The sequence below is a fragment of the Acidithiobacillus sp. HP-11 genome (assembly GCF_015100075.1).
GTDB classification, from domain to species: Bacteria; Pseudomonadota; Gammaproteobacteria; order Acidithiobacillales; family Acidithiobacillaceae; genus Acidithiobacillus; species Acidithiobacillus thiooxidans.
In genome coordinates, this window is the sequence record NZ_JACKYY010000001.1 from 1 (window position 1) to 57,671 (window position 57,671).

Sequence of the window (57,671 nt, forward strand, 5' to 3'; positions counted from 1 at the left end):
GTCTGTTTCCTATCAGACAGCTTATCTCAAGGCCCATTATCCCCAGTTTTTCATGGCGGCAGTACTGACTGCGGATATGGACCATACCGACAAGGTCGTGGCGATGATTACCGAATGTCAGCGCATGGGACTGCGCATTGCCCCGCCCAGCGTGCAATGCAGTGGTCTGGAGTTTAAACCCGAAGGCAGGCAGGATATCCGTTTTGGTCTGGGGGCGATCAAGGGCCTGGGACGAGCGGCGATTCAGAGTATTCTGGAAGCACGTAGGGAAGGTCCATTCCAGAGCCTCTTTGACCTGCTTTGTCGGGTAGATAGCCAGAAAATCAATCGCCGCGCGCTGGAGGCCTTGATTCGAGCCGGTGCCATGGATGACTGGCAGGTATCCAGAGCGGATCTGATGGCTTCTCTGGAAAACGCCATTGAAGCAGCCGCCCAATTTCAGCAAAGCCGGGCCAGTCTGCAGGAGTCCCTTTTTGACGGACTGGAAGCATTACCTGTCGCCCCCCCTATTAGTCATGCTGAGCTGTGGACATCCACAGAAATACTGCGTCAGGAACGGGAAACCCTGGGCTTTTATTTCAGTGGTCATCCCATGGATGATCTCCGTGTGGAACTCGCCGAGCTGGGTGTGCAGCCGTTGAGCAATATTGTGGTGGGAACCGTTATGTTGGTTGCCGGATTGGTGGTGGCGCGGCGCAGCACCCGTACCAAAAGGGGCGATCGTATTTATTTTCTGACCCTGGATGATGGTGTAGGGCGTCTGGAGGTCGTGGTATTTGCCGAAGTCTGGGCCCAGGCGGGAAAAATCGGAGAAGGGGAAGAACCCGTGCTGGTCCTGGGTGAGGTCGGCGAAGACAGCTATTCCGGTGGTCTGCGACTCAGCGCCCTGCGGGTGCTGGATCGCCAGCGGGCTCGTGATGAGTTGGCAACACAATTGACCGTGGAAATTCCTCAGGGTGAGTCGCTGGCTCCCGAGCTTTTGCGTGACTGGCTTCAGCAATATCCGGGCTCTGTGCGTCTGCTCCTGCGTTTACCGGTGGACAATGACCTGCAGGTGCTGTTAAAAGTTCCGGAAAGCTTAAGTTTTGTGGCGAGTGAAGAAGCCCTGGCGGCACTGCAGGCGCATATGCCCGAGGGATATCAATGGCAGTGGACGTACCGTGCTGCCACTTCGCTGGTAAATAATGTGATTCCTCTGGAACGTGGACAGCGCAAGACCCGGCGTCCCGCCTGAGGCAAGTTTTCAGATTGTTCAGGAGTACCTATGAAAATCAGTTATCTGGATTTTGAACAGGGTGTAGCAGAGCTGGAAGCCAAGGTAGAAGAGTTGCATGCTCTGAATCAGCCCGGTATCGCCGATGAAATCAAGCGCCTTGAAGTGAAGGCCCGCAAAGAGCTGCAGCGCATATACAGTAAGCTGGGTGCCTGGCAGACCGTGCAGGTGGCGCGCCATCCCCAGCGCCCCTATACCCTCGATTATGTGCAGGCTCTGTTCAGTGAAGTGCAAATTCTGGCCGGAGACCGCGCTTTTGCAGATGATCAGGCCATCATCGGCGGTTTGGCCCGCTTCAATGATCAGCCGATTGTCTGGATGGGACATCAAAAAGGGCGTGACACTAGGGAAAAAATCCAGCGTAATTTTGGTATGCCGCGCCCTGAGGGGTATCGCAAGGCGCTGCGCCTCTTACGTTTGGCCGAACGCTTTCAATTACCGGTATTCACTTTTATTGATACGCCCGGTGCCTATCCTGGAATCGGTGCGGAGGAACGCGGCCAAAGTGAAGCCATTGCCCGGAATCTGGCGGTTATGTCCGATCTCGCCGTTCCCATCATCTGTACCGTCATTGGCGAAGGCGGGTCTGGCGGCGCACTCGCCATTGGCGTGGGTGATCGGATGCTGATGCTGGAATACAGTGTTTATTCCGTTATTTCACCGGAAGGCTGTGCGTCCATTCTCTGGAAAGATGCAGGAATGGCTGCGGAAGCGGCAGAAACCCTTGGCATTACGGCTCGCCGTTTACAGTCTCTCGGACTGGTAGACGAAGTCCTGGTTGAACCTCTGGGCGGTGCTCATCGTGATCCGGAAGCCGTTTTCACTTTGGTCCGGGAACGTTTTACCCAGCATCTGGATGAACTGAAAGCGATGGATACCAGTAAATTACTGACCACCCGTTATGAACGCCTGATGCATTATGGAGTGGTCGGCGCGGCCTGATCTGGAGCTAAGGCTCCAGAACATTCTCCAGAAGTGGGAGCTCCTGCCTCGGGAGCGCCCGTTTTTTGTGGCCTATAGTGGCGGATCAGATTCAACCGCTTTGCTGGTCGCCCTAGTGGCATTGGGTTGTCCTGTGCGGGCCTTGCATGTAGATCATGGCTGGCACGCCGAGAGCCCGGACTGGGCGCGTTTCTGCGTCGCGCAGGCCAGCGCCCTGGGTGTCTCCTGTACGGTGCTGCATTTACCTCCAGAAACTTCAGGAGAAGGCCCGGAAGATCGAGCGCGTCGCGGTCGCTATGCGTTGCTGGCGGCGCAGCTTCAGGCCGGGGACTATCTGCTGACCGCTCAACATCAGCAAGATCAGGCCGAGACTTTTTTCCTGCAGTTATTGCGGGGTACGGGTATTGCCGGACTGTCTGCCATGCCCCGGCAGAAACCCCTGGGGGCAGGGGTGTTGCTTCGTCCTTTTTTGCAGTTTCCCAAACAGGCACTGCTGGATTACCTCCAGGAAAAGAAAATCCCCTATATTTCCGATCCTGCAAATCAGGATCCCCGTTATGACCGGACCCGTGTCCGTGAGCAGCTGTTACCTCTGCTCGAAAACCTCGGCTGGCCGCACGCTGTGGCCACTGTGGCCAGAACGGCAGAAAATCTGGGCGATGTTCACGAACTCGTCGATGACTGGTTTACCTTGTATTGGGATCGGCACCAGTCAGACCATCCTGGCTTGCAGGAAGACGCTTTGTCTCTGGGCTTTTTGCAGCGCCTGTCTCCAACCCGGCAAAGGATGTTTTTGCGGGGCTGGCTGCAACGTCTTCAATGTCCATTACCCTCCCGGGCGCGTCTGGAAGTCCTTCAGGACGCACTGATGACCGCTACAGCTAAAAGCATTCAATGGGAGGGGGGTGCCTGCAGGATTCAGGGGAAAACCCTCTATTTAAGTCGTGCCCCGGAGTTTGATGATAATTGGCAAGAGGGTAGCTGGGATATTTCCCGGCCCCTTCCTTTTCGCGGCTGGGAATGCCGGTTACTGGCGCAAGGGTCTGGGGAAGGAGTCAGTCATGCTTTGCTCGCGGAGTGTGCCGAGGCTAATTTATATTGGCGGCGCCGTCAAAACGGTGAGCGGTCACGGATGGCTAACGGACAGCATCGAACGGTAAAAAACATCATGCTGGAGGCTGGCATACCACCCGAATGGCGAGCAAATATTCCCCTGCTGTGGGATGAAGCCGGGCACTTGTTGTGCATTCCCGGTTATTATCTGGCCCCGTGGGTTTGCGCCCCGATGGGGGGCGCTGCGCTCTGCTTACTCCGAAAATAAAACTTTTCAGTCCTGCGCCATTTGTTTTTCGCGTTTTTCTTCAAGCGTCTTGCAATCAATGCAAAGCGTGGCCGTTGGTCTGGCTTCAAGACGCCGCAGACCAATTTCCACACCACAGGATTCGCAATAGCCGTATTCATTTTCCTTGATGCGACCCAGAGCCTGGGTAATTTTGCGAATCAGTTTGCGTTCGCGGTCCCTTGCCCGTAATTCCAGACCCATGTCGGTTTCAAGACTGGCGCGATCATTGGGATCCGAGTAGTTGACGTTTTCCATTTGCATGTGTTGCACAGTACGATCGACCTCAGCCATGAGTTCGCCGCGCCAGTCTTCCAGAATTTTCTGGAAGTGAGCGATTTGCGCGTCGTTCATGTATTCTTCGTCAGGCTTCGGTTCGTATGGAACAAATGCGGTATATTGCTGAACATTTTTGGGGCTGATGCCAGCATTTTGAGAGGCTTGGTCTGCCATGTGATCTTCCTGTCCTTGTAATAAATCCGCATACGTTTAACAGAGATCAGCCATTTTGGCAATCTTGCAGCTTGCGTTTACAATGCCGGCTCCTTCAACTCTGTACCAGGAATAAAGCTTATGCCCTTGCGCGCCCTGATTTTTGATGTGGACGGAACTCTTGCTGATACCGAGCGGGATGCTCACCGTGTGGCTTTCAACCAGGCATTTGCTGCTGCAGATCTTCCCTTTGACTGGGATGTCCCTACCTACGGATATTATTTGAAGGTGACCGGTGGCAAGGAGCGCTTGCGCAGCTTTTTGAATGATCACCCTGAATATCCGCAGCTTAGTGATGCGGATATTGCCCGAATCCACAAGCAGAAAACTGGTTTTTATGTGGAGATGATGGAAGCCGGTCTTTTACCCTTGCGCCCCGGCGTGGAACGCCTGCTGAATGTTGCCAGAGAGGTCGGGCTACCCATAGCCATAGCGACCACGACTACCCCGGCCAATGTGGATTCCTTGCTGAAAAGCACCCTGGGTAAAGATGGACCGGGCCGATTCCAGACCATTGGCGCCGGCGATATTGTGCCGCACAAAAAGCCGGCTCCGGATATCTATTTGTATGTACTGCGGCAATTGGGTTTTCCGGCTGCGGACTGCCTGGCTTTGGAGGACTCGGAAAATGGCTTGCGTTCTGCCGTCTCTGCCGGATTGGATACGGTGATTACGCAAACGGAATATACTCAAAACCAGGATTTTTCAGCGGCTCTGCGGGTGCTTGATCAACTCGGCGAGCCCCAGGCTCCCGCACAGATTCTGCAGGGACGCGAAGCGGGTGCACGCGTTGTGGTGGATGTGGATCTGCTGACCCAATGGTGGAAAGAAAAAACGCAGTATTAACCTAGAAACGGCCGTTGGCCGTTAAGCTTTTTGCGCCAACGGCTGCTTCCAGGATTTATCAACTAAAATCATGTGTAGATGGCGGGTATTATTTCTTCGGGTATGTGTAAGCTTAATCCGAAGTAAGCATACGATATATTTCATCTTTCAGGAGCAGGCGTTTTTTCTTCATTTCTTCCAGACTTTGTGAACCGCTAGCCGCATCATTGCGCTCAATGTGCTCAATTTGCGCGGTCAGTTCATTGAACTCTTCGTAACGCCGGGCAAAATGGCCTTCCTCGGCCAGAAGCTGATCCATCCGTTCAGACAGTTCAGGAAACTCTGCTTTCAAGTCTTGGTGTTCAGTATTCATATATTCTCCGGTAGTGATTGGATCCACTGGCTGTCTGCGGGGCCAGCACAAGCCCCCCGCACTCAGTATAGCCTGCTGTTTTACGCACGAAAAGCAGACAAAACCTGTTTCACAGGGATAGCGTGTTCCAATTTTGTTAAAGTTTTGGGTTTATTTACTGTTTTGGTTTTAATCAAAAATATTTTTCTGAGAATAAATATGTATCACATGTTTTACGTCTGGCATCTGTCTATGGAGGATTTTTTAGAAGGAGGGACGGTGAAGTACACCATTTGCTTTGCATGGTATAAGAATTGCTAATGCTTGGTAACTAAAATTTTGACCATGCAAAAATGAGGTGTGTCATGCAGAAACATGCTCCGGATGTGGAAAAAAATCTGTTCGGACCGCAGTCTTTCCTGTCGCAGGCATGGGTACCCGTTTTCTTCCTGCTACAAAAGCAACTCCTAAGGAAATGATGCCCGTGGTGGACAAACCGCTGATTCAATATGCCGTAGAAGAGGCTTTGGCAGCAGGTTGTGATCGTCTGGTATTCATAACGGGGCGGGGCAAACGTGCTATTGCCGACCATTTTGATGTCGCCTATGAGCTGGAAACAGAACTTGAAAAGCGCGGTAAAACAGCTCTACTGAAGGAAATTCAGAATATTGTACCGCGTGGTGTGACCACGACATTTTTTCGCCAGCCTCGGGCTCTAGGCCTTGGTCATGCGGTGCTCATGGCTCGTGATGTGGTTGGCGATAATCCCTTTGCGGTGCTCTTGGCGGATGATCTGATTCTTTCAGAAAAGCCGGTGCTTTTACAGATGAAAGAACAATATAGCCGTTATCAGACGGCTATATTAGCAATTCAACAGGTTCTGAGGGAAGAATGCAGTCGTTATGGAATAATCGCATCATTGGGTCAGGAAGAACAAATTGTGCGTATCGGCGGAATCGTCGAAAAACCAGCGCCTGAGTCAGCTCCTTCCAATTTAGGGGTGGTGGGCCGCTATGTGCTTCCTGCAAGAATTTTTGACCTTCTGGAAGAATTGCCTTCGGGCGCTGGAGGTGAAATTCAATTGACGGATGCCATTGCCCGTTTGGCTCTTGAGCGTCAGGTGCTTGGTTATGAATTTGAAGGACAGCGCTTTGATTGTGGCGATAAGTTTGGTTACCTCCAGGCCATTGTCGAGTTTGCACTCATGCATCCTGAATTTGGTAAAGAGTTCAAAGCTTATCTCGATAAAAGAATGGTTCAGGCAGGGAAAAAGAGTAGGTCAGTTGCCAAAGTCACTTGTGCTGGATGAAGCATATGGCTAGCTCTGAGAGCGCTACAAATGATCTGAGTCTCATTTTACCTCCCCGTGCCGGACAAACATTTAGAGAGTATCTGCAAGTAATTGAGAAAATTTTTCAGGAAATAGTACAAGAAGATCCAGTTACTCTTCTCAGTGCCATGCAGACGGGTGAAGTAATCGTATTTTCATCCGCCGAAGCGGATTCCGGCCAGCTGTGTAGTCTTTATAGCGTGAGTTCAAGTACTATTTCTCTAAAATTTAGTGTTTCCCAGAGGCTAAATCATGTTAATGATAATGAGAGAATTATGGTAATTATTGGATCTGGTAACAATATTTATGCTTTTTTCGCGAAATTTTTATACAATTCTGATAACCTCGCGATAGTTGCCGCGCCATTAGCTGTTTATAAGCGATCAGTGCGAAAATATTCGCGAATTAATATAATAGAGCCGCTTAAAATATCTTGTAAAGATGGTCTGCAGCTTGAGGGGGAAATCGCAGATTTTAGCCCTACCGGGATACGTTTTATTATGCCAACTATCAAAGTTATGAAGCGAGATACCATGTTAGTCGAATTTGCATCGGGCGATTGTGGGGCTTGTGAGACGCTTGTTCAGGTGACTCGCAGTCAAAGGCTTTCTTCCGGTGTGCGCAGTCAGGTGGCTGTGCGTATGTTATTGACTGGGTTGATGAAGAATAAAATGGAGTATATGTATTGGTGTTGCCGCAAGGTGCAATCAGGTAGCGCTCAATTGAAATACTGAGGCAATGTATGTGCATGTTGAATGTGCAGATATCATAATTTTTGCTTAGTTCTGTTTTCGTTAATGGTCTCTCGGTAAAATTCTGCCAGTTTTGCCACCATGGCGCTTTCTGCCCAATCCTGGGCGAGCTTTCGGGCCTCATCGGATAATTGCTGACGTAAATTTTCATCGGCGAGAAGTTCCGCGCAAGTTCGTGCGAACGTATTGGCTTCGGCAGGCGCTGATCGGGTGCCTAAACTGCTGCGGAGAACATCTGCCGCACCCATGGCTGGAACGGCAACAATGGGCAGTCCTGCGGCGAGGGCTTCCAGTAATACCATACCCTGTGTTTCCGTTTCCGATGCGAAAACCAGCAGGTCTGCAGCCGCATACGCCTGAGGTAATTCAGCAACATGATCAAGGTAACCCAAAAAGCGGACGTTTTGCGCCAATTGGCTTGATTGCACCTCGTTTTCCAGGTTTGATCTGGCTGGCCCATCACCAACAAGTAGCAGCAGAATATCGGGAAATTGTTGTCTGAGCTGCTTTAACATGGACAGAAGCAGTCCGATATTTTTTTCGGGAGCCATGCGTCCTGCGTACAGCAGGACAGGACAATTTTGGTCCAGATTATAGCGCGTTCTAAAATCCTGGCGATGACTTGTATTATGGGTCTGATGATTGATGCGAATGCCGGTGGGAATCACTCTTGTCGGTGTACGGATACCATAATCCCAGAGAACTTCAGCCATGGCTTGGGACGGAACAATTAATCCGTTTATAGCTGCACATTGCTGGCGCGATGGAATGCGCACCATAGCTTTACGCAGCGGACCGGGGATTTTTCCGTAGTAGTGGCCGAGATACGCTTCAAAATAGGTATGGTAGGAACTGATGACTGGCAATTTCAAACTCCGCGCCAGATGATTCCCCAGATAGTGGGCAACGAAGGGTGTCTGGATATGCAGGATATCGTAGTGGCGAGCTTTGAGACCGGTTTTTATTTTCAATAATGCGCGCGGTTGCATCAGTCGTTCTTCGGGGAAAAAAGGAATATTTCGTGCCGGAATACGGTAAATTCCGCATTCCTCAGATGTGCAGGAGCCATAATCCGGAATCAGTAAATCGACCTCGTGTCCCAGCAACTCCAATCCTTGGCGAAAGCTGCGAATGGAAGTGGCCACACCGCTGATGCGTGGAAAATAAGTATCAGAAATCATGAGAATGCGCATGGAATATCCAAAAATTCAGCGGGCTGAAAGTTGTTGTTGATAGGTGGCTTCGAGAATATCAAAGCTGCGTGTCCAGCTTTGTGACTCCGCACGCAGGCGTCCGGCCTTGCCCAAGCGCTGGCGTTCAGCGGGATTGCTATAGAGTGTTTGCATAGCTGTTTCCAGATCGCTATCACGCGGAAGCAGCAGACCATGTTCGCCATGAATGACTTGTTCGCAGACGCCCGGACAGTCATAGGCAATGATGGGCAAGGCGCTGGCCTGTGCTTCAAGTACCACATTACCGAAGGTTTCACTACAGGATGGAAAGCAGAACAAATCGGCACTGGCGTACCAGCGAGCGAGATTCATGCCGTTTTGCATGCCCGCACAATAAATCCGTTTGTTGGCGTAATGGTCGATTTCACTGCGTAGCGGGCCATCACCGACCAGAACGAGGATAGCCCGGGGGTGGTTCCTGCTCAGTTTGCGAAAGGCTGCGAGCAGGGGCGGCAGGTTTTTTTCCCGCGCCAGACGCCCAACATACAGCAGTAATAAATCTTCATCGCCCAGTTCCAAATCCTTACGAATATTTTCATCACGCCATTGCGGATTGAAGCGCTGCGTATCTACCCCGCGCCCCCATTGCTGCAAATGCAGAAATCCCTGGTGATGGAGTCGCTGCAGAGTACCCTGACTGGGTACCAGCGTTTGCGGGGTCGCATTATGAAAATGACGTAAATAGAGACGCGCTATGTGGCGTAGGGCAGGAATCCCATAAAACGAAAAGTATTGGTCGAAATTGGTGTGGAAGCTGGTCACAACGGGCAAACCCAGTTTGCGCGCAGCGATGAGTGCCGAATAACCCAAAGGTCCTTCAGTGGCAATGTGTACCACCTCACTGCGCCAGGTCTGGAAGCAGTCAGTCAGATAGCCTGGATGGGTCCAACCTAATTTGACCTGAGGATAAAAAAATAGAGGGAATGCTTTCACCAGTCCTTCCTGAGCAGCCTCGTCAGATTGGCGGGGTCGAATGACCTGAATTTCGTGACCGCGTGCCCGGAGTTCTTCAACAACCTTCCCTAAGGTAAGAGCTACTCCATTGATTTCTGGAGGGTAAGTCTCGGTGATCAGTGCGATTCTGAGTTTGCCTGTTGTCATGCCTTAACCGTTTGCTGAATGACTTGCAGGGCGAAGATGCTCTGCAGTTTATCCCCTCGACCTCGACATGATGATAACGGAGAAATATGACAATTTGATGAATCCTGCTGACATGCTGCTCAAAGTCATTAATCCGTTTATGATGGGCCCGGTAGTCAGTCCGAACTGAATTTGGGACACGATGATTAAGGAGCCCTACTGTTTTGAACTATAGTGCTGAACAATTCACTGTCCTTAAGGGACTGGAGCCCGTGCGTTTGCGCCCGGGTATGTACACGCGTACCACCTGTCCGACACATATGGTTCAGGAGCTCATTGATAACTCTGCGGATGAAGCGCTGGCCGGACATGCGACCCGTATTGAAGTCACCGTACTCAGTGATGGGTCGGTCGTCGTCGAGGACAATGGTCGGGGGATTCCGGTAGGAATTCCTCCAGGAGAGACGCGTCCTGCAGCAGAATTGGCCTTTACTACCCTGCACGCAGGGGGGAAATTCGACAAGACTGACAAGTCTTCGGCTTACCGCTTTTCGGGCGGTTTGCATGGGGTGGGTGTGGCAGTTACCAATGCACTGTCCAGCCGTTTGTTGGTGGAAATTCATACCCGGGATCCGCAAGGGGGTGGGTATGGTCATTATCGTTTGAGCTTTGTGGACAGTAAGCTTCAGGAAGCCCTGACCCGCGTGGAAAACAGTCAGGCCCGCCGTCATGGGACTCGGGTTCAGGTTTGGCCGGATCCCCGCTATTTCGATTCTGCTCGAGTCAACATCCGGGAGTTAACGCACTTACTGCGTGCCAAGGCTATTTTGCTGCCCGGTTTGCAGGTGATTCTGAATTTACCGGAGCAGGAGGCGCTGGTCTGGCAGTATGATTCCGGCCTGGCGGAGTATCTGGGAGAAATGCTTGCGGAAGCAGAGCCTATTACCCCGGTTTTTGCAGGTGAAATGTATCAACATGATGATAGTAATGGTTTCGCTCAGGGAGAGGGGGCGAGTTGGGCGTTGTGTTGGAGTGCCCAGGGTAATCCACGTCCGGAAACCTACGTCAATCTGATTCCCACGCTCGATGGTGGAACCCATGAATCGGGTTTCCGCGCCGGTGTTTTTGAAGCAGTGCGCAGCTTTATGGAGCACCACAGTCTGGTGCCGGCCAAGCTGAAGCTGGTGCAGGATGATGTCACCGGTAAAATGGCTTTGGTGCTTTCCGGGCGGATTCTTGATCCCCAGTTTCAGGGTCAGACCAAAGATAAACTCACCAGTCGCGAAGCCTATAAGCTTATGGTGCAGACCATTCGCGATCCTCTGGATTTGTGGCTGAACAGCCATCCCGAGGCGGGCAGGGCCATTGTCGAGCAGGCTATTCAGAGCGCACAACTGCGTAGTCGCGCGGCGCAAAAAATAGAACGCAAGAAAGGCTCGGGCTTAGCGACTTTGCCGGGCAAGCTGACCGATTGCGAAAGTGAGGATATTCAACGCAATGAACTGTTTCTGGTAGAAGGTGATTCGGCGGGAGGCTCAGCCAAGGCTGCGCGTGATAAAGAATATCAGGCGCTATTACCGCTCCGGGGCAAGGTGCTGAATACCTGGGAGGTGGATGCGGACCTGATTTTCAAAAATCAGGAAGTACACAATATGGCCGTGGCACTGGGTATTGAGCCGCATGGTGTCGCGGCGGATCCTGAGCAGGTGCTGGCGGGGTTGCGCTATGGCAAAATCATGATTCTCTCTGATGCTGATGTGGATGGGAGTCATATTCAGGTGCTGATTTTAACGCTGTTTCTGCGCCATTTTCCGGCATTGCTCAGACGTGATCATGTATTTGTGGTGAAGCCACCCTTGTATCGGGTAGATGCTACCTGGCGCGGCAAGGCCCGCAAAATCTATTGTGAAGCCGAAGCCGATCGGGATGTAGCCATTGATCGTCTTTGCGCTGAAGGCGTCAAGGAATCGGCTATTTCGGTTCAGCGTTTCAAGGGCCTGGGAGAGATGAATCCAGATCAACTCTGGGAAACGGCCATGTGTCCAGACACCCGCTCCCTGGTGCCCTTGACCATGTCGCTATCTGATCAGGCTGCTCTCCATGAACGCTTCAGTCTACTCATGAGCAAACAGTCGGCGGGCGGGCGTCGGGAATGGATGGAAAGAGATGGCTGGACGGCCGATCTGGATATTTGAGGAGATAGCTGTGGTAGATGTTCAGGAAGGAATCCCGCATGAGTAATACACTGGATTTGTTTGATGGCTTGAATCCTGAGCCGGCATCCAGCCCGCCAAACGAGCCCCCGCTGCCGACTGCAGAGGGGGGGAACCCCGAGGACCCTTCGCCACCTCTTGCGGAATATGCCGCCAAAGCCTATCTGGCATACGCCATGAGCGTCGTGACCGGGCGCGCCATTCCGGCACTTGCCGACGGACAAAAGCCGGTGCAAAGACGCATTTTATATGCCATGCGCGATATGGGCCTGCAGCGTTCTCCCAAACACGTCAAATCTGCCCGGGTGGTGGGTGAGGTGATCGGCAAGTGGCATCCCCATGGGGACAGTTCTGTATATGATGCCATGGTGCGTATGGCGCAGCATTTTACCTTGCGTTATCCCGTGGTGGATGGACAGGGTAATTTTGGTTCTCTGGATGGTGATTCTGCTGCAGCCATGCGCTACACCGAAGCCAATCTCACCCCCATCTCCGAGTTGTTGCTGGGTGAAATTGATGAGGGCACCGTCGATTTCCGCAGTAATTATGATGGTACCCTGGAAGAACCGGTGACTCTCCCTGCACGCCTGCCATTTTTGTTGATGAATGGTGCCTCCGGCATTGCTGTCGGCATGGCTACAGAAATTCCGCCCCATAATCTGCGCGAGCTGGCGGCCGTTTGCGCGCAGTTGGCAGCAAATCCGGAGACGTCGAATGACGCTATTCTTGCGCAGATACCCGGCCCGGATTTTCCCGGGGGAGGGCAGATTATTTCGCCACCCGAACAAATTCGTGAAGCTTATCTGTCGGGGCGGGGCAGTATTCGGGTGCGGGCCCGCTGGGAAGTGGAAAAGCTGGCGCGGGGTGAGTGGCGCATCAGTATTCATGAACTGCCTCCAGGCGTTTCCACGGCACAGGTGCTCTCGGAAATAGAAAATCTCTCCAATCCTCAGCCGAGGGGTGAGGGCAAGAAAAAAGCCCTGACGCCTGAGCAGCAGTCCACCAAAACGGCCATGCTTTCCCAGATAGATACGGTGCGCGATGAGTCCGGCAAGGATCACGCAGTGCGTATTGTGGTGGAACCCCGTTCCCGGAATCAGGACCCCCAGCAACTGATGACCTATTTATTGGCGCGCACTTCGCTTGAATCCAATCAGTCTGTCAATTTGACGGTGCTGGACCTGGAAGGCCGCGCACCCTGTCTGCCGCTAACGGCCATTTTGCGGCAGTGGGTAACTTATCGTCTGCGCACCGTTCGCCGCCGTAGCCAGTTTCGTCTGGACAAGACTTTGGCGCGTATCCATATTCTCGAAGGACGACTCCGGGTTCTTCTGGATATTGATGCCGTTATCCGGGTTATTCGGGAGTCCGATGATCCCAAAATCGACCTCATCCAGCACTTTGCTCTGACAGAAATTCAGGCCGAAGACATTCTTGAAATCCGTTTGCGGCAATTGGCCAGACTGGCTGGCATCGAACTGGAAAAAGAACTCAAGGACAAGCGGGATGTGGCCGATTATCTGGCTGGCCTGCTGGCGCACGAAGATCGCCTGAGAGCCTTGCTGGTTGAGGAAATCAACGCCGATGCCCAGAAGTTTGGTGATGACCGGCGCACTTTGCTGGAAGCCGATGTCGCCATAACCAGTAAATCTGCTCAGACTATTGTGGCCGCTGTGACCGATGAGCCAGTGACGGTCATCGTGTCTCGCAAAGGCTGGTTACGCAGTCGGGCCGGACATGGTATTGCCACGGAGAGTCTGAACTTCAAGGAAGGCGACCAGCTCCTGCAGGTTTTTGAAGTACGCTCTGTAGACCATCTGGTATTGCTGGATCAAACCGGTCGCGCTTATTCTGTTCCAGTCAGTCAGATTCCCGGTGGCCGTGGGGACGGGGTCCCCGCCTCCAGTCAGGTAGATTTTCAGCCCGGAGCTTCCCTTCAGTCGGCGGCTTGTGGTCCGGCCGACAGTTTGTGGCTGGTAGCGAGCAGTGGTGCATATGGCTTTGTCACTGCACTGGAAAACATGGCCGGGCGCAATCGTGCCGGGAAAGCTTTCCTGTCTCTGGATAAAGATGAGTATCCTTTGCCGCTGCTTCCTGTTTCTGATCTGTCTGCAGAAATATTGTGCGTTTCTTCAGATTATGCGGGATTGATATTTCCGCTGGCAGAAATCAAAAGCCTGCCGAAAGGGAAGGGGGTCAAATTGATGACACTGGCCCCCCAAGCCCATTTGCAAAGCCTTTATACTCATCCCGAGGGACAGACTTTGCCGCGCCCTATTCGTAAAAATCGCCTGGAGATTTGTCGCGGTAAGCGGGCTGGCAAGGGGCGTTCATTGCGCTAATGGAGAGCAGTCGTGCGCACCAATATAGTGCATTTGCATTATGGTGGTGCAACTTAATAGAAAGCGATGTCGGAAATGCACTCGGTCCCGTCTGGAATGTTTCTTGCTGATGTATCAGCATGCCGACGATAAACGGCAGGTTTTTTTTGCTGAATCAGGAGTCGATAATGTCTCTAAAGGATTTGCTGCGCCGTGATCCCCGGTTGTCCGTCTTGCGTGATAGTTTGGGGGGCGAGCATACCCCGGTTTTTTACAGCTCGCTGGCGGATAATGTGAGTGCTGTGCACGACCCCATTACCGGAGCGGTATTTTTATCCCCGGCGCTGGTTCAACAGCCCCAGGAATGGAGGCAAGCGCTCCTGGCCAGAGAACTGGGGCGTGCTACAGCTCCCAAGCGCAGCAGAAGATGGCGTCTGGGAGTTACGGCTTTTCTTCTCTGTGTGATTCTGGATGTTGTGCTCATGCAGGTTCCTCTGGCAATGATGCCCAGGCTGCTTGACGCAGGAGTTGCCACCTTATGTTTCTGGTTGGCTATCTGGCAGTTTAGAGGCTTATACGCGCGAAACACTATTCAACAAACGGAGCAGCATGCCAGCGCATGGGCTCGTGATCGGGTTGAGAATTATGACGAACTGATCGCGCAAGCCACTGCGCGGCAAAGTATTGCGCGATATTTGCGGCCCGCTCGCTGAACGGGCAGCTACATATCCCAACTACCACTGGGTAGTTTCTGTAGGTGAATATGGCGGGCGAGCCGGATCACTGGTCTTATTAACAGTTCGGCGCTGCCAATCACAAAAAGCCAGACGCCAGCCGTTTCCATGGAAGGATAGAAGAAAAAGAAACTGCCTATCAGAAATAATATGCCGATCATGAAATCATTGGCGATGCTGATGGTTTCGTAGCGGTTACGAATCAATAATTCATCGTGACCCATGCAGATAGTGAAATTGCTGTTTGACTGACTGTTTTCTGGCAAGGTCCTCTCCTGATCAAGTTAACAATAAATATTAATGTTAACATAGGCTGGCGTACAGACCGATCTCAAGCCGCCAGTGCCATCACCTGACGCGCATAAACTTTTGCCGGTATTGGAATATTCCCCTGGGCCACTGTGGTGGGTCCGGCATTATAGGCTTCCAGTGCCAGGCGAAGGTGTCCATGGAAAATCGCGAGCAGACGGCGCAAATAGCGGGCCCCCCCCACAATATTCTGGCGAGGCTTCCACGGATTGACATGGAGAATGCGCCAGGCAGTGCCGGGCATGAGCTGCATAGGACCAACAGCCCCAGCATAGCTGACGACGTTACTTGCACGACTTTCGACATGAATCACGGCGGCCAACAATTTGCGGGAAACTCCGGTTTGATTGGAAGCATACAGTACATCTTTACTGTAGACGCCAGCGAGCTTCTGCCATGCACGTCCCGTCAGGGGGTTGGCAAGAGCAGCAGAAGATTGTGGTTGGGAACTGTGTGAGCTTCGAGAACTGCTTAAAGTTATTCTTGGTTTCATTAGAGCTATATTTGCAGGGAGTCCGGAGATACTGCGCTGCAAAGGCTGCGGGGCAATAATAAACAAGAAGCTTAATCCGGCCGTCACTGCGACCACAAAAAGTTTTTTCAAATCAAAATAACCACATAGCTGCAAGGGCCATAGGTTATACAGGTTTTTTTTGGCGGACGCAAGTTTTAGCTGATGCTAATATGCTTGGGCAGATCCGATTGTCAGACCCGGCCAGTCCGTTGTGTTTTCATTATCCTGATCATGATAAAAGCATTGCGACATGGGCGCCGCCATTCTGTTTGGCCTGATAAAGAGCCCGATCTGCTCGGGCCAGTGCCAGAGAAAATGGCAGGTCTTCTTCATGCAACTCGGTCAAGCCGATGCTGGCTGAGATGGAAACTTCATTATCGGAGAGTCTAATGCTGATTTTCTGCATTTTTTCCTGGATTCGTTCCAGGATTTCCAAGCCTTCTGTCATCGTACACTTTCTGAAAATGATCGCGAATTCATCTCCACCCAGGCGACCAAAAACGTCTGTTTCCCGAAGGGTCTCCTTAAAGAGTGATACAAAGACTTTCAGAACACGATCTCCGCTCAAGTGTCCATAGCGGTCATTGATGGGTTTGAATTTATCCAGATCAATCACGGCGAGCAGGCTATATTCTGGCTGTCTACGCAAATGCTTGATCAGGTGATTGGCTTTTTCCAGAAAGGCCCTACGGTTCAATATGCCGGTCAATTCATCAATGGTGGCGAGTCGATGTAGCTTTTCCTTAATAACGACCTGTTCGCTCACATCTCTGAACAGGCCTTCCATACCCAGAAACTGCTTATCCTCACTATAAATTGCGCTGCTGGTAATTTCGACATCCACAATATGCCCATCTTTATGTTTCAGGCGTGCCGGGAAGTTTTGAACTTTCCCATGTTTCTTAACGGCGGTGACAATATTTGCCCGTGCTTGTGGATCAAAATAGAAGCTGGAAGCAGGGAGGCCAATAACTTCTTCAGGTAAATAACCTAAAACACCTAAGGCTGCGGGACCCACCAAGGTCAGGTTTTGCTCACTGTCCGTTCGATAGAAAACGTCGAGCATATTTTCAAAAAGACGCTGAAAATTCTGCTCAGATTGGCTGATTTCATGTCCCATTTCTTCACTGAGCTCGGTAGCGGCCGCCAGAACCAGAGTATGCCCGGCAATTTCTATTAATGAACTGACAGATATGATGTGTTTGATTTTGCCATTGAGCGTGTAAACACGTGCTTCTGTAGGGTTGTTTTTAGTTTTTTCATCGTTGAGTATCTCAAGACGGTTAAGTATGCGTCCATGATCTAGAGGATGAATAAAAGAAGTGATATCCTTGCCCAAAAAATGATCTGAATTATCTCCATCAAAAAGTTTAACAGCGGATTTATTGACAAATAGTAACTTTCTGTTGTGTGTTAGTGCATGGGGTATCGGATGTTGCTGTAATAACTCCAATGCGGGGAAACTGTTTAAAATTTCCTGTATAGTCTGGGCGTCCAATTCATCTCGCTTCTCTGGGTATTTCAATGGACTTTCGACTCCGCTTGGATAGGAAGCTTTTGTCAATACACGGTCTATCAGTAAAGACTATCATGAGAAATGCGGAATGTCACTATAAGCAAATGATAATAATGTATTATATTAATGCAACCAGCACTCTGATTATAGACCCTTGGCTTTTCTCTGCTGATCCCACCAGCCATTGTTGCGAATGCGGTTCCAGGTAGCCGCTTTCTGTTCAGGTGTCATAGTTATCCACTGGCAAACCTCTTCAAAAGTTCGACCGCAGGATTTACACACGTCATCGCCCAGAGCGGTAGTGCAAAATCCCAGGCATGGAGAATCAGGTAGTGAGGAGTTAGTGGGCATCTTCAGTGGGAGCTACGTCAGGTGCAACCAGAGCCAGAATCTGATCGCCAGCACGCGGTTCAGGCTGGCTTTGGTCACTGTTTATAACTTGCAGTTTTCCATTTTTATGCAGTACAAATAATGCCAGAAAGCCTGCAGCAAATTGTTGCTGGTATTGTGCCCATTCAAACTGCTCAGTCAGGCCAGTTGCTTTCAGGGTCCAGCCCTTTTCCATTTTATCCAGCAAAGAACCAGCGGTAGCGTCTTCACTGAAAAGATGAAGACGTCTATGTTGTTTTGCCGTGCGGTTACGGGCACTGGTTTTGCGACTGCTGCCATCGGCCAGGGTAAACACAGAACGATGACCGAATTCGGGATCATAACGCAGTGAGGCGATCAGATTACGGGCGGCATCGGTGGATAGAGCCAGCAGATAACCAAATCCAATCAGGTTGAGTTGACGATCAGCGGCTTCTGAAACCGGGCTACCCAAAAAAGTATCCAGTCCTGCCATGCGTGCCGCCTGGATTTGCCGATATTCATCATCCACCAAAAGTGGCCGGAACCCCCATTCCTTGAGTTTTCCAGCAACGGCGATGGCAAATGCGTTGGCCCCCACAATAAGAATGCCACGAGGGTCTTTTTCAGAGACACCCAGAAGCCTTGCCATGGGACGTGCCGTAAAACTGGCCAGGAGTACGGTGACAATGATCAATGCGAAAGTCAGAGGCACAAACAAGTGGGCCTTGGGATAATTCAGTGCTTCCAATTGCCCGGCATATACGGGGGCGCCTGCTGCTGCGACAATTCCGCGCGGGGCGATCCATCCGGTCATGAATCTTTCTTTCCAGTTCAGTTCCTTGCCATCGTAAGCCAGTAACACTTTGACAGGCTGGGCGATCAGTTGAATAACCAGCGTGAGCAGTACGCCGGAGATGATGACTTCTTTCAAGGCCAGCAGATTCAGGCGCGCAGCGAGGAGAATGAAAAGAATGGAGATTAATAAAATAGAGAGACTTTCTTTGAAATTAAGAATATTTTCCAAGGGGATATCGCGCATATTAGCAAGCCATACACCCATCAGGGTGACAGCAAGTAGTCCGGATTCGTGGGCGATTTGGTTGGCTGCAGCAAAAATAATAAAAACACTACCCAAGGCCACTACGCCATGCAGATAATCGGGGATAGCTCTTTTTTTGAGTAACCATCCCAGGCTTTGACCAGCTAAAATTCCTAAAACAACACCTGCACCAAGCATTTTTAGAAAAACTTCAACGGCAGAATTGAGTCCAGTGGAGCCGTGATGGGCAATAATAGCTTCGAAAACCAGAACGGCCAGCAAGGCCCCAATGGGATCAATGAGTATGCTCTCCCACATTAATACATTACTGATACGCGCATTGGGTCTGGCTGCCCTTAACACCGGGCCGATGACGGTGGGTCCGGAAACCACCACAACTGCACCAAAGAGGATTGCCATGGTCCAGTTAAAGCCCGCAATCCAGTGAGTAGCTACCGCCAGTATCAGCCAACTGCTGATGGCCCCCAGGCTGACCATTCTGCGAATGACCGAGGCGAGACCGCCCAGTTCTCGCAGGCGTAAATTCAGCGCGCCCTCAAACAGTATTACGGCTACTGCTAAAGAAATACCGGGAAACAGGAGAGGGCCAAATAGCTGGTCCGGTTGAATCCAGCCGGTGACCGGGCCGGCAATAATGCCAATACCCAGAAGAAATATAATGGCGGGTAGTTTGACCCGCCATGCCAGCCACTGGCTGGCCGCGCCCAAAATAACCAGCCCAGCCAGAATCAGCATGATGTTCATAACGTTTTATTTTTTAGAGTTTTTTGATGAGCTTAACGATAAACAAAAGAATAATGGCACCAATAAAGGCAACAATAATGGCACCGATAATGCCCGCCCCAAAAAGACCAATCAAGCCAATCGTCGTCAGGACGAATCCACCGATGAAAGCACCGATGATGCCGACAATGATGTCTCCGATAATGCCAAACCCCCGGCCTTTGATGAGCAATCCGGCCAGCCAGCCAGCGATTCCACCGACGATGAGAAAAACAATAATGTTCATTAACATGTTTCAATCCTCTCTATTTGTAATATGGTCTTGTTAAACTAACACATAACACGTTTCCAGGTCATTATAAGCATATACGAATTCTTTTATATTTTATAAACCAAACTTCGTTTGTTCTATAAAAATGGATTTTCATATTTCTTAACAATTTTTATTACGGCCATGTCTTATCTGGAGAGGCCTTGAGACCTTACAATGAGCGCTGAAAACTGGGACTTTATCCTGTTTTCAGGTGGACCATATGTTTGTTGAGCTTTTTGTATAAAACGTTACAGCATGTAAGAGGTTATATAGTGATTGATGAGTTTTTGGAGCATGCTCCCAGCGGCCAACCAATTCAGAGAAGTATCGTAACGGTCATCGGCATGCATAGAAGTGGTACAAGTGCTATTGCCAAAGGTCTGGAGTGTTTGGGGCTCAACATGGGGGATGCTTTGATTGCGCCCGGTGAAGATAATCCGAGGGGCTACTGGGAAGATGCCGAGGTTTTGCGCATCAACAAGGAAGTTCTTGAACGTTTAAATATTGCCTGGAATGACACCCGGATTGTCCCGGAAGCTCTTTTTTTAGGTGCGGCGCTGAAAGATCTCCATGATCAGGCGGAGAAGTTATTGATCAATCGCGCGGATCAATACACCATGTGGGGATTCAAAGATCCGAGAACTTTAAGAGTTTTGCCTTTCTGGCTGCATGCTGCAGAACAGTCAGGGGTTAATCTTCAGTTTGTCGTCGCCCTACGACACCCTTATGCGGTGGCGCTATCGCTGCAAAAGCGCAATGGTATCTCCCTTACGAGAGGCCAGTTGATGTGGGCGGCATATACCTTACCATTTTTACCGCATATTAAAAATTATCCTCACGTTTTTATTTCATATGATGATTTGTTGGAACAGCCAGCACTTGTTCTGGAAAAAATCTCTTTACATCTGGCACTTTCCATAGACGATAATAAACTCAAAATTTATGTTGAACAGTTTTTAAGTCAATCCCTAAGACATCATTCCGTTGCGCTTAATGATGAAGAATATGCCAAAAATATGCTACCATTACTCGATAAAATATATCATATTCTAACTGCCATAAAACAAAATGAAAGTGTCGCCCAGTGGGTACTATGGGCGGCATGTTATGAAGAATACCAACGTTACCAAAGTATTCTTGAAGAGCTCGATGCAGAAAGCGATTATCACTGGAAACGGCGAGGAAGCTTCCTGAAGAGGTTGATTTATGGTTAGGAATAACAGTATGAACATCAAAACGGGGGGAATGATCGTTTCTTTGAAGAAATGTATGCCTCCCATTCATGTGATTTCCATGGCGAGTCACCCTGAACGCCGTCATCATATTTCAGCAGAAGCCAGGCGTTTGCAGGTACATTTAAATTTGTTTGAAGCTTGTGCGCCTAGACACATTGCTGATTACCCCAATTCTTATGATCAAACGTACCGAAAAAAATATTTCGGATATGAAATGACCCCGGGCGAAGTTGGGTGTTTTATGAGTCACCGTTCATTGTGGCAACAATGCGCACAATCAGATGATGTGGCTTGGTGTATTCTTGAGGATGATGTAGTGCTAGGGCCCAACTTTGTTGGAAAAATTGCGCTCGCCATGGATACTGCTGGGGAGTGGGATATTTTGCGTCTGATGAGTGAACGTTGGGATCGACAAGGTAAGCTATATCTTCGCGTGAATAATGAATTTCGACTGATGCGTTATGTTCGACAGCCACAGGGAACCGCTGCCTATCTGATACGACCAGACGCCGCCAAGGTACTACTTAAACATACTGAAAAAATGCGTGACGCAGTAGATAAGGTGATGGATCAATACTGGTTGCATGGATTGCGCATGTTGGTTCTTGAACCTGCTCTGGTTTCTATTGATGTGAAGCTGCCATCCATTATTCAAGAGCGCGGTTGGTCTGCGGAGCACCGATCATCGCGGCCATTCTGGCGACGTCTACAAAGAGAGGTCAGGAATGGCTGGGAAAGTCTCTGCGCACGGAGTTATCTGTGGGCACAAACTTTCCGTAATCCAGTCCACGGATATTGGACGTTCCGCAAATGAATAAAATAAAAAAAGATTACTGATTGCCTAAAATTTGTGCAATATACTGTTTATCCAGGTTTTACATTGCGCAACATCAGCAGAATGATCCCATCAAATATCAAGTTGACGCCGACAAATATGCCGACCAGGATCAATGAACCCCGAGGCCAGGTGACCACGAAGAGAAGGGCAATGAAAATGTCGATAATACCACTAAAAATGGACCAGCCCCGACCATGTCCCGGATAGATTTTCATTTGCGTGAAATTTCGGTAGGCATCAATGATGAAATACAGAACGAACATCAAACCAATTGCCGCAATTCCTGCTTTCGGTAAGGCAATCATGATGCCCCCAGTGATAAAAAGCAGTAAGGGTTTCAGCCAGTCAGCCATTTGATGCTGGTGCATCTGGATGCTGTGCGCAATCCAGGTGAATCCGGCAATAATCAGCATGGCTGCAATAATGCCATCGGTGACTGCAGAAAGAATAATTGGGCTTAAAATTCCAAATATCCCGATAATGATTAATAAGATAGCTACAGGAACCAAATATTTACCGAACATTTTCTTTTCGGTTTCCATAATATTTTGTAGATCAGGAATGTTGGGATTCAATTTTTGTTCCTTTTAACGGTACCAGAGTATTTCCGCACTCTCCATGGGCACCAGGCAATTTTGATGGCAAGGAATGATGCGCGGAGTGTAGTCTGCCAAGTCACGATCAGCAGGGATGTCCAACGTGTAATTGTAACTGTTGACTGCTCCACTCAGTGCTTCACCACGCTGCATGGGAACCACTTCTAAAGGATATTGGTCACTTCGGTTGGCAAATAGTTCCACGCTGATAGATTCAGCATCCAGATCGTCCAGATAAACATGCAGTTCAAAATAATGGCGATTATTTTCGGTACGTACATGCAGATCGCCAAAATGCAGAAGGGGCCAGTGGTGGCGAATATTTTTTTGCCAGTTACAGATTTCCTCAATTCGACTTTTTTCGCTACGATCGGCGAGGAGGCGTCCAGCGGGTTCGTATAGGGTCGAGACATAATCGCGGAGCATTCGATTGCTGCTGTATAAGGGCGTAAGCCGACTCATGCTTTCGCGAATTTTCTGAATCCAGGCCTGCGGACAGCCGCTGGCATCGCGATCCTGATAAAAAAGAGGCACAATTTCGTTTTCCAATAAATGATAGAGAGTTTCTGCTTCCTGAATATCCCATTGTGGATCATCATCATGTTCGGCGCGATCACCGATAGCCCAGCCCGTTTCCGGACAATAGGCTTCAGCCCACCAGCCATCCAGTTCGGATAAATTAAGTCCGCCATTAACCAACACTTTCATGCCACTGGTCCCGCTGGCTTCCCAGGGGCGACGCGGCGTATTAATCCATAAGTCGACGCCTTGAACCAGATGCTCGGCCACCAGCATGTCGTAATCGGCAATAAAGACAATATGATTGGCCAGCTCGGGATGTTGATGAATAAACAAGGTCCACTGCTGAATCATTTTTTTGCCCGCTTCGTCCCGAGGATGAGCTTTTCCGGCAATGAGTAGTTGTACCGGGCGATGTGGATTGGTCAGTAATTGCCTCAGTCTGTCGGGATTACTCAAGAGCAGATTGGGACGTTTATAGGCCGTAAAGCGACGTGCAAAACCGATCGTGAGGGCATTAGGGTCCAAAGCCAACGCAGCACGCTCTTGCTCCTCCAGCGGCGCGTGCGCCTGCGCCAGTTGTTGCTGAAGCCGTTGTCGCGCGAAATGAATGACCTGCTGACGGCCTTTGCTGCGTAATTCCCAGATCAAACTATCGGGTGTTTTACGGAATTCTGCTGCGAGGTTTTGCAAGTCACCCAGCCAGCGCTGTTTACCGCAGCAGGAAGTCCACAAGGCATCTGCTTCAGCAGAGTCCCAGGAGGGCATGTGCACACCATTGGTGACATGGGTTACCGGAACTTCGTCCGCAGGCCAGCGTGGAAAAAGTGGTTGAAACAGGCGTCTGCTGACTTCTCCATGCAGGCGGCTGACGGCGTTGACCATAATGCTGCCACGAATCGCCAGCCAGGCCATATTAAATGGTTCTTGCGGATCATCGGGATTTTCCCGTCCCAGCGCCAGGATGGTTTCTACATCGACACCAAAAGCTTCTGGCGCTCCCGCAATGTAACGCGTCATTAATTCTGCCGGGAAACGGTCAAAACCAGCAGATACGGGGGTATGGGTTGTGAAAATATTACCGGCCCGAGTGGCATTGAGGGCACATTCAAACTGGGTGCCATGATCCTGCATATGGCTGTATGCGCGGGCCAGAATGGCAAATGCGGCATGCCCTTCATTGAGATGGCATATTTCGGGTTGAATCCCCAGACGGCGCAATAACAACCAGCCACCGATGCCCAGACAGATTTCCTGCTGCAAGCGGGTTTCCGGGCCTCCTCCATATAACTCAGCGGTTATCCCTCGATCTGCCGGAGTATTCAGGGGATCGTTACTATCCAGCAAATACAGGGTTACCCGGCCTACCTGGGCTTGCCATGCGCGTAATATGACTTTTCGGCCAGGGAAGGGGAGTTGCAGGCGCAACCATTCTCCTTCGTTGTCCCGCACCGGGGTAACCGGCATCTGGGTGGGATCGTTATAGGGATAAAATTCCTGTTGCCGACTGTTTTCATCCAGCGTTTGGCGAAAATAGCCCTGTTGCCAGAGCAGACCGATACCCAGCAACGGGATACCCAGATCACTGGCAGTTTTCAGGCAATCGCCGGCCAGGATTCCCAGCCCTCCAGAATATATGGGGAGGGCCTCGGAGAGGCCGAATTCCATGCTGAAATAAGCAACCTGCCGGAAGGAAGTCTGGGCGTAATTCTGTTCAAACCAGCTGCTTTGGGTTAATTGCTCCTGATGCTGCGCACTAAAAGCCTTGAGCTTTTCAATGAATGCTGGATTTTGCGCCAATTCTTGCAAGGTTTGACTACTGATATTTTGTAAAATTAACCAGGGATTGCGCGTTTGCTCCCAAAGTTCTGGCGCTATTTCGGCCCAGAGGGAGTCGGCGGCATGACTCCACGCCCAGCGCAGATCCAGCGCCAGCTCCGTCAGACCACTGAGCGATTCGGGCATTTGCGGAAGCAGATAACAGGGGGCAATAGTCACTCACTTTTCTCCGTTATGTCAGGGTGTTAATTTGCCGGGGGTGCTGGTGGGCATTCACAAACGCCAGCGGGTATGGCCCATCGGGTTGATTAAGACGCTTCTCCCAAAAGTTTTGCAGCTTCTTCCACGCTCTGATTTTTGACGACCAGGGCATGGATCGCCTGACAAAAGTGTACGGCATCCGGTTGACTGCGTTGATGGACATTTCGGCCTGTGGCACAGCCCTGGGTCCCACCAATATGTATTTGTGCATGCAGACGTTGCAAGAAGGATTCAGAGTCGGTTTCTGAGCCCCCGGCGCAAATGACCAGAGTACGTCCAGCTGCCGCAACGGCCTCACCCAGCAGGCGGGCATCCATGTTTCCCTGTGCATCCAAAGGTGGATTCACCTTCGCAAAATCAGCGCCGAGGCAGGCAACGAGGCCGCTGGCTCCGGCAATCATGTGCGGATCCTGTTCCTTGTCGCCTACAGCCTGTCCGCGCGGATAAGCCCAGATAACGGCCAAAAGACCCATGGCGTGGGCATCCTGGATAATGCGCGCGGCTTCGGTCAACATCTCGGGCTCATATAGTGAACCGGGATAGATGGTATAACCGACGCCTACAATTTTCAGGCCGGAGTGCCGGACAAAATCACGCACCTGGGCCATGCTCTGCCACTGCAAACTGGCCGGATCACGCTGGGCAGTTTTCACTAAATGGGTTTTGCTGTTGAGTTTCAGCAGATAGGGCACTTCAGGATAATCCATTCCATAGTGGCTGATCAGCCCCATCTGAGCCGCGAAGCAACCTACCGGTGCCGCACTGGCAATCCGAAAAAGATGTTCAGGATCAGCATCATCTGCAGCAACCTGACCTCCGACAAAATCATCATTCAGATGTTCGACCTTCTGGTCGCCCGCCATCAAAAAAAGACGACCGCTTCCTTGCGTGGCGAGTTGGTAGTTTTCTGTCCAGCGTTTAGCGCTGTCTGTGGGGATACCCAAGGGGGGATGCTTGAATTGAGGCATGCCTGCTAACTCCTTTCATGGCTAAAAGGGAAATGCGGTTGACCTGATTATAGGAGATGGACATGAACTGTGAGCGTTTTGGTCCATCTCGTTGCTGCAATGGAGTGCTTTGGCCTGAGAATTTTACTTGGTTGTATCTCGCTGCTTGGCCACACGGTGGCTCAGGACGGCAATTTCATGGGCAAGCAGGTATTGATCCTTGGTGACCTCCCATTCGCGAGCCTGTTCCGCATCGTAGCTTTCCGGATCACAGAGGGCAGAAAGTTGTTCACAGCTCATACTGTCATTCAGGAAACCAATCAGTTCAACAAGTTGATCGTTGCCGAAAACGCCCACGGCAGCATCCAGGGATAATCCTTCTTTTTTGCTGAGTTGTTCTGCTGCCGCAATGGTTGCCGCATCCAGGGAGTCCTCGTTTTTGAGGGAGAGGGCGCGAGTCAAAGCTGACGGTAAATCGATGATGGACATATTTCCTCCTGGGCAAAATCAAATGGGTAAAGTAATGAAGATGGATGTGTCATTATTCCTGGATCATCCCATTATCCAGATAAAGGGATTCATATTCAAAAATGATGGATTGGTCAGGAAGTACCCGCATTTCATCCTTGTCTGTGTAGGACAGCCGGCTCAAAAGCCCTTTGATGAGTTGCAACCGGGCTATCTTTTTATCATTGGCATTGACAATAATCCAGGGAGCGAAAGGAGAATGACTGCGGGCAAACATGATATTGCGTGCTTCGCTATAATCCTTCCAATGTTTCAAAGCCTTTTCATCAATGGGACTAGTTTTCCACTGTTTGAGTGGATCATCTTTGCGCGCTTCAAGGCGTTGTTTCTGCTCGTCGCGCGAAATATCCAGATAGAACTTGAATAGATGAATGCCGGAACGCACCAGCATCCCTTCAAAATTATTGACTTCGGCGAAAAACTCTTCGTATTGCTGGTCCGTACAGAATCCCATCACCTTTTCAACACCGGCACGGTTATACCAACTGCGGTTGAAAAAGACCATTTCTGCGGCTGAGGGCAGGTGTTCTATGTAGCGCTGAAAATACCACTGACTTACTTCCCTGTCCGAAGGCTTGCTTAATGCAACCACCCGGGTTTCGCGAGGACTGAGGTGTTCGATAATGCGTTTGATGGATCCATCCTTGCCGGCTGAATCCCTACCTTCGAGTATCACCAGTATTTTTTCATTTTTACGAATAATATCTCTTTGCAACTTGACCAGCTCAATCTGGAGGGCCCGCAGTTCCGCCTTGTAATGGGCTTTTTCATCAAGATGATTTTTTTCGTGCGCATCATCTTGAAGTGACCGCATCGTACTATTTTTTTTATTCCTGGACATCTCAGGACTCCTGTTTAGTTTGTGTTGCCAAGGTAAAAGTAAATTATACCTGATCATTATAGAACATTTTCATACGATTATGTGAAGCTAAAAAAAGGGGCCTTGCGGCCCCAAACGGAACATCACCAGGGAAATGACTTAATGACTTTCATAACCGGCCAGATGGGTGATGCGCTTGCGAAACACCCAGATCTGATAGATGTTGTAAGTAATCATGACCGGCACGAATCCCGTCATGAACAGGGTCAGGATGGCCAGGTCATTGGCCGGATTGCCGCCCTGACTGATAGTCCAGGTCTGCGGAATGATGTAGGGGAAATTGGTGGCCCACATCCCTCCCCACATGAACAACACAATGGCGCCACACCAGAGCAGTGCGGCGAAATCACGGTGGGCTGCGTGATTGCTCATCATTTTGTAGGCAGAAATCAGGATGGCAATGAGCAGGATCAGCCAGCCGAACCAGCCGCTCCCCGTCCACTTGGCGGCATCAGGCATGATCGCGTAGGACCAGATCAAGGTGATGACTACCGCCGCCAGCGCCAGGAAGGAAAACAGAGTGGCAGACTTGTGAGCCTTGAGATAAATAGGATCATCCTGCTCAAAACGGGCACAAAGGTACAAGGTGCCCGCCAGACCACCGGCAATGACAGCACCAATGCCGGTCCAGATACTGAAGGATGACAAAAAGGTCAGCGCATTGCCCGAGAAGTGCGGCTCAGTATTCACAAACGGATCATTGGCTACCTGAATGCCCTGGGCATTGCCGGTACCCATCGGAAAGCCCAGCAAGGTGGCCCCCAGCGCAATACCCGCAAAAAGGGCCGCGACCAGACTGCCAAGGCCAAACATGAAGCCCCAGAATTTGCGGCTGCTTTTGGCGTGGACATGAAATTCAAAGGCCACCGCCCGGGAAATGATGCCCCAAAGCGCAAACATCAATGGGATCATCAGATAGTTGAATGTGGACCCATAAACCAGAGGAAAGGCCCCGAAAATCACGCCACCGGCCACTACCAGCCAGGTTTCATTGGCATCCCAGGTGCCTGCCATGGAAGACATGACGGCCGCCCGATCATTCTCATTATTGAGGAGCAGGGAAAATACGCCGGCCCCCAGATCCGCACCGTCGAGAACAATGTAAATGACGAAGAAAACCCCCAGCAGTATCCACCAGAATGTACTTAAGGTGCTATGTATACGAAATATTTCATGCATGGTATCGATCCTCAGTCCAGCTTGTTCATTGTCGGTTTGGCGAAAGTCGGCTTGGCAATTCCGCCACCGGATGGATGTGCATCATGATCCGAAGCACCAATGACCGGGCTGGTCATATCGGGTCCTTTTTGGATAACCCGGGTAAAGAAGTACCAGGCACCCCCCCAAACCATCAGTTCGAAAATGATGTAGCCAATCAGCCAGAAGGATTCAGCAGTGACTCCCATGTGGCTGACACCCTGCCAGGTCCGCATCAGGTTATAAACAACCCAGGGCTGACGGCCGATTTCACGTGTCCACCAGCCGGTCCAGACGGCGAGATAAGGCAGGAATCCACTGAACACCAGCAGACGCAGGAACAACGGATTCTTACGCAGATGTTCTGCAGTCAATTTCCCCCGCAAGCGCAACCAGTTACCCCAGAGTGCCATGAAAAACAGGAAGAAGCCGATGGCGACCATCACCCGGAAGGCATAAAAGGGCACCCAGACATTGGGTCGATCATTCGGAGCAAAATGATCCATACCGGTGACTACTCCGTCCCAGGTATGGGTTTCGAGCAAGCTGAGAACATGAGGAATCTGGATGGAGAACAGATTTTTTCCTGCTGAAACATCTGGAATGGCAATCAGATTCCAGCTGGTGTTGGGCTTACCATCGGGCAGATAGGTGTGGAAATGGCCTTCCATGGCCGCGAGAGAGGTGGGCTGGTCGTGTGCCACTTCCCGACCCAGTTCATCACCAATAAAAATCTGCAGCGGGGTGATGATGATCAGTGCCAACAAAGTCGGCTTCAAGAGTTTGGTAAACAAATTGGCCTGGCGATTTTTCAAAATAAACCAGGCGCTGACCGCCGCGAAGAAAAACAGGGCTAATTCTACGGTAGCTACCCACATATGCGGGAAGCCAATATTAAAGTTCGGGTTAAAAATGGCTTGCCACCAGTTGGTGACCTGAAACAGCCCATCTTTCAGTTGAATTCCGGTGGGAGACTGCATCCAGCCGTTGGCGACCAGAATCCACATGGCTGAAAGACTGGATGAAAGGGCCACGTTGAAGGTTGCAAAAGCATGCATGCCCTTGCCGATTTTGCCCCAGCCAAAAATCATCAGGCCAATGAAGCCGGCCTCGTACATGAAGGCGGTGATGGTTTCAAAGCCGAGAATGTTTCCGAAAAAAGGGCCAACAGCCTGGGAGAAAGGGCCGTACAAAATGCCGAAGGCCATTTCCATGGTCACGCCCGTGGCCACACCAGCGCCGAAATTGACGATAAAAAGCTTTTCAAAGAAGCGCTGCAGGCGGTACCAGTGTTCATTGCCGGTCTTCAGCCAGGCCACCTCCAGAAAAAATAGCAGCCAGGACATGCCAATGGTCACCGGAGTCCAGAGAATATGCATGGAGGTGATGAAGGCAAAATCGAGGCGACTGAGAAGCACGGGTAAAGTGTCTTCAATGATCATAGTTGAATCCTCGTGAACGGTTGTTTTTAGGTGTTACTACAGGGGATAAAAGCATATTTTGTTCCTGACTGAATTGCTCGGATATGAGTCATATAAAAACATGATCTTATATTATTATTGAATGATGCGTCGGTTGCTTTTGGTTTATTTCACCCATGATGAATTGGTTTATATCAACCGCATTGGTTTATATAAACCAGATTCTTCAAGCTAGGCTTGTGCCGATCAAAATTGTAGTATGGGCGTACCTTGCTGAGCTGCGGAGCGCGGGTGAACCGCCAAAAACACATGAAAAATACAGATAATGTCGCCAGACCGACCCGGGAGATGCAGACCGGGCGCATGCGCTTGGGTGTGCTGATTTTCATTATTTTTTTGCTGGTCATATTGTTGTTTGTGTCTTTTATCTGGAAATCTTCGGCTGTTTCCGAACCTGGAAAAGTCAAAATGATCACTTCAGATTCCACCAGTGTATTCCTGACCTTGCCGAAAACGCCTGCCGCGACCGGTTCAGCAGTATCCACAGCCAAAACGCTGTTACTGACTTCGGCAACCCGTTCTCCTACTTCACCGGTGTCCGCAGAGTCATCTCCGGGCCCTGCCAACGTTGCGTCAGCTGTTCCCGCAGCCGTTAAACCGGTACCCATTCCCCATGCTTGTCAGCAAGCCGGTTGGTATGTGCAACTGGGTGCTTTTGGAAAAGTCACCATGGCTGAACAATTGCTGCAAGAAGTCGATAAAGTGGGTGTCAAAGCCTGCGTGGGGACGCTTTCCGTTAACCACCTGTTTCGGGTGCTGGTGGGGCCGCAATCCAGCAAAAGCGAGGCAGGATCAGCGGCCACGGGAATTGGCAAAAAATCCGGGCAGAAGGGTGCCTATCCACAGTATTGGGCTACTCAATAAATGGGTTCATGAACAGCGAAATTGCCAGCAAACGTTCTGATTGCCTGCAATGTCGCATGCGCGACCAAAGTATATTTGCAGGACTGAATACCGAAGAACTCTGCAGTCTGGGGATGGAAGTGCAGGATATAGAGGGTCGGCAAGGGGACGTTCTTTATCGGATGAAAGAACCTGCTCGATATGCTTATACCTTGCGAAATGGTGCGGTGAAGCTGGTAAGTTCTCTGGAAAGTGGTCAGGACGTTATCGTTCGTTTACTCCATCACGGAGATCTGCTTGGTTTTGAAGGCATGCAGGGAGAACATCATCGCCATAGTGCTATCGTTCTTGCTCCGAGTCAGCTCTGTCGACTTGATCTGGCAGAACTACAGCGCTTGTCGGAACGTCTGCCCAAAGTTCGGGCGGCCATTTTGCAGCGTTGGCAGGACGCCCTGCAAAAAAGTGAAGAACGGATTATTGAGCTGGGCGCTAAACGGGCCGAGGCCCGGCTGGCGACTTTTTTACTGCAATGGGCCCGGCGCTATCCGCAGTTACGCAGTTTGCCTTTCCCGTTAACGCGAACAGATATCGCCGCCTTTCTGGGGCTATCTACCGAGCATGTCAGTCGGATTATGGCAGATTTCAAGCGTAAGGCGTTGATTCAGGAGCAGGGCAGTCAACTGGAAATCTTGAAACCAAAAAGTCTTGCGCATATTGCCGGCCTGTCTGAAGCGCATAAACCCGACTAAATCAGTCAAAATTGATTTTTATCAATGCCGCTTTGTGGTGACTGCAGAATACTTACCACTAAGTAAGTTCTGGTGATGATATGTTCACTAGATATCCAATCCATTGATGTAGCTGTCCCGATGAACCTAAAAACGGCAGTTGCCGTGGATGCTTTTCAGCGACTTTTGTTCTGGGCCGTCGTTGTTCTTGGTGAAGTCCTGCGCCCGTCAGGAGGAGATGTTTGAGCCCGTAGGGCGAGTTCTCTCCTGACAGCAGGATGAGCCTTAGAACAACAGGCAAGGAACAATGGAGCAAAACGCACCCACGGCCACTACCGGTAGAATGAATCATCTGGGCGGCGACATGCTTAATTTAAGGAGTATCTATATGTTTTCAAAGCAGAATATGCATGTTGGCATGCGTGGGGCTGGTCGTGATCCTGTCAGGGCTGCCCGTCATCAACATGACCAGAGTGTTTTCCATCGTCTTCTGGCACTGCATGATGATATTCAGCGTGATCTGGAAATGTTGCCTGATGGGATTCGCTCGCGAACCCGTTCACACAATCCGGAGGTGGTGGCTTTATTGCACGATCATGTCCCTGCGATGAAACAGCGCTTGCACGAAAATTTTGGCCTGCGCTTTTGGGATCCGGCTTTTGCCGAGCTCTTTGCTCAACATGACAAAGTGCATATGGAAGTCAGCCTGCTTCCAGATGGTGTGATGATTGAAGAACGCAGTGATGATCCCAATGTGGTGACCCTGATTCAGGCCCACGGACAAGTGATTAATTTGTTCGTGGCCCATGGTGAAAAGCAGGCGCAACAGGAAAGCCCGTTGCCGGCAGAGTACCTCCGGGTTTTATAGGGTTTGCTGTATGCTTTATAATTGCATTGCCAGCGTTCAGCGGATTATCATGTAAAAAGATGTTTTAAACTACAATAAGCTCTCAAGAGGATATTCGTCGGATGAGTATGACAGAGGCCAATCAGCCCAAGAAAGACTGGCGATTTATTTTGATTGCAATTGTTGCCGGGCTCGGTGGATTACTCTTCGGCTACGACACAGGTGTCGTAGCTGGCGTTCTCTTGTTTGTGAATCAAGTTTTTCACTTTGATGCAAGCATGAAGGGGTTGTTTGTTGCAATCGCGTTAGCTGCTGCCGCCGTGGGCGCAGCATTTGCCGGAGCACTTGCAGATGCTTTTGGACGTCGTGCCGTACTGATTGTTGCCGCCGTTCTTTTCTCAGCAGGTGCAATTTTATCTTCAGTAGCTGGGACCATACCTATTCTCTTCCTTGGCCGGGTTATGGTAGGAGCCGCCATTGGGGTTTCTTCCATGATTACCCCTCTGTACCTATCAGAGATCACAGCGGCGCACTGGCGCGGTGCGATTGTAACCATCAATCAATTTTATATTACGGTTGGTATTTTTGTATCGTATCTGGTTGATTATATGCTCTCTGGAACCCCAGATGGCTGGCGATGGATGCTGGGGCTTGGTTCCGTTCCCGGACTTATTTTGCTTGGGGGGATGATGGTCCTGCCGGAAAGTCCTCGGTGGTTGGCGGGGCGTAATTTTATAGAAAAGGCGACGGCGGGACTTCGTTTTTTACGGGGACGTCAGGATGTATCCGAGGAACTTGGGGATCTACATCGCGATATTGTTGAGGACAGCCGTCGGGCAGCGCCGTGGTCGTTACTTCTGACACGTAAAGTTCGTAAGCCTCTGATTATCGGAGTTGGTCTGGCGGTTTTTCAACAAATAACGGGGATAAATGTTGTTATTTATTTTGCACCAACCATTTTCCGGGATGCCGGTTTATCCTCCGCTTCCGGTTCTATTCTTGCCACTGTGGGTATTGGTGCCGTCAATGTGATCATGACAGGCGTCGCAATGCGGTTACTGGACACCGCTGGCCGCCGCAAAATGCTACTTTTGGGTCTGTATGGTATGCTGACCAGTCTTGTTTTTATTGGTACTGGATTCCTGATACAGCTTCACGGCCCACTAACTTATATCATCGTGGGCATGGTTGCGATTTTTGTTGCTTTTTTTGCTATTGGCCTCGGACCCATTTTCTGGCTGATGATCTCTGAGATTTTTCCGCTCGCTATCCGGGGTAGGGCCATGAGTATTGCAACCGTCGCCAATTGGGTCTCAAACATGGTGATTTCCGGCATATTCCTAGACTTGTTATTGATTATTGGACGCGGCCCTACTTTCATGTTTTATGCGGCAATGACTGTTTTGGCGATCTTGTTTACTCTTTGGATTGTACCAGAAACAAAGGGAAAGACACTGGAACAGATCGAAGATAGCCTCTAATGTGAAAGAGATGGGATAATAGACACAGGAGATCCTATGCAGGCTGCCGGATTTTTTCTTGCGTAAAATTTTCATATAATTATTAACGATTCAATCTGATAAGTGGTCATTTCCCAACGCAAGATTCAGTCTTCCAGTGTTTGTACATTAATTTCAGGGACACCTTCCAGAGGAGGACGTTCCCAGTCGTATTCCAGCTTTTCATTTCCCTGGCTTGCCTGTTGATATTTTTGAAAGGCCCTGAGCTTGGCTAGTTCACTTTGCAAAGCCAATTCAGCGGCAACAAAATCCATTTCTGAAGCCTTACGCTCTTTCAGGATACGCTCAGCGGCGCTGATACGATTTTGGCTGAGTTTGGGGTCAATATCGCTGACGCGTAGTCCGTTGTTGGCCAGAACCGTCACCGTTTCGTGCTGAACTTCTACCATTCCGCCTTCAATGAAAAGAATTTCCGGCGGCCCATCAAAGGGGGTGATGCGTAATTCACCAGCCCGGAGAATGCTGATTAATGGCGCATGACCGGCCAAAATGCCCAGTTCACCCAATTCACCAGGCACTACCACAAAAGTGGCTAGACCAGTATAGATTTCGCCATGCACATCGACGATCTGAAGCTGAAAATGTCGTGACTTTGCAATCATAGTATTCCCGGGCTCCCAATAAAAAGCTTAAGCATGCGTTAGTTTTTGTAGCAGAGGAACTTTGATCTGGTCCAGCAACAGCGTATAGACAACAGTCGCTCCCAGCAGACAAAGCACAAAAATCCAGGGGATAGGGGCCATCAACCAACCCATGATGGCCAGAATGCTGACAATCATAATATCTACCAGACTGGCGACGCTGAGGAATGTTCCGGGGCGGGATGCCCAGAGATGACCGCGCTCGCGGACCAGAAACACATTAGCCAATCCTGAGAATACCAGGCCGAGAAAATCCAGGGTCTGGATTGAGGGGGTAGGCAGATGTAGACTACGGCCTACAGCATAGACCGCAAAAATATAGATGAGCCAGGCGATGGCGACAGCGAGAGAGGAAAAGACCAGGGTCCGGATTGCCCAGCGATCCGGCTGGGGTGAGGGACGGACGTTATCTTCGGCCAGGGACATGGTCACGAAATCGTTGGCAAAGAGCAGGAGCAGCACGAGCAGGGGAGTGACCACAAAGCTGCGGAAAAGTAAAAATCCGAGACTCAGAAACAGGGCAACCTGAAAGACTTTGACAATTTTGTTCAGGGTATAGGTGAGCATGCGTTGATAGACGCGACGGCCGGTGATGACCGCCTCCAGTACGCCTTGCAGTCCGGGGGTGGTCAGTACAATGCTGGCAGCGGCCTTGGCCACATCGGTGGCACTTTCCACCGCCACTCCCATTTCCGCCTGCTTGAGTGCGGGGGCGTCATTCACCCCATCGCCGGTCATGCCGACAATCCGGCCCTTTTTTTGCAGCCCCTGGACCAGATGGAACTTGTCAGCCGGGAAGACCCCGGCATAAACCCCACAATCTTCGGTGATTCGCCCCCGTTCGCAGACTTGACCGTCAATCCCGAGAGTGCTGGCGACGCTTTGCGCGGTCTGGACGCTGTCTCCCGTGACCATCCGAACATGAACGCCCAGTTTCTGGAGCTGTTGCACCACGTCTTTGGCATCAGGGCGGATAGGATCTGAAAAAGCCAGCAAACCGAGAAAGCGCGGCTGACTATCTGGCCCTGCCGCGACCGCCAGTACCCGCGCACCGCTGGCAGCCAATTGTGCGGTGCGACTTTCCCAGTCTGCATCCTTGCAGAGCCTGGCGATGATTTGCGGGCTTCCCTTCATGGCGCGCCACTGATTGCCATCTTGGATAAAAGTGCCTTCAGAGCGCTTGCTGGCCGGATCAAAAGGCACGAACTGCGCACGAGTTGGCGGACTGATCTGCCTTTTGGTGCTTTCCTGGAGAATGGCTAAATCAATGGGATCCTGAGTAGAACTGTCACTGGCCAGGGCGGCCATGCGCAGCAAATCTTCTTCTTTGACATCGGGCCAGGGCTGAATCTGACTGAGGCTGAGACGATTCTGGGTGAGAGTGCCGGTTTTATCACTGCACAAATCGTTCATGGCCGCCGCCTCCTCCACGGCGGCCAGGCGGGTCACCAGCACCCCGCGATGAACCAGATGCAGGGAGGCAATGGCGGTGGCGAGGGTGAAGGTGGCGGGCAGGGCGACGGGCACCGAGGCGACAAGCAAAATCAAGGCGAAGGGTAAAATGTTGGCGAGTGGGATTTGTTGCACCATGGCGTAGGCGAGAATGGCGAGCACCAGCAGAACGTCCATGGCGACCAGATAGCGGACAATGCTGAGAACCAGTTCTTCCAGATGGCTTTTGGCACCCGCGCCACGTACCAGTTCGGCGGTTTTGCCGAAATAGCTTTTGGCCCCGGTAGCGGTGACCTCCCCACTGGCCTCCCCGCGTTTCACGATGGAGGCGGAATACAGGGTACTGTCTGCCGTGCAATCGACGGGCATGGATTCTCCGGTCAGGGCGGATTGATCGACCAGGACATTGCCATCTGTCAGGTGCAGATCGGCGGGAACAATATCCCCCACGCGCACATGCACCAGATCACCCGGAACCAGATCGGCGGCCGCCAGAGTCTGCCAGTTGCCATCCCGGCACACCCGGGCCTGAATACGCAGGCGTTCACGAAGAAGGGCCAAGGCGTTTTGGGCTTTGCGTTCCTGGCTGAAGCCCAGTATTCCGTTAAAAAGTAAAAGCAGGGCGATGATGATGGCTTCCGGCCACTTGGTCAGCAGCACCTCCAGAACAAAGGTGGCTTCCAGCATCCAGGGAACCGGTGCCCAGAATTTGTGAAGGAACAACAGCCAGGTTTTGGGCGCTTCTTCGACTACGGCATTGGGTCCGTATTGTGTCAGACGTTTTTGCGCCTCGGCACTGCTAAGCCCGTTGCTGGTGTGAGTGGAAGAACTCGATTCAAGACTCATGGCTGCTGTTCCTCGTGTGGCAACTGCCTTATCCACGCACCGGCCGCACAAAAGCCTTTTTACCCGCAAAGCTGGCGGCTGTGCCCAGTTCTTCTTCAATCCGCAGTAACTGGTTGTATTTGGCCACCCGTTCACCCCGGGCCGGTGCGCCGGACTTCAGGTGACCGGTGTCCAGGGCCACGGTCAGATCGGCAATGAAATCATCGGTGGTTTCGCCGGAGCGATGCGAGACGAAAGCTCCCCAACCATGAAATTGAGCCAGCCGGGTGGCGGCGATGGTTTCGGTGACTGTGCCAATCTGGTTGAGCTTGATCAGCGTTGCATTGGCAATGTTGTCTTCAATGGCCTGAGCAATGATTTTCGGATTGGTGCAGAAAATATCATCGCCCACCAGTTCGATGCTGCTACCCAGTTTTTCATTGAGTAGCTTCCAGTTTTCCCAGTCGTCTTCGGCCAAACCATCTTCCAGCAGAACCACCGGGTAATTACGGACGATTTCTGCATAATATTCGACCATTTCCGCGCTGCAGAGAGCCCGGTTTTCCGTGCGCAGCTGGTATTTTCCGTCTTTGAAGAATTCCGAAGAAGCCGGATCAATGGCGATGCCGCAATCTTTTCCGGGTTCAAATCCGGCACGGCGGATGGCCTCGACCAGCAGGTCATAGGATTCATGATTGGAATCGACGGCGGGGGCAAAGCCGCCTTCGTCACCAACACCCACAGAGAGATGTTTTTCGAGGAGCAGGGCCTGCAACGCATGATAGATTTCCGCACCCCAGCGGAGCGATTCGCGGAAGCTGTCGGCCCCATAGGGAACCAGCATACATTCCTGAAAATCGGCCCCCTGCCAGTGTGCATGGACGCCCCCATTCAACACATTAAAACAGGGCACGGGCAGGCGGGTAGCACCGGGTCCACCCAGGTAAGCATACAATGGCAGATCACAATAATCAGCGGCGGCACGGGCGCAAGCCATGGACACGCCGAGAATTGCATTGGCACCGAGCTTGCCTTTGTTATCCGTGCCATCCAGACCGATCATAGTCTCGTCAATGGATTTTTGATCGCGCACATCCAGATCCTGCAAGTCGGGGGCAATGATCTCCTCAATATTCTGAATGACCTGGCGGACGCCTTTGCCACCAAAACGATGCGCGTCGCCATCACGGAGTTCCACCGCTTCCTTGCTGCCGGTGGAAGCTCCGGAAGGGACGGCGGCGCGGGCGTGTTGCCCGTTGCTGAGATACACTTCCACTTCTACTGTGGGATTACCGCGAGAATCCAGAATTTCGCGGGCGATAATGTCTTCAATCAAGCTGTCCATAAAACACTCTCCTGTTATTGTGGGGCAGAAACATCGAGATGAATAATTTCCAGGCGGTTGGTCCCTCCCGGATGACCCTTGCTGGGGCCTTGCGTCAGTAAAATCAAACCTTTTTCAACAGCGTTAGTGAGCAGCCAGCGACGCGCCGCATCTTCCCAGCCACTTTCAGGGCTCGGCATCTCTATAGGATAGACCCCATAGTGCAGACAGAGGCGCTGACAGGTCGAAGTATGGGGACTCATGGCCAGAATCCAGGGTTCAAGCCGAAATCGCGCAATGCGTGCGGCTGTTGTTCCCGTTTCTGTAGGGGTTACTACAAATAAAGGATTCAGCCGTTCGGCGCTGTGCCGGACATTACTCGCAATAATAGATTCTACGCTGGGCTTGTCATCGAGGTCGATGGAACTCAAAGGATTGAGTTCCGCCCGGTTTTTTTCGGTAACGCGGGCAATTTCTGCCAGCATTTTTACAGCTTCTACCGGAAAATCTCCCATGGCCGACTCTTCCGAGAGCATGATGCAGTCCGTACCATCGAGGATGGCATTGGCCACGTCGGTCACTTCCGCGCGGGTTGGCCGCCGGTTATGTACCATGGACTCCAGCATCTGGGTAGCGGTGATGACGGGTTTGCCCACGGCGCGTGTCTTGCGGATCAGGCGTTTCTGGATAATGGCAATTTCTTCAATCGGCACTTCTACTCCGAGATCGCCGCGTGCCACCATGATGGCATCGGTGGCGTCGATAATCGCATCAATATGTTTCCAGGCTCGCGCTCTTTCGATTTTGGCGACCAGAAAAGGATGAAATCCCAGGGTATTGGCTGCACGGCGGGCGGCGTGCAGGTCTTCGGCACTTTCCACAAAAGAAACACTCAGACCATCGACTCCGGCCTTCAGGGCAAATGCCAGTAATTCCCGATCGGCAGCGGTGAGCGCGCCACCCTCCAGATAAACACCCGGTAAATTGACGCCTTTATGGGAAAGCAGCACACCACCGACGAGCACCTGACACAGTACGCCCTGGCTATCATGCTGTTCTACCCGAAGTTCCAGAAAGCCGTCATTGAGGTAGACCGTATCGCCCTTGACGAGGGGTTTGGCCAGGGGCGGCAGTTCCAGAGGAATGGCCTGCGCCGTCCCCGGCGCACCCGGAGCGAGCAGAACATGATCCCCATGCTTGAGGTTGACCGGGGCCGGCAAGGAGCCAATACGGATTTTCGGGCCGGGCAGATCGGCCAGAATGGCGACGCGATACCCGGTCTTGTGGGCGGCATCGCGGATGCGGGCAATACGCGCCCGATGTTCATCGGGGGTGCCATGGGCCAGGTTGAGCCGGGCGACATTCATGCCCGCCCGGATCATCTGTTCCAGGACACTGGGCGCATCGGATGCAGGCCCTATGGTGCAGACAATTTTACTGCGATGTTTGGGGAGTTTCATAAGGGTTGATCCTCCACGCAGGGGTGGAGGAGGGCATAATGACGCTGCAGGGCATCCCCGGTTGCGGCAACCAGCGGATGCAGGGAAGGGGTCAGGCGCGGCTGGCTGCCAAACTGCATGCTGACCAGATCGGGTGCAGTAGCGTGCATCTGAATGGCGAGACCGATGGTGTTGACCAGTTCCCCGGTGGTGGCACCGCCCAGGACCTGCCCACCCAGGATTTGCAGGGAGTCAGCAGCAAAAATGATACGGCAGAAAATTTCTGTGGTGTTGGGCATGGAGGCCGGATGGTGATCGGGCAGGCGGGCTTCCCCACTTAAAATCGGAAAGCCTTCCTGTTCGGCCTGATGTTCGGTCAAGCCGGCCACACCAAAAGCCAGGCCATCAATTTCACTGGCGTAGACGCTCACCGAGCCAGCATTGGTACGCAACTGACGCAGGCCATACAAATTCATTCCGGCAATGCGGCCTTCAGCGGCGGCTTGTGAGGCAATCATGGCATGATTGGCTTTGCGCGTAAAAAAGTCCTGTTTGTGGGCACAATCACCCACGGCGAAAATATGGGGGTCTTCCCGGGTACGTTGAAAAGCATCGACCCAGATACCACCAGAGCGGCTCAGGGTCAGGCCCATCGCTTTGGCCAGATCCACCTGTGGACGGGTACCGATGGCAATGAGCACCGCATCAACCTCCAGAGCCTCCTGTCCGGCGATTTGCACTTGGCCTACCCGTTTACCATCGGCACCGGCCACCAGGGCTTCTACCTTGCAGCCGGTATGAATATGGACGCCGTGCTCGCTGAGCTGTTTTTCTACCGCCTTACAGGCATCCAGATCAAAAGCCGCCTGCATCAGGTGGGGCAGCATCTCGACAATGTGGACCTCAATACCGCGCTTGCGGATTTCATCGGCAAATTCCACGCCGATAAACCCTCCGCCAATAATCGCCAGCTTTTTGATTTGCGGGATCAGGGTGCTGAACAATTTGTCGAGATAGTCATAATCCTTGTGAATGCTGAAAACGCCTTCCAGTTCTGTACCCGGAATGGGCGGAATGAAGTTTTCCGCGCCGGTCGCCAGAACCAGCCGTTCCCAATGGATGAGATCCCCGTTTTCCAGAGTGGCGGTGTGGGCATTGCGATCTATGCTGGCGACTTTACCAATCTGGATTAGGCCGCCCGCTGCTAGGAGCGGCGCACGTCCGGCCATGTCTTCTTCGGTGCCTCCCAGGGTACCGAAAATATAGGGAATCCCGCAGGGAATGACAGCGTCCGTCTCGGGGCGCAGCACCAGAACCTTTTTGTGGGGAGAAAACTGGGCGGCGGTTATGCCCGTCATCATTCCGGCGGGACCACCGCCGACAATCAGAATATCCGTTGTACTTTCCGTCATGTCGTAAATCTCCTTTTAAATATCGAGCATCTTGACGTTCACCTGTTGCAACAGTTCAACCACCTGACTGTGAGAAAATATTTCCGTACCGGGCCGTGCCGCCGTGCCACTGCCGCAGGCAACGGCCAGTCGCAACGCCTCGGCGGGGCTTTGCCTGCGTGCCAGCGCCGCTACCAGTCCGGCAACCATGGAATCTCCCGCACCAACCGTGGATTTGACCGCTATGCTGGGTGCCTCGGCCAGATAACTGCCGTCGGGTCCAACCAGCAGGGCGCCTTCAACACCCAGCGAGACACAAACGTACTGGACGCCTTCCCGCTGGATGGCGCGGGCTTCCCGGGCGACATCTTCCAGGGTTGGCAACTCACGCTGTCTGAGTACCGATAACTCATAGCGATTGGGTTTGATCAGGTAGGGCTGATGGGGAAGGGCCAGTTGCAATAGTGCGCCGTGGGCATCGACAACGGCCTTGCCGCCGTCCCCCTGTACTTTGTCCACCAGGTCGCCATATATGAGATCGGGCACCCCCGGAGGAACCGAGCCGGTGAGCACCGCAAATCCGCCCTTGCAGAGTTCCAGAAAGCTTGTTTTGACGGTACTGAGCGCAAGTTCGGAAACCAGTGGACCAATTCCGGTTACTTCAAACTGCGCAGGCGGATCGCCCTGAAGTATGGTGGCATTGATCCGGGTTTCGCCTTCCACATGCACGCAATGCGGGCTGTCCAGTTGGTGCTGCAGCAGCTTCTGCAACAGCTCGCCTATATTCCCGGCGACGATGCAACAACTATGGGCGCAGACCAGGAGCTCCTTGAGGGCGCGGGCGACATTCACGCCATTACCGCCAGGATCATAACGCGTAGCAAGGGCATGACTTTTCTGATCGGGAATCAGGTGCGGCACTTCATAGGCAATATCCACTGCCGGATTGAGGGTCAGGGTGGCGATGGCCTGGCATGGCTCCGTTGCAGTCATTGGGAATGGGCTCCTGTTTTGTGGTAATGAATCAGTGCCGCCAGGGCCGCCGAAACCAGTCTGGCCCGGGCCGGATCAGACCGGGAGGTGAGGATGACGGGCACTTTGGCCCCCATGACAATGCCAGCCATGGTCGCGCCGGCCAGATATTCCAGGTCTTTGGCGAGAATGTTGCCGGACACCAGATCGGGTACCAGCAAAATATCCGCATCTCCGGCGACTTCGCTACGGATGCCTTTGATCTGCGCCGATTCCCTGGAAATGGCATTATCAAAAGCCAGTGGTCCATCGACCAGTGCATCGGTAATCTGACCGCGCTCGGCCATTTTGGAGAGGCAGGCGGCATCGACGGTGGAGGCAATGGCCGGATTGACGACTTCCACCGCCGAGAGAATGGCGGCCTTGGGATGCGCCACGTCCAGAATATGCGCCAGATCGATGGCATTTTGCAGAATGGCGGCTTTGGTTGGCAAATCCGGGGTGATATTGATGGCCGCATCGGTTATCAGCAGCAGTTTGTGATAGCTGGAAATGTCGGTAACGAATATATGAGAAAGCCGTTTTTCCGTACGGAGCTTGGCGAGAATGGGATGGAGAAAGGCATCACTATGCAAATGCCCTTTCATCAGCGCTTTTGCTGCTCCCGAAAGGACCATTTCCACGCCCTTGTCGGCGGCATCATCGGGATTGTCGGCGGCGACAATCTGAAAGTTGGGACAAGTACCCGAATCGGCCCCCATCTGTTGGAGCAGATGACGGATTTTATCAGGATCGCCGATGAGAATGGGTTCAACGATGCTTTGTTTTTTGGCCTCGCAGGCACCCAGGAGGACATGTTCCTCGGCCGCATCTACCACCGCTACCGGAATGTCCGGGAGGGGTGCTATGGCAGCAAGCAGATCGTCAAAGTGTGGATATGCCATCCTGGTTTCCTCCGGGGTTGGATTTATTCATACAACGTATTGAGATTCATGGGGTACCCGTGCCCAGTAGGCGCAGGGTATGGCGCGCAATCATCAGATCTTCGTCGGTAGGCACCACCAGCACCTCAACGGGGCTTTCCGGGGCCGAAATCCTGCGAGCCTCCTGAGCGACAGCAGCATTGGCCTCCGGGTCGAGATGAAAGCCCAGGGCCTCCAGGGGCCGACAGATGGCCCAGCGCACGGCCGCCGCGTGTTCGCCGATGCCGCCGGTAAAAATCAGGCGCTGAACACTGCCCAGCACCGCCATGAGACTGCCGATATGCTTGCGGGCACTGTAGGCAAACTGGGCAATAGCCTCCGCTGCATGGGGATTGTTTTCCCGCTGCCGCAATAATACCTGCATATCCCCGCTGCAGGCCGAAATCCCCAGCAAGCCGGAAAGATGATTGAGCAGCCGTTCCAGTTGCGGCGCGCTATAGCCTTTTTCAGCCATCAAATAAAGAAGTATGCCCGGATCCAGATCCCCGGAGCGGGTACCCATGACCAGGCCTCCAGTAGGGGTCAAGCCCATGGTGGTGTCCAGACAACGGCCATCGGCAACCGCCGCCATGCTGGCCCCATTCCCCAGGTGGGCAATGATGGTAGGCGCTTTCCCCTGATCCGGAAGCTGACTGACAATGTACTCGTAAGAAAGACCATGAAAGCCATATTTGCGCACCCCTTCCTGCCAGAGATTGCGCGGCAGCGGCAGGCGTGCGGCCAGTTCCGGCATGCTGTGATGAAATGCCGTGTCCAGACAGGCGACCTGAGGTTTTTCCGGCCAGATTTTTTGCAAAGACTCGATGGCCGCAATTTCGGCCGGTAAATGCAGGGGGGCAAAAGCCAGGGCATCACGGAGATCCTTCAGGACGGTCGCGTCAATGCATACATGGGCCTGCTGATGGGGTCCTCCGGAAACAATCCGGTGACCGATAGCATCGGGATGGGTGATACCCAGTTCGGATAGCACTGCGACAACCGCCTGCAGGGCGGCCGATTGATCCACAAAGGCTTGTTGTCGGTCCAATACCCGCTGACCGGCCTGTTCCAGCCATATCCTCCCCATGCTTTGACCAATGCGTTCTACGGCCCCGTCAAGCTGCTGCTCCTCAAGCCCTGCTCCGAAAGCAAACAGGGCAAACTTGATGGAAGAAGAGCCGCTATTGATGGAGAGAATCTGGGTTATGTCAGCCAAGAGAGGTCCTCCAGACGCTTGCCCAGGCGTTGCAGAAAACGCGCCGCATCCGCACCGAAAATAACCCGATGATCACAACTCAAGGTGAAATCCGTCAGCCCGTCACTATCAGCAGCCGCTACCGCCAGAATGGCTGCTGCCCCCGTGGGGACAATGGCATTGAAGCGCTCAATCTCCGGAAAAATTCCCAGATTGGACAGATAAAAACTGGCCCCCTGATAATCTTCTGGAAGCAAGCGCCCACTTTTCACTTTGGCGAGCAAAATTCGCCAGTCTTCGGCGAGTTCCGAGCTGGGGCGAACGGCTGCGTCGCGTAAAACCGGCGTGATCAATCCTGTACCGGTATCTACGGCAATACCTAAATCCACCCGTTGCCGTTTGGCCAGTCCCTGGCGGGTCCAGACCTGATTGAACCAGGGATCTTCAGCCACGGTGAGGGCGCAGGCTCTGCCCAGTGCCAAGGTAAAGCTGAGTTTGGCCGTTTTGGCACTTGCGTGCAGCGCGCTCAAATTGAAGCGGCTGCTGATCAAAAAGGTCGGCGTCTGGAGGGTGGCTGACATGTTGCGGGCCACGGCAGCCCGCAGGGCACTGGGCTTTTCGATCTGGTAGGGTGGACCCATGCGCAAGTCCGCGTCCTGAGGCGCCAAGGCTGCGGCCAGTACCTGACTGGCATGAATCACACCATCAGGTCCCGGCGTGATCTGCTGGAGATCCAGATTCAGATCCGCCGCCAGAGCGCGGGCGTAGGGAGAAATCAATGCCCCGTCGGCATGGTCGCCGGATTTTGGAGAAATTGTCCCGGTGTTTTGCCTTGTCGGTGCGGAAGGGATTGCTTGGGACGGCGATGGAACGGGATTTGCTGTTCCCGGCGCCGCAATTCGCGCAGTCGGTTCCGGTTCCGGCACTGGTGCAGCATCCGCAACGGCCGCATGAGGCTCAGGCGCGGGAGGGGTAGCAGGCGCCTCTTTTTGATCAACGATATACCCGATAACCTGGCGAACCGGAATATCCGTATCCGTAGCCGCCAGTGGCCCAGCCAGAAAGCCATCGGCAAAGGCCTCCACGTCCAGGACCGCTTTATCGGTTTCCACTTCGGCAACAGCCTCGCCCTTTTTGATGGCATCGCCAACGGACTTGTTCCAGCGTGTCAGCCGACCGGTTTGCATGGTGTCCGACAATACCGGCATGGTAATGGGGTTTTTCATGATTGACCTCCCTGCGTGTCCAGCATTTGCCGGGCTGCCGTAATGATGTCTGCCGTGCGCGGGATACTGGCTGCTTCGAGCTTACCATTGAAGGGGGTAGGGATATCCAGTCCAGCCACCCTCTGGATGGGGCGATCCAGAAAATAAAAGCAGCGCTCCTGAAGGGTGGCGCTCAATTCCGCACCGGCTCCGGCAAAATGGCAGTCCTCTTCCACAATCAGGCAGTGATGGGTTTGCTTGACGGATTGCACACAGGTCTCCCAGTCAATGGGTGCCAGGCTGCGCAAATCAATGACTGTCATGGCAATACCTTCCTTGGCCAGAATATCCGCAGCTTCCAGAGCCAGCATCACCATCCGGGAATAAGCAATACAGGTAATGTCCCGTCCCTGACGGCGGAGCAAAGCCTGATGAATAGGCGGGGCAACAGCCGCCTCATCAACATGATCCTTGGTGAAATACAGCAGTTCATGCTCCAGAACAATGAGCGCGTCATCACTATGAATGGCCTGGCGTAATTGCCAGTAGGCATCCTGAGGCGTGGCCGGAACGGCTATCCGCAATCCGGGTACATTCATCAGGGTATGCTCCAGGCGCTGGGAATGCTGGGCACCCAGTTGCCGGGCAATGCCACCCGGCATGCGAATGGTCAGGGGCATGGGAAATTGCCCTCCAGACATGAAGGGAATTTTCGCAGCCATATTGATGATGGCGTCAATGGCAAACAAAGCAAAATTGATGGTCATGATTTCGACCACCGGGCGCAGACCCAGCATCGCCGCACCCACACCAAGGCCGGTAAAACTGTTTTCGGAAATAGGGGTGTCGCGCACGCGCCATTCGCCATACTTGGCCATGAGCCCCTCGGTTACCCGATAGGTTCCGCCATAAAGACCCACGTCTTCACCCAGGGTGATGACACTTTCATCCGCCGCCATTTCGGCATCCATGGCCCGATTCAGCGCTTGCCAATAAAATAGCTCGTTCATTGGGCTGTCTCCATCAGTACTTCATAACGACGATTGTGATGAAAGACGGACCAGGCATCCTGCATGTCCGGCTCCGCACTTTGTTGGGCAAAACGGACGGCGTCATCCACTTCCGTTTGCACTTCCTGACGCAAACGCGTGATTTCCGCCTCGTCGAGATGACCTTCCTGGCAGCAATGGTCACTAAAGTGGCTAATGCAGTCGGCTCCTGCGGCAGACATGGCTTCAGGTGATGGATAAGCGGATTCTGCTTCGTGGATGGCTGCGGCAATGGGATCGTTAGCCTGATAGGCATTCAGTTCCACATTGGGGCGATAGCTCGCTGGATCCGCCATGGAGTGCCCGCGATAACGGTAGGTTTCCAGCTCCAGAAATTGCGGGCCGTCGCCGCTGCGAACCCGCTCCAGCGCCTTGCGGGCAGCGGCATGCACCGCAAGAACATCCATGCCATCGACTTTTTCCGCCGTAATCCCATAGCTGCAGGCCCGTTTATACACTTCAGTCACGGCAGAATGACGGTGAATTTCCGTACCGATCTGATAATGATTGTTCTCACAGACAAAAAGAATGGGGAGTTTCCAGAGCGCCGCCATATTGAGGGATTCATGGAAGGTCCCCTGGTTGACCGCGCCATCGCCAAAAAAGCAGATCACGGCTTCCGGCAGACGGCGGTAGGCGACGGCGTAAGCTGCTCCCAAAGCGATGGGAAAGGTTTCGCCGACAATGGCATAGCCCCCCAGAAAGCGCCGACTGGCATCAAATAGATGCATGGAACCGCCCATCCCTTTGCTGATGCCGGTAATTTTGCCATGCAGTTCCGCCATGATTTCCTGCGCAGGAATCCCCCGGACCAGGGCATGGACATGCTCCCGATAAGTGCTGACCACATAGTCCCCGGGCTCGGCGGCATGCAGCACCCCCACGGCTACCGCCTCCTCTCCCGGATACAGGTGCAAAAATCCGGCAATCTGGCCCTGGGCATATCCCTGGGCGGCGGCCTCTTCAAAAGCCCGGGCGCGGAGCATATCCCGGAGCATGGCGCGCATTTGCAGTCTATCCATGGGTGTTCTCCGGCAGGAATTCATCCAGCGCCTTGCTCAGCGGCACCAGATACATCAAGGCAGGGCCGCCATGCATAATGACCGCCATGAAACCGGCACTCATGATTTCATCGCGACTGGCCCCGGCTTCAATGGCGCTTTTGGTATGCAAGGCAATGCACCATTCACATTGCGCAGCGACGGACAGAGCCACGTTGATCAACTCCTTTTGTGCCGCACTCAGGGCCGGGTTTCCTTCCGCCTTTCCCATAAAGCCCAAAAAGGAATTGATTTCCGAGGGATAATCCTGCTTGAGATTTTCCATCAACTGATGTACTTCGGTGAGTCGATCTTTAGCGGTCATGGTATTTCTCCGAATCAGGGGGTGCAATAAGAGAACATTATTTTGAATCTCCACCTCTCATAAAATGGGTAAAAGCCTGCCGAATGTTTCGTTGAAAGCCGGCACCATCCCGTTCCAGCTGTGTCAGGGCGGGATGCAGAGAATGATTGAGAGTGCGCAAAAACCGACTCTGATGGGCTGCCTCATGATCCATCAGGCGGTGAATGCCCAACTTGGCAAGATCGGCCAGTACCATCCACACAATGTTGTACGCCCATACCAGTCCAATGGTCGTCCAGGGTATCGCCGGCATCAGCCAGCCGAAGCCAACAATTGCCACACCCACAATCTGGGTACCCAGGATGGCCAGCAGGAGAATGGGCGCAGGGTAGGGGGGGCGCCAGAAAGGCCCGCGGACCCGGGTCAGGAACAACATGAGATGCCCCCCGGCAATCAGCTGCAGGAACATGATGCTTTGTGCTTCCGGCAGAGGAATATGAAACACAAAGCGGGTAAGGAGATAAAGCCCAAAGGTCCCCGCAAAAGCCAGGAGCCCCATGGCTGAAGACAGACTCAGCACTCTCGGCATTTCCCAATGAACGGGGGACTTCTTTACGGCGGTATGGTCCCAGGCAATGGTCATGATGGGAATATCATCGAGCAGGGAAAGCAGAACAACCATGATGGCCGTCAACGGATAAGAGTTGAAAATCAGCATGGCAACGACCACAAAAAACAGAATATCCAGGGTCATGGCGATGCGATATACCGTATAACTGGTCATCCGCTCAAAAATGCGTCGCGCCTCCTCGACGGCCTTGACGATCACATTCAGGCCCGGGGCTGTCAGAATCAGGGCGGCAGCACCGCGTGCAGCGTCGGTGGCACCCGACACAGCAATCCCCACATCGGCCTGTTTGAGCGCCGGCGCATCATTCACGCCATCGCCGGTCATGGCGACAATATGCCCGCGTTGCTGCAGGGCTTTGACAATGGCGTATTTATGTTCAGGAAACACCTGGGCAAAGCCATCGGAGTGTTCAATTTCATCGCCCAGTGCCTGGGGAAGTACCCCGCCCTCGGCAAATTTCGAGAGCCGGTCATCCACGGTCAGAATATGCGTGCCCAGGTTCAATTGACCGGCAATTTCACTGGCAATGGCCTGATGATCACCCGTCACCATCTTGACTTCAATACCATGTTCCTGCGCTTCCATAATGGTCTGCTTGGAATCGACCCGAGGCGGATCCAGCAACGAAAGAATCCCGAGAAAACGCCAGTTCTGCGCATCATCGTCGGAACGGACCACGCCCAGCGTACGAAACCCCTTGGCGGCGGCATCCTCCACCACTTTTTCGGCCTTGGCACGTTCAGCATCAGCCAGTTTGGCCATTTCAATGAGAACTTGAGGCGCCCCTTTGCTCACCCGAAACTTTTTCCCGTCGCTTCCGTGAAGTTGCCCTTCCGTACGCTTGGAGATGGGATCAAAAGGAATGAATTTGTCCTGAGTGAAAGCCGCGAGAGTTTTGTCGCGATCGGGAAGTCCGGCAAGCACGGCATTATCAATGGCGTCCGCGTCTTCCGCCTTACTGGCCAAGGCCGCCGCAAGAATGAGTTCCTGTTCATTCTGCGCGGCAAACAGGGCGCTTTCCCCCAGGGTGATCTTGTTTTGGGTTAAGGTTCCAGTTTTATCCGAGCAGAGAATATCCACCCCGGCCATTTCCTCAATGGAAGTCAATTTGGAAACAATGGCCTTCATGCGCGATAGGGCCAGAGCCCCCAGAGCCATGGTGACGGACAATACCGCCGGCATGGCGACCGGAATGGAAGCCACTACCACAACCAGGACAAAAGTCAGCAGGGTCAAAAACGGCAAGCCACGGACTAATTCTACAACAATCAGCAATAACGAAAGGGATAGAGCCAGAACAATTAAAAAGTTACCGATATTAAGTACGGCTTTTTGAAAGTGCGAAACGGGAGCGGCTTTTTGCACCAGACTCGCCGTACGTCCGAAAAAAGTCGCAGAGCCGGTTTCATAGACCAGCCCCAGCATTTCACCCTGCTTGGCAATAGTTCCTGAGTAGGCCACGTCTCCGGGTTTTTTGTTCACCGGTAAAGACTCGCCCGTCAGGGCAGACTGATCCACGGACAGATAATCACCAGAAATGAGTTTGATATCCGCCGGTAGAATATCCCCCAAGCGCAGACGAACGACGTCACCCGGCACCAGTTGCGCTGCGTCAATGCTTTGCCATTGCTGATCGCGCAAGACCCGCGCTTTGAGCGCCAGTTGATTTTTCAGCGCCTTGAGGGCGTCATTGGCACCTTTTTCTTCCCAAAAACCAATGCCACCGTTGATGAGCAGCATGGCAAAAATGACAAAAAAGCTCTTCCAGTCGCCGTTGATGGCCGATAAAACGGCCGCAACCTCAATCATCCAGGGAATGGGTGCCCAAAAATAGGAAATTAATCTACGCCAGAGCGGAGTTTCTTTTTCTTCCAGCAGGTTGCTGCCAAATTGCGCCAGGCGGGTACTGGCTTCACTGCTGCTTAAACCTTTATCGCTACTTTCCAGAGCCTGAAAGCTGGCATTCAAATCCAGGCTTTCAAAACTTTTTGCATCAACCGGTTGCATGCGACGGTCTCCCTTTATGGAAATTCTCTACAGAAAACATCTGACCAGCTCACAATTCAAATCTCAATATCCTAATATAAGATAGCACAAGATTCGTTCGGGCAATCTGACTTCGCCATATCCGTAGCCATGAGTATAGACAAGGTGAAAGAATCATCATGAATTTTAATGATATATTCATATCTGCCTGTTTCTTTTGTTTGCTTGTGCTAGGCTTTGCAGGATTGGTTTCAACGTGGAGGGCTGCAAAATGACTGTTCAGGAAGTGGATTTGTTATGCGTAGGTGCAGGTGGCGCCGCCTATCCGGCCGCTTTTCGTCTGGCAAAAGCTGGAAAGAAGGTACTCATGGTCGATCCGAAGGGGGTCATGAGTGGTAACTGTCTGTATGAAGGTTGTGTTCCTTCCAAGGCGGTTCGGGAAACAGCCGCTTTTTACCAGGATGCCCAGCGTTTTCAGCCCTACGGACTGGGCGGCAATCTGCACGTGGATTTTGCCGCCCTGATGCAGCACAAAGATGCCATTCAGGAGCGGCGTTATGCCCAGCACGCAGCGGAACTGGCCGCAGAACCTCTTATCCGCTTGATCAAGGGCGTAGCGCGCCTGTTAGATCCCCATACGGTGAAAGTAGATTCAGATGCGGGAACGGATACCTATCATGCCCGGCATATCCTGATCGCCAGTGGCTCGGACGTGTTCATTCCGCCCTTGCCCGGTGCTGAATGGTGCCTGACCAGTCATGATCTTTATAAACCTTCGCCAGCCATGCGGGCTTTGCCCGAAAAACTGCTGGTTATCGGCGGTGGCTACATAGGGCTGGAAACAGCGACATTTTTTGCTGCCTTGGGTACGGAAGTTACCTTGCTGCAAAAAGGCGCACAAATCCTGAATGGCATGGATCCAGGCATGGTCAACCTGCTGCTGCCTTTACTACCCAAAGGGCTTGAACTTCGCACCAATGTAGAGGTGCAACGCGTTGAGAATACAGGCAGTGGTCGTCGTGTTGTCTGGCTTGAGGACGGCAAGGAACAAAATCAGGAGGTCGATGCCGTCCTGCTCGCCGTGGGGCGTCGTCCGGTCATTCCAGAGGGTGCAGAAGCCCTGGGCATTGCGTTTGATCATCATGGTATCCAGGTGGGCCCCAGCCTGCAAACCCGCTTTCCGCATATTTATGCAGCAGGGGATGTTAATGGACGGGTACCACTTTTTCACGCAGCAGTGCGTCAGTCTCTGGTGGCAGGCCACAATATTCTGGCGGGGAACGTTCCTACGGATTATGCGGATTTTGACCATGTGCCGACAACGATATTCACCTTGCCGGCAGCAGCCTACATCGGCCTGACACCGGCCAAGGTCTCTCCTGGATCTTTGCTGGAAGCCCGCTATGCCTTTTCAGAGGACTCCAGAGCGCAGATTCTGGAACGTCTGGATGGCGAAATCCGGCTCTTTTTCGAGCCCGGCAGTTTGCGGATTCGCGGGGCATGGATTGTGGGGATTGATGCAGGCAGCCTGATTGGACAGGTGGGTACGGCCATTGCGGGCGGAATGACGGCCTATGACCTGGCGCGATTTGCCGATCAGCATCCAATGTCCGCCGAAGGTATCGGCAAGGCTGCACGCAACCTGTTGTAAATCACCCTCTGCAATCAGTATCAGCAATATCGACGATCAATAAAAGGTTTCTAGGCTTAAACTGGGCGCTTATGCCACTTGTTGTCTGGGCTGTACTTCGCGGGCAATGGTGGCGCCCGCCCCGTTTTCCGCAGATCGTAAGCAACTTGTAGTCCCAACCAGAATTCCGGACTGGTCTGAAAGTAGCGGGACAAACGCAATGCCGTACCTGGTGAAACTGCCCGACGCTCACGAATGATCTCATGGATACGTGGTGACGGCACCCGCAATGCCATAGCCAATGCATGTGGTGTCATTTTCAGCGGGGCCAAAAACTCCTCACCTAATACTTCGCCCGGATGAATAGGGCGCATTCCATTTCTGGTTATGATTTCGATTCCTTTGTTAATTGTCATTTTTTCTGCTTGCAAGAATAAATTGGTTTATACGAACCACATGAACCGGTTGTATCCCCCATTATTTTTTTGCGAAAAATCATTTTTAAAACGCAACATACTGATTAATTATAGAGCGGATAACTGGCACATTTATTGCTGATATAGATTCGGTAATATGTTTGCCATTTTTTAACGCCGCTTTTAAAGCGAGGAGTTTATCATGCTCGTAGAAAATACTTTGCCGATTCTTCTGAGTCGGCTGGATTTTGCCTGGATTACCTCCATGCACATCCTCTGGACGCCCCTAACTATCGGGGTGTCATGGATTCTTTTCGGATTGGAAGTAGCCTGGCTGCGTTCCGGAGACGAACGATGGTACCGTCTGGAGCGCTTTTTTGAAAAAATCTTTATTGTCAATTTCGGCGCTGGTGTGGCTACCGGTGTCACCATGGAAATGGCCTTCGGCATTCTCTATGGCCCGTTTTCCCAGGCCGTGGGTCCCTTCTTCGGAAATATTCTGGGCTTTGAAACCATTACCGCCTTTATGTATGAAGCCGGCTTCATTGGCCTCATGGTGTTTGGTTGGAACAAGATCGGCAAAGGGATGCATTTGTTCTCTACCTTCAACGTGGCGTTTGCTTCCAGTTTGTCGGCCTACTGGATTCTGGTGGCCAATGGCTGGATGCAGACTCCTGATGGTGTCGTGCTGAAAGACGGTCTGTTTCAGGTGACCAATTGGTGGAGTGCCATTTTCAATGAAAGTAATGAATGGGGTTTCCCGCATATGTGGGTGGCTACCATGATCCTGGGCTTTTTTGTACTGGCCGGGACCAGTGCCTGGTTTATTCTCAAGAATCGTCACGCCGATTTGTTCGTCAAGATGCTGAAACCCGCCATTCTGGCTTTATTGATCGCGACACCGATACAAATCTGGTTAGGCGACAGTCTGGGGGTCGATGTGGCCCATAGCGAACCGACCACACTGGCCGCCATGGAAGGGCATTATCACACTTATTTACCGGATGGTAAGCCGAACACTTCCTGGAATCTGATTGCCATTCCCAATGCTGCCAATGATGGAAGTCTGTTTTCAATCCGTATTCCCCATGTATTAAGCCTGCTGGAAACCCACACCCTGAATGGCGTGGTTCCCGGTCTGGATCAGTTCCCGGCCAAGGATCGCCCCGATGTCTGGGTCCCTTTCTATTCCTTCCGGATCATGGTCGCTATCGGCTTTTTCCTGTTCTTTATGGCGTTGTGGGGCACCATGCTCATCCTGCGCGGCCAACTGACGGTGGAGGGATTGCGTAAACGCCCCTGGTTTTTGCGGGCCATGGTCTTTAGTGCTTTTTTACCATATCTTGCCATCTGGACCGGCTGGTGGACCCGCGAAGTAGGGCGTCAACCCTGGGTAGTTTATAACCTCATGCGCACCTATGAGGGCACCAGTCACATGGGGATTGGACAGGAAATCGTCTGGTTTCTCGGATATGGCGTTTTTGAACTGACCGTCTGGGCCGGTGCCTGGTATTTCTTCTCCCGCGTGATCCGCAAGGGACCGGATCTGGAAAGTCCTTTACCGGGTGCGCCAGAGCAGCATGCTGATCAGGAACACGCCGGCGGTGGACTGGCGAAACCGACTTTTGCCAAACCGACCTTTGGGAAAACCCATTAAGCGTGGTTTTCCGGGATCTTGATTCAAGGAGTAATACAATATGTTTGATCTCGCCAGAATCGCTACCACTCTAACGACGTGGTGGTGGCTGTTACTCAGTCTACTGTTTCTTTTCTTCATTGCCCTGGACGGTGCCGATCTCGGCGCCGGGGTGTTTGCCCTTTTTTCTCCTGATGAGCAGGAGCGGGGCGCCATTATGGCTTCCATGGCCGGTATGTGGGATGGCAATGAAACCTGGCTGGTCGTTGCCGGCGGCGTTCTGTTTGGCGCTTTTCCGCTGGTGTATGGATCGGCCTTCAACTATCTGATGATTCCTTTGATGTTCGCTTTATGGGGCGTCATTTCGCGGGCTGTAGCCTTTGAGTTTCATGTCCATGCAACCGGAAGCAAGCGCTTTTGGGGTTGGGCCTTTGCCGTCGGGAGTTTTATGGCGCCTTTCGGGGCGGGCGTGGCTTTGGGGGCGACCTTGCAGGGCTTCCCCATGAAGGCCGGTGAGGCCATGGCCAAAGGGGCTCCGGGCCTGTTTGTGAATTCGCCCATTCCCCATTTTACCGGGACGGCTCTCACTTTTCTGACCCCTTTCAGTATCTTCACCGGTTTTGGCGCGGTCATTGCGGCCGGGCTGGCCGGCGGTCTTTACCTGAGTGCACGCTTTGAAAAAGGGGATCCGATCAACGTCAAGGCACAGCGCTGGACCACCCTTTTTTCCTACCTGGCCTTAGCAGCAATTGTCGTCACGCTGGTATGGTCCTATGCCATATTCCCCTGGGCAGCGGCAAAATGGACTGGCCCTTATTGGTGGGTATGGGCCATCTGGCTCTTGGTAGTTCTGTTCTTTGCCTTTAAATCCATGATGAACCACTCCATGCAAAAAGACTTCGCCGCCCTGCTGTGGGGTGAAGGGGTGGTGGTTCTCCTGTGGTTTGCCATGTGGGCTACGATGTTTCCCTACATTGTTCCGGAAACCTGGACCATCCAGGCGGCCGCCAATCCGGCCAACTCCATTGCCGTGTTTACCCTATTCATGACCGGGTTTGTACCCATCATGATCATGTACAACGCTTATCAAATCTGGGTGTTCCGGGGTCGCACCACAAAAATGGCCAGTTACGGCGGTCATTAAAACCGGAAGGGAAGGGCAGGCTTTTCGCTGCCTTTTCCCCAGTTCCTGTGTAACAGACGGAAACTATTCATGGAGTGATTTATGAAAATCAGATCTTCTTTAACGGTTCAGGGCGAACCCGAAGCACAGCTGGATGACCGTGCCATTCTGGATATTCTCGATGTACTGGAAACACGCCACGATCTGGTCAATGAACAATGGTATGCGCTACGCGCAGAACTCTCCACCCTGAATGAAGAGCAGGTGTTGAATAACCATTCGCAAAAAAAGGTGTCCGATCATAGCTTGCTGATGGAGCAGGAATTATCGCGTTATCAGCGCTTCTTTCACATTTTTCGGCAAAATCTGCCGCAAAAAAAGGCAAACCGGGCAGCTTATCCCGTACTGTACACGAGCTGAATGCCATGGAGGGACTTTCATACCAGCGCATACAGGATGGCGCACAACCTGACACGACATCGGGAGATATCCTCATAATGCAAGACACGAATCGTATTCTGAACTGCCTGCGTGGCGGGCCGATGACCAGCATAGAGATGGCTTGTACCCTGCACCTGACGATGAACCGTATTCAGAGTATTCTGAATGAGCTGGTTACCCAACGCAGCATTTATGCGCGACGTTGGGTAACCGATGCCTCTGATAACCAGATCCCGCTCTGGGAATTGGAGGATGCCGACAGCATCGCCTAACAGGAGTATCTCATGCATTCAGCGTCATGGAATCTGACGGGCCAGTCAGATTGTCAGCTTTGTCCCATGCGCCAGTTGAGCATTTTTGCAGGGCTCACTGTACAAGAATTAGACAATCTGGGGATGACCGTACAGGATATTCATCTGCCTGCTGGAGAAGTGCTTTACCATCAGGGCGAAAGCGCCCGCCATGCGTTTACCTTGCGGTCTGGTGTCATCAAACTCAGTCTGGAATCACCGCTTCATGGGGTGGAAAAAATTGTTCGGCTATTGCGTCATGGCGATCTGTTGGGATTTGAGGGCTTGAATCATGCACATCCCCGTTATCCGCATACCGCCACAACATTAGATGCCGCTGATTTATGTTTGCTGGATATATCGGAATTAAACCGTTTGTCAGAAGACCTCCCCCACGTGCGAGGCGCATTGCTGGAGCGATGGCAGAGAGCCCTGGAAGAGTCTGAATTCCATATTGTGGAAGTGGGAGCGGGTAAGGCCGATGCCTGCCTGGCGGCATTTTTATACCACTGGTGCGGAGTGTTCCCCGATGGCGCCTGGGTCCCTTTCCCGATGGCACGTAAAGAAATTGCCGGTTATCTCGGGCTTTCTTCTGCACATGTTTCGAGAGTCATGGCGGATTTCAAGAGACACGGATATCTGCGTGAATCCGGTCAGCGCATTATGGTTCAGCGCGCGTCGCTACGAAAAATTGCCAGCGGTATGCATTGATGTGTTGTGAATACTCCACCGGCTAAAAGCCGGTGGAGTATTCACTTAAAAATGTAATTCATCTGAAAACCGAGTTTCAATCAGTTTATAGTTTTCTTGTGAGGCACGCGCTCAGACGCTTATGATAGCGGCCATGAATCATGCCCTGAAACCATTGGAAACCTGCGTCACCCATGCCTGGAAAATGCACCAGGCAGAAATATTCGGTTTTCTACGGCATCGTCTGGGAGATGATGATTTGTCTGCCGACCTGCTGCAGTTGGTGTTTCTTAAAGCGCTGCATGAAGGTCGCAGGTTTTGTGAATTGCGCGAGCCCCGGGCCTGGTTATTCACCGTAGCCCGCCATGTGCTGACGGACAACTTCCGCAGTCAGCGCGACTATGTTGATCTTCCAGAAGAACTTGCAGAACCGGTTGCAGAAGTTCCTGCCGTGGATTCGCTGGCCGACTGTTTGCCACATGTATTCACCCTTCTCGAAACGGCTGACCGCGATATCCTCACCTGTTGTGAATTGCAGGGGATGACCCAAAAAGCCTATGCCCTATCCCATGGGCTCAGTTTAGCTGCCGCCAAATCCCGGTTATTGCGTGCCCGGTTGCGCCTGCGTGCGGCTTTAATGACCGTCTGTGAAGTACGGTTTGATGCAGATTCGGGTCAGGTCTGTTGTCATCTCCCTCACAAAAAGCCGTCCTGAACCGGCTGGGCCAAGGTCGCGGCACTGCCTTGAGCCATGCCTCGAATCATCGTTCCGTCTTTATCAGTAACAAATGTGCATCCTTTTCAGGGCTGGTCCGTCTTCCTATACAGGACCCATACGTTTTAACGACTTGTCAAAAGGAGAGTGCATCATGAGTAACACAACGACCCCCACTGCCCACGAATTATTGGCCAAAATGCGTGCCGGCATGGGCCGTGTGCCGGCTGCTATCGAGAAATCCACGGTGGTGGATGAAAGCCTGATTCAGGAGCACATGCGCACACGCATGTATGCCATGCCTCAGGAGGGCGCTCTTGATGAACAGACGCGCGTTCTGGTCTACCTTGCAGCTGCACTGGCGGGCAGCAGCCCGGCTTGTGTCCGGGCAATGTCTGACAAGATTGCTCTGCAGGGCATTCCCAAGGATAAGGTTCTGGAGAC

At 52.2% G+C, this 57,671-nt stretch carries 54 protein-coding genes (1 of these 54 running past the window's edge); 23 read left to right on the forward strand and 31 right to left on the reverse strand.

The features are described from left to right. The 3 genes from H7F08_RS00005 to tilS form a co-directional block, all read left to right on the forward strand. On the forward strand, window positions 1–1,234 hold a 1,234-nt coding region (locus tag H7F08_RS00005), incomplete at its 5' end, for an OB-fold nucleic acid binding domain-containing protein (protein ID WP_413541253.1). A gap of 30 nt (window positions 1,235–1,264) precedes the next feature. Next, window positions 1,265–2,215: an acetyl-CoA carboxylase carboxyltransferase subunit alpha gene (locus H7F08_RS00010; RefSeq protein ID WP_193639609.1), complete on the forward strand. Its 951-nt coding sequence runs from the start codon at window positions 1,265–1,267 to the stop codon at window positions 2,213–2,215. Further along, complete coding sequence (gene tilS / locus H7F08_RS00015) at window positions 2,193–3,536, forward strand: tRNA lysidine(34) synthetase TilS (protein ID WP_226831247.1); 1,344 nt, start codon at window positions 2,193–2,195, stop codon at window positions 3,534–3,536. Before H7F08_RS00010 ends, tilS begins: the two co-directional genes overlap by 23 nt. Window positions 3,537–3,542: 6 nt before the next feature. Here tilS and dksA read toward each other — a convergent pair whose 3' ends face one another. Further along, complete coding sequence (gene dksA, locus H7F08_RS00020; protein WP_024893481.1) at window positions 3,543–4,007, reverse strand: RNA polymerase-binding protein DksA; 465 nt, start codon at window positions 4,005–4,007, stop codon at window positions 3,543–3,545. A gap of 120 nt (window positions 4,008–4,127) precedes the next feature. Between dksA and H7F08_RS00025 the strand changes: the two genes are divergently transcribed. Further along, a complete protein-coding gene (locus tag H7F08_RS00025; protein ID WP_193639610.1) occupies window positions 4,128–4,892 on the forward strand; it encodes an HAD-IA family hydrolase in 765 nt (254 codons plus the stop codon). A gap of 112 nt (window positions 4,893–5,004) precedes the next feature. On the opposite strand, the gene H7F08_RS00030 is transcribed toward H7F08_RS00025, so the two are convergent. Continuing rightward, the gene (locus tag H7F08_RS00030; protein ID WP_010638825.1) at window positions 5,005–5,244 is read right to left on the reverse strand and encodes a YdcH family protein; all 240 of its coding nucleotides are present in this window, start codon (window positions 5,242–5,244) and stop codon (window positions 5,005–5,007) included. A gap of 409 nt (window positions 5,245–5,653) precedes the next feature. Between H7F08_RS00030 and galU the strand changes: the two genes are divergently transcribed. Together galU and H7F08_RS00040 are read left to right on the forward strand one after the other, a co-directional pair. Then, window positions 5,654–6,532 (forward strand): UTP--glucose-1-phosphate uridylyltransferase GalU, encoded by an 879-nt coding sequence (galU, locus tag H7F08_RS00035; RefSeq protein WP_193639611.1) that lies wholly within the window; start codon window positions 5,654–5,656, stop codon window positions 6,530–6,532. Between the two features lie 5 nt (window positions 6,533–6,537). Continuing rightward, entirely contained in the window at window positions 6,538–7,287 is a 750-nt protein-coding gene (locus H7F08_RS00040; RefSeq protein WP_010638829.1) for a PilZ domain-containing protein, read from the forward strand. A gap of 32 nt (window positions 7,288–7,319) precedes the next feature. On the opposite strand, the gene H7F08_RS00045 is transcribed toward H7F08_RS00040, so the two are convergent. Together H7F08_RS00045 and H7F08_RS00050 are read right to left on the reverse strand one after the other, a co-directional pair. Beyond that, window positions 7,320–8,498 carry a glycosyltransferase gene (locus H7F08_RS00045; RefSeq protein WP_193639612.1) on the reverse strand — a complete coding sequence of 393 codons (1,179 nt, stop codon included), beginning with the start codon at window positions 8,496–8,498 and terminating at the stop codon, window positions 7,320–7,322. A 15-nt stretch (window positions 8,499–8,513) separates the two neighbouring features. After that, window positions 8,514–9,638, reverse strand: coding sequence for a glycosyltransferase family 4 protein (locus tag H7F08_RS00050; RefSeq protein ID WP_193639613.1), 1,125 nt, complete (start codon window positions 9,636–9,638; stop codon window positions 8,514–8,516). Window positions 9,639–9,841: 203 nt separating this feature from the next. Between H7F08_RS00050 and H7F08_RS00055 the strand changes: the two genes are divergently transcribed. The 3 genes from H7F08_RS00055 (at window position 9,842) to H7F08_RS00065 (ending at window position 14,864) form a co-directional block, all read left to right on the forward strand. Continuing rightward, window positions 9,842–11,812: a DNA topoisomerase IV subunit B gene (locus H7F08_RS00055; RefSeq protein WP_193639614.1), complete on the forward strand. Its 1,971-nt coding sequence runs from the start codon at window positions 9,842–9,844 to the stop codon at window positions 11,810–11,812. Between the two features lie 38 nt (window positions 11,813–11,850). Then, entirely contained in the window at window positions 11,851–14,172 is a 2,322-nt protein-coding gene (gene parC / locus H7F08_RS00060; protein ID WP_193639615.1) for a DNA topoisomerase IV subunit A, read from the forward strand. Window positions 14,173–14,339: 167 nt separating this feature from the next. Next, a complete protein-coding gene (locus tag H7F08_RS00065; protein WP_193639616.1) occupies window positions 14,340–14,864 on the forward strand; it encodes a hypothetical protein in 525 nt (174 codons plus the stop codon). 8 nt (window positions 14,865–14,872) lie between these two features. Here H7F08_RS00065 and H7F08_RS00070 read toward each other — a convergent pair whose 3' ends face one another. The 6 genes from H7F08_RS00070 to H7F08_RS00095 form a co-directional block, all read right to left on the reverse strand. Beyond that, the gene (locus H7F08_RS00070; RefSeq protein ID WP_010638837.1) at window positions 14,873–15,151 is read right to left on the reverse strand and encodes a YrhK family protein; all 279 of its coding nucleotides are present in this window, start codon (window positions 15,149–15,151) and stop codon (window positions 14,873–14,875) included. Between the two features lie 65 nt (window positions 15,152–15,216). Continuing rightward, window positions 15,217–15,798 (reverse strand): lytic transglycosylase domain-containing protein, encoded by a 582-nt coding sequence (locus tag H7F08_RS00075; RefSeq protein ID WP_010638838.1) that lies wholly within the window; start codon window positions 15,796–15,798, stop codon window positions 15,217–15,219. Between the two features lie 139 nt (window positions 15,799–15,937). Continuing rightward, window positions 15,938–17,233 (reverse strand): diguanylate cyclase, encoded by a 1,296-nt coding sequence (locus tag H7F08_RS00080; protein WP_226831249.1) that lies wholly within the window; start codon window positions 17,231–17,233, stop codon window positions 15,938–15,940. Between the two features lie 135 nt (window positions 17,234–17,368). Further along, on the reverse strand, window positions 17,369–17,575 hold the full coding sequence (locus tag H7F08_RS00085) for a DUF1289 domain-containing protein (protein ID WP_010638840.1): 207 nt from the start codon (window positions 17,573–17,575) through the stop codon (window positions 17,369–17,371). Continuing rightward, entirely contained in the window at window positions 17,565–19,379 is a 1,815-nt protein-coding gene (locus H7F08_RS00090; protein ID WP_142086340.1) for a cation:proton antiporter, read from the reverse strand. Before H7F08_RS00090 ends, H7F08_RS00085 begins: the two co-directional genes overlap by 11 nt. Window positions 19,380–19,392: 13 nt before the next feature. Continuing rightward, window positions 19,393–19,644 carry a GlsB/YeaQ/YmgE family stress response membrane protein gene (locus tag H7F08_RS00095; protein ID WP_010638842.1) on the reverse strand — a complete coding sequence of 84 codons (252 nt, stop codon included), beginning with the start codon at window positions 19,642–19,644 and terminating at the stop codon, window positions 19,393–19,395. A 299-nt stretch (window positions 19,645–19,943) separates the two neighbouring features. Between H7F08_RS00095 and H7F08_RS00100 the strand changes: the two genes are divergently transcribed. Both H7F08_RS00100 and H7F08_RS00105 read left to right on the forward strand, forming a co-directional pair. After that, window positions 19,944–20,885 carry a sulfotransferase family protein gene (locus tag H7F08_RS00100; RefSeq protein WP_193639617.1) on the forward strand — a complete coding sequence of 314 codons (942 nt, stop codon included), beginning with the start codon at window positions 19,944–19,946 and terminating at the stop codon, window positions 20,883–20,885. A 10-nt stretch (window positions 20,886–20,895) separates the two neighbouring features. Beyond that, window positions 20,896–21,720: a glycosyltransferase family 25 protein gene (locus H7F08_RS00105; RefSeq protein ID WP_193639618.1), complete on the forward strand. Its 825-nt coding sequence runs from the start codon at window positions 20,896–20,898 to the stop codon at window positions 21,718–21,720. Window positions 21,721–21,770: 50 nt separating this feature from the next. Here H7F08_RS00105 and H7F08_RS00110 read toward each other — a convergent pair whose 3' ends face one another. The 7 genes from H7F08_RS00110 to H7F08_RS00140 form a co-directional block, all read right to left on the reverse strand. Further along, entirely contained in the window at window positions 21,771–22,319 is a 549-nt protein-coding gene (locus H7F08_RS00110) for an HdeD family acid-resistance protein (RefSeq protein WP_031570048.1), read from the reverse strand. A 12-nt stretch (window positions 22,320–22,331) separates the two neighbouring features. Continuing rightward, a complete protein-coding gene (glgP, locus tag H7F08_RS00115; protein WP_193639619.1) occupies window positions 22,332–24,857 on the reverse strand; it encodes an alpha-glucan family phosphorylase in 2,526 nt (841 codons plus the stop codon). Between the two features lie 89 nt (window positions 24,858–24,946). After that, entirely contained in the window at window positions 24,947–25,867 is a 921-nt protein-coding gene (locus tag H7F08_RS00120) for an aldolase (RefSeq protein ID WP_193639620.1), read from the reverse strand. 123 nt (window positions 25,868–25,990) lie between these two features. Beyond that, entirely contained in the window at window positions 25,991–26,335 is a 345-nt protein-coding gene (locus H7F08_RS00125) for a hypothetical protein (RefSeq protein WP_024895147.1), read from the reverse strand. Window positions 26,336–26,387: 52 nt separating this feature from the next. Further along, a complete protein-coding gene (ppk2, locus tag H7F08_RS00130) occupies window positions 26,388–27,215 on the reverse strand; it encodes a polyphosphate kinase 2 (protein WP_010638855.1) in 828 nt (275 codons plus the stop codon). 138 nt (window positions 27,216–27,353) lie between these two features. Continuing rightward, window positions 27,354–28,433, reverse strand: a complete 1,080-nt coding sequence (locus H7F08_RS00135) for a cytochrome d ubiquinol oxidase subunit II (RefSeq protein ID WP_193639621.1) — start codon at window positions 28,431–28,433, stop codon at window positions 27,354–27,356. An 11-nt stretch (window positions 28,434–28,444) separates the two neighbouring features. Next, window positions 28,445–29,893, reverse strand: coding sequence for a cytochrome ubiquinol oxidase subunit I (locus H7F08_RS00140; protein WP_193639622.1), 1,449 nt, complete (start codon window positions 29,891–29,893; stop codon window positions 28,445–28,447). 270 nt (window positions 29,894–30,163) lie between these two features. On the opposite strand from H7F08_RS00140, the gene H7F08_RS00145 reads away from it, so the two are divergent. The 4 genes from H7F08_RS00145 to H7F08_RS00160 all read left to right on the forward strand — a co-directional run bounded on the left by H7F08_RS00145 (window position 30,164) and on the right by H7F08_RS00160 (window position 33,831). After that, window positions 30,164–30,796: an SPOR domain-containing protein gene (locus H7F08_RS00145; RefSeq protein WP_193639623.1), complete on the forward strand. Its 633-nt coding sequence runs from the start codon at window positions 30,164–30,166 to the stop codon at window positions 30,794–30,796. 8 nt (window positions 30,797–30,804) lie between these two features. Next, the gene (locus H7F08_RS00150) at window positions 30,805–31,524 is read left to right on the forward strand and encodes a Crp/Fnr family transcriptional regulator (RefSeq protein WP_193639624.1); all 720 of its coding nucleotides are present in this window, start codon (window positions 30,805–30,807) and stop codon (window positions 31,522–31,524) included. Window positions 31,525–31,891: 367 nt separating this feature from the next. After that, window positions 31,892–32,371 (forward strand): hypothetical protein, encoded by a 480-nt coding sequence (locus tag H7F08_RS00155; protein WP_193639625.1) that lies wholly within the window; start codon window positions 31,892–31,894, stop codon window positions 32,369–32,371. Between the two features lie 74 nt (window positions 32,372–32,445). Next, entirely contained in the window at window positions 32,446–33,831 is a 1,386-nt protein-coding gene (locus H7F08_RS00160) for a sugar porter family MFS transporter (RefSeq protein ID WP_319026037.1), read from the forward strand. Between the two features lie 125 nt (window positions 33,832–33,956). On the opposite strand, the gene atpC is transcribed toward H7F08_RS00160, so the two are convergent. Genes atpC through H7F08_RS00225 form a run of 13 tightly spaced genes read right to left on the reverse strand, consistent with a single transcriptional unit; the run spans window position 33,957 to window position 50,307 of the window. Next, window positions 33,957–34,472: an ATP synthase F1 subunit epsilon gene (atpC, locus tag H7F08_RS00165; RefSeq protein ID WP_010638887.1), complete on the reverse strand. Its 516-nt coding sequence runs from the start codon at window positions 34,470–34,472 to the stop codon at window positions 33,957–33,959. A gap of 27 nt (window positions 34,473–34,499) precedes the next feature. Further along, window positions 34,500–36,809 (reverse strand): plasma-membrane proton-efflux P-type ATPase, encoded by a 2,310-nt coding sequence (locus tag H7F08_RS00170; RefSeq protein WP_193639626.1) that lies wholly within the window; start codon window positions 36,807–36,809, stop codon window positions 34,500–34,502. A 28-nt stretch (window positions 36,810–36,837) separates the two neighbouring features. After that, the gene (eno, locus tag H7F08_RS00175; RefSeq protein WP_193639627.1) at window positions 36,838–38,133 is read right to left on the reverse strand and encodes a phosphopyruvate hydratase; all 1,296 of its coding nucleotides are present in this window, start codon (window positions 38,131–38,133) and stop codon (window positions 36,838–36,840) included. Window positions 38,134–38,147: 14 nt separating this feature from the next. Next, window positions 38,148–39,572, reverse strand: coding sequence for a pyruvate kinase (gene pyk / locus H7F08_RS00180; protein WP_193639628.1), 1,425 nt, complete (start codon window positions 39,570–39,572; stop codon window positions 38,148–38,150). Beyond that, entirely contained in the window at window positions 39,569–40,963 is a 1,395-nt protein-coding gene (locus H7F08_RS00185) for an FAD/NAD(P)-binding oxidoreductase (protein WP_193639629.1), read from the reverse strand. Before H7F08_RS00185 ends, pyk begins: the two co-directional genes overlap by 4 nt. Window positions 40,964–40,978: 15 nt before the next feature. After that, window positions 40,979–41,935, reverse strand: a complete 957-nt coding sequence (locus tag H7F08_RS00190; RefSeq protein WP_193639630.1) for a 1-phosphofructokinase family hexose kinase — start codon at window positions 41,933–41,935, stop codon at window positions 40,979–40,981. Further along, window positions 41,932–42,858, reverse strand: coding sequence for a bifunctional enoyl-CoA hydratase/phosphate acetyltransferase (locus H7F08_RS00195; RefSeq protein ID WP_010638899.1), 927 nt, complete (start codon window positions 42,856–42,858; stop codon window positions 41,932–41,934). Before H7F08_RS00195 ends, H7F08_RS00190 begins: the two co-directional genes overlap by 4 nt. Window positions 42,859–42,904: 46 nt before the next feature. After that, window positions 42,905–44,092, reverse strand: a complete 1,188-nt coding sequence (locus H7F08_RS00200) for an acetate/propionate family kinase (protein WP_031570070.1) — start codon at window positions 44,090–44,092, stop codon at window positions 42,905–42,907. Beyond that, window positions 44,080–45,297 carry a dihydrolipoamide acetyltransferase family protein gene (locus H7F08_RS00205; RefSeq protein ID WP_193639631.1) on the reverse strand — a complete coding sequence of 406 codons (1,218 nt, stop codon included), beginning with the start codon at window positions 45,295–45,297 and terminating at the stop codon, window positions 44,080–44,082. Before H7F08_RS00205 ends, H7F08_RS00200 begins: the two co-directional genes overlap by 13 nt. Continuing rightward, complete coding sequence (locus H7F08_RS00210) at window positions 45,294–46,286, reverse strand: alpha-ketoacid dehydrogenase subunit beta (RefSeq protein ID WP_193639632.1); 993 nt, start codon at window positions 46,284–46,286, stop codon at window positions 45,294–45,296. The genes H7F08_RS00205 and H7F08_RS00210 overlap by 4 nt, the downstream gene beginning before the upstream one ends. Continuing rightward, a complete protein-coding gene (locus tag H7F08_RS00215) occupies window positions 46,283–47,347 on the reverse strand; it encodes a thiamine pyrophosphate-dependent enzyme (protein ID WP_193639633.1) in 1,065 nt (354 codons plus the stop codon). Before H7F08_RS00215 ends, H7F08_RS00210 begins: the two co-directional genes overlap by 4 nt. Further along, complete coding sequence (locus H7F08_RS00220; RefSeq protein WP_010638908.1) at window positions 47,340–47,690, reverse strand: carboxymuconolactone decarboxylase family protein; 351 nt, start codon at window positions 47,688–47,690, stop codon at window positions 47,340–47,342. Before H7F08_RS00220 ends, H7F08_RS00215 begins: the two co-directional genes overlap by 8 nt. A gap of 37 nt (window positions 47,691–47,727) precedes the next feature. Continuing rightward, window positions 47,728–50,307 carry a plasma-membrane proton-efflux P-type ATPase gene (locus H7F08_RS00225; protein ID WP_193639634.1) on the reverse strand — a complete coding sequence of 860 codons (2,580 nt, stop codon included), beginning with the start codon at window positions 50,305–50,307 and terminating at the stop codon, window positions 47,728–47,730. 250 nt (window positions 50,308–50,557) lie between these two features. Between H7F08_RS00225 and H7F08_RS00230 the strand changes: the two genes are divergently transcribed. Continuing rightward, entirely contained in the window at window positions 50,558–51,937 is a 1,380-nt protein-coding gene (locus tag H7F08_RS00230) for a dihydrolipoyl dehydrogenase (RefSeq protein ID WP_031570082.1), read from the forward strand. Between the two features lie 56 nt (window positions 51,938–51,993). On the opposite strand, the gene H7F08_RS00235 is transcribed toward H7F08_RS00230, so the two are convergent. Further along, the gene (locus H7F08_RS00235) at window positions 51,994–52,332 is read right to left on the reverse strand and encodes a HigA family addiction module antitoxin (protein WP_226831028.1); all 339 of its coding nucleotides are present in this window, start codon (window positions 52,330–52,332) and stop codon (window positions 51,994–51,996) included. 202 nt (window positions 52,333–52,534) lie between these two features. Here H7F08_RS00235 and H7F08_RS00240 point away from each other — a divergent pair, with 202 nt between their 5' ends. From H7F08_RS00240 to H7F08_RS00270, 7 genes are all read left to right on the forward strand, one after another. Beyond that, a complete protein-coding gene (locus tag H7F08_RS00240) occupies window positions 52,535–53,989 on the forward strand; it encodes a cytochrome ubiquinol oxidase subunit I (protein ID WP_193639635.1) in 1,455 nt (484 codons plus the stop codon). 40 nt (window positions 53,990–54,029) lie between these two features. Next, a complete protein-coding gene (locus H7F08_RS00245; RefSeq protein WP_193639636.1) occupies window positions 54,030–55,112 on the forward strand; it encodes a cytochrome d ubiquinol oxidase subunit II in 1,083 nt (360 codons plus the stop codon). Window positions 55,113–55,193: 81 nt separating this feature from the next. Next, complete coding sequence (locus tag H7F08_RS00250; protein ID WP_193639637.1) at window positions 55,194–55,511, forward strand: hypothetical protein; 318 nt, start codon at window positions 55,194–55,196, stop codon at window positions 55,509–55,511. Between the two features lie 77 nt (window positions 55,512–55,588). Further along, the gene (locus H7F08_RS00255; RefSeq protein WP_193639638.1) at window positions 55,589–55,804 is read left to right on the forward strand and encodes a hypothetical protein; all 216 of its coding nucleotides are present in this window, start codon (window positions 55,589–55,591) and stop codon (window positions 55,802–55,804) included. A gap of 12 nt (window positions 55,805–55,816) precedes the next feature. Next, window positions 55,817–56,533, forward strand: a complete 717-nt coding sequence (locus H7F08_RS00260) for a Crp/Fnr family transcriptional regulator (RefSeq protein WP_010638924.1) — start codon at window positions 55,817–55,819, stop codon at window positions 56,531–56,533. 133 nt (window positions 56,534–56,666) lie between these two features. Further along, a complete protein-coding gene (locus H7F08_RS00265; RefSeq protein WP_031570097.1) occupies window positions 56,667–57,227 on the forward strand; it encodes a sigma-70 family RNA polymerase sigma factor in 561 nt (186 codons plus the stop codon). Window positions 57,228–57,381: 154 nt separating this feature from the next. Further along, on the forward strand, window positions 57,382–57,671 hold the 5' portion of the coding sequence (locus H7F08_RS00270; RefSeq protein WP_193639639.1) for a carboxymuconolactone decarboxylase family protein. The gene runs 85 nt beyond the window's last position; 290 of the gene's 375 nt are visible here — the first part of the coding sequence; it begins with the start codon at window positions 57,382–57,384; its stop codon lies beyond the right edge, outside the window.

Excerpts from the sequence above, each read along its gene's own strand:
- H7F08_RS00030 (WP_010638825.1), bottom strand. The coding sequence starts at position 5,244 with ATGAATACTGAACACCAAGACTTGAAAGCAGAGTTTCCTGAACTGTCT.
- H7F08_RS00090 (WP_142086340.1), bottom strand. The coding sequence starts at position 19,379 with ATGAACATCATGCTGATTCTGGCTGGGCTGGTTATTTTGGGCGCGGCC.
- H7F08_RS00050 (WP_193639613.1), bottom strand. The coding sequence starts at position 9,638 with ATGACAACAGGCAAACTCAGAATCGCACTGATCACCGAGACTTACCCT.
- H7F08_RS00150 (WP_193639624.1), top strand. The coding sequence starts at position 30,805 with ATGAACAGCGAAATTGCCAGCAAACGTTCTGATTGCCTGCAATGTCGC.
- pyk (WP_193639628.1), bottom strand. The coding sequence starts at position 39,572 with ATGAAACTCCCCAAACATCGCAGTAAAATTGTCTGCACCATAGGGCCT.
- H7F08_RS00135 (WP_193639621.1), bottom strand. The coding sequence starts at position 28,433 with ATGCATGAAATATTTCGTATACATAGCACCTTAAGTACATTCTGGTGG.
- tilS (WP_226831247.1), top strand. The coding sequence starts at position 2,193 with ATGGAGTGGTCGGCGCGGCCTGATCTGGAGCTAAGGCTCCAGAACATT.
- H7F08_RS00225 (WP_193639634.1), bottom strand. The coding sequence starts at position 50,307 with ATGCAACCGGTTGATGCAAAAAGTTTTGAAAGCCTGGATTTGAATGCC.
- H7F08_RS00040 (WP_010638829.1), top strand. The coding sequence starts at position 6,538 with ATGGCTAGCTCTGAGAGCGCTACAAATGATCTGAGTCTCATTTTACCT.
- eno (WP_193639627.1), bottom strand. The coding sequence starts at position 38,133 with ATGGACAGCTTGATTGAAGACATTATCGCCCGCGAAATTCTGGATTCT.
- H7F08_RS00250 (WP_193639637.1), top strand. The coding sequence starts at position 55,194 with ATGAAAATCAGATCTTCTTTAACGGTTCAGGGCGAACCCGAAGCACAG.
- dksA (WP_024893481.1), bottom strand. The coding sequence starts at position 4,007 with ATGGCAGACCAAGCCTCTCAAAATGCTGGCATCAGCCCCAAAAATGTT.
- parC (WP_193639615.1), top strand. The coding sequence starts at position 11,851 with ATGAGTAATACACTGGATTTGTTTGATGGCTTGAATCCTGAGCCGGCA.
- H7F08_RS00025 (WP_193639610.1), top strand. The coding sequence starts at position 4,128 with ATGCCCTTGCGCGCCCTGATTTTTGATGTGGACGGAACTCTTGCTGAT.
- H7F08_RS00085 (WP_010638840.1), bottom strand. The coding sequence starts at position 17,575 with ATGCCCACTAACTCCTCACTACCTGATTCTCCATGCCTGGGATTTTGC.
- H7F08_RS00235 (WP_226831028.1), bottom strand. The coding sequence starts at position 52,332 with ATGACAATTAACAAAGGAATCGAAATCATAACCAGAAATGGAATGCGC.
- H7F08_RS00245 (WP_193639636.1), top strand. The coding sequence starts at position 54,030 with ATGTTTGATCTCGCCAGAATCGCTACCACTCTAACGACGTGGTGGTGG.
- galU (WP_193639611.1), top strand. The coding sequence starts at position 5,654 with ATGGGTACCCGTTTTCTTCCTGCTACAAAAGCAACTCCTAAGGAAATG.
- ppk2 (WP_010638855.1), bottom strand. The coding sequence starts at position 27,215 with ATGTCCAGGAATAAAAAAAATAGTACGATGCGGTCACTTCAAGATGAT.
- H7F08_RS00230 (WP_031570082.1), top strand. The coding sequence starts at position 50,558 with ATGACTGTTCAGGAAGTGGATTTGTTATGCGTAGGTGCAGGTGGCGCC.
- H7F08_RS00185 (WP_193639629.1), bottom strand. The coding sequence starts at position 40,963 with ATGACGGAAAGTACAACGGATATTCTGATTGTCGGCGGTGGTCCCGCC.
- H7F08_RS00010 (WP_193639609.1), top strand. The coding sequence starts at position 1,265 with ATGAAAATCAGTTATCTGGATTTTGAACAGGGTGTAGCAGAGCTGGAA.
- atpC (WP_010638887.1), bottom strand. The coding sequence starts at position 34,472 with ATGATTGCAAAGTCACGACATTTTCAGCTTCAGATCGTCGATGTGCAT.
- H7F08_RS00170 (WP_193639626.1), bottom strand. The coding sequence starts at position 36,809 with ATGAGTCTTGAATCGAGTTCTTCCACTCACACCAGCAACGGGCTTAGC.
- H7F08_RS00155 (WP_193639625.1), top strand. The coding sequence starts at position 31,892 with ATGTTTTCAAAGCAGAATATGCATGTTGGCATGCGTGGGGCTGGTCGT.
- H7F08_RS00125 (WP_024895147.1), bottom strand. The coding sequence starts at position 26,335 with ATGTCCATCATCGATTTACCGTCAGCTTTGACTCGCGCCCTCTCCCTC.
- H7F08_RS00205 (WP_193639631.1), bottom strand. The coding sequence starts at position 45,297 with ATGAAAAACCCCATTACCATGCCGGTATTGTCGGACACCATGCAAACC.
- H7F08_RS00215 (WP_193639633.1), bottom strand. The coding sequence starts at position 47,347 with ATGGATAGACTGCAAATGCGCGCCATGCTCCGGGATATGCTCCGCGCC.
- H7F08_RS00140 (WP_193639622.1), bottom strand. The coding sequence starts at position 29,893 with ATGATCATTGAAGACACTTTACCCGTGCTTCTCAGTCGCCTCGATTTT.
- H7F08_RS00265 (WP_031570097.1), top strand. The coding sequence starts at position 56,667 with ATGAATCATGCCCTGAAACCATTGGAAACCTGCGTCACCCATGCCTGG.
- H7F08_RS00105 (WP_193639618.1), top strand. The coding sequence starts at position 20,896 with ATGAACATCAAAACGGGGGGAATGATCGTTTCTTTGAAGAAATGTATG.
- H7F08_RS00210 (WP_193639632.1), bottom strand. The coding sequence starts at position 46,286 with ATGAACGAGCTATTTTATTGGCAAGCGCTGAATCGGGCCATGGATGCC.
- H7F08_RS00220 (WP_010638908.1), bottom strand. The coding sequence starts at position 47,690 with ATGACCGCTAAAGATCGACTCACCGAAGTACATCAGTTGATGGAAAAT.
- H7F08_RS00120 (WP_193639620.1), bottom strand. The coding sequence starts at position 25,867 with ATGCCTCAATTCAAGCATCCCCCCTTGGGTATCCCCACAGACAGCGCT.
- H7F08_RS00095 (WP_010638842.1), bottom strand. The coding sequence starts at position 19,644 with ATGAACATTATTGTTTTTCTCATCGTCGGTGGAATCGCTGGCTGGCTG.
- H7F08_RS00240 (WP_193639635.1), top strand. The coding sequence starts at position 52,535 with ATGCTCGTAGAAAATACTTTGCCGATTCTTCTGAGTCGGCTGGATTTT.
- H7F08_RS00065 (WP_193639616.1), top strand. The coding sequence starts at position 14,340 with ATGTCTCTAAAGGATTTGCTGCGCCGTGATCCCCGGTTGTCCGTCTTG.
- H7F08_RS00190 (WP_193639630.1), bottom strand. The coding sequence starts at position 41,935 with ATGACTGCAACGGAGCCATGCCAGGCCATCGCCACCCTGACCCTCAAT.
- H7F08_RS00195 (WP_010638899.1), bottom strand. The coding sequence starts at position 42,858 with ATGGCATATCCACACTTTGACGATCTGCTTGCTGCCATAGCACCCCTC.
- H7F08_RS00260 (WP_010638924.1), top strand. The coding sequence starts at position 55,817 with ATGCATTCAGCGTCATGGAATCTGACGGGCCAGTCAGATTGTCAGCTT.
- H7F08_RS00045 (WP_193639612.1), bottom strand. The coding sequence starts at position 8,498 with ATGCGCATTCTCATGATTTCTGATACTTATTTTCCACGCATCAGCGGT.
- H7F08_RS00255 (WP_193639638.1), top strand. The coding sequence starts at position 55,589 with ATGCAAGACACGAATCGTATTCTGAACTGCCTGCGTGGCGGGCCGATG.